Annotated in this window: 49 protein-coding genes; 40 read left to right on the top strand and 9 right to left on the bottom strand. The window is 51.1% G+C overall.

Translation table 11 applies throughout. The features are described from left to right. Positions 1 to 169: 169 nt before the first annotated feature. From H9I36_RS05435 to H9I36_RS05395, 9 genes are all read left to right on the top strand, one after another. Positions 170 to 793, top strand: coding sequence for a V-type ATP synthase subunit E (locus tag H9I36_RS05435; protein WP_187384367.1), 624 nt, complete (start codon positions 170 to 172; stop codon positions 791 to 793). Then, a complete protein-coding gene (locus H9I36_RS05430) occupies positions 790 to 1,326 on the top strand; it encodes a hypothetical protein (RefSeq protein WP_187384366.1) in 537 nt (178 codons plus the stop codon). Before H9I36_RS05435 ends, H9I36_RS05430 begins: the two co-directional genes overlap by 4 nt. Beyond that, on the top strand, positions 1,323 to 3,092 hold the full coding sequence (locus tag H9I36_RS05425) for a V-type ATP synthase subunit A (protein WP_187384365.1): 1,770 nt from the start codon (positions 1,323 to 1,325) through the stop codon (positions 3,090 to 3,092). The genes H9I36_RS05430 and H9I36_RS05425 overlap by 4 nt, the downstream gene beginning before the upstream one ends. Before the next feature lies 1 nt (position 3,093). Continuing rightward, the gene (locus H9I36_RS05420; protein WP_187384364.1) at positions 3,094 to 4,392 is read left to right on the top strand and encodes a V-type ATP synthase subunit B; all 1,299 of its coding nucleotides are present in this window, start codon (positions 3,094 to 3,096) and stop codon (positions 4,390 to 4,392) included. Between the two features lie 3 nt (positions 4,393 to 4,395). After that, positions 4,396 to 4,998 carry a V-type ATP synthase subunit D gene (locus H9I36_RS05415; RefSeq protein ID WP_016520298.1) on the top strand — a complete coding sequence of 201 codons (603 nt, stop codon included), beginning with the start codon at positions 4,396 to 4,398 and terminating at the stop codon, positions 4,996 to 4,998. Beyond that, positions 4,995 to 6,887, top strand: a complete 1,893-nt coding sequence (locus tag H9I36_RS05410; protein ID WP_187384363.1) for a V-type ATP synthase subunit I — start codon at positions 4,995 to 4,997, stop codon at positions 6,885 to 6,887. Before H9I36_RS05415 ends, H9I36_RS05410 begins: the two co-directional genes overlap by 4 nt. Positions 6,888 to 6,905: 18 nt before the next feature. Beyond that, positions 6,906 to 7,331, top strand: a complete 426-nt coding sequence (locus H9I36_RS05405; RefSeq protein ID WP_187384362.1) for a V-type ATP synthase subunit K — start codon at positions 6,906 to 6,908, stop codon at positions 7,329 to 7,331. Positions 7,332 to 7,352: 21 nt separating this feature from the next. Continuing rightward, complete coding sequence (ispG, locus tag H9I36_RS05400) at positions 7,353 to 8,438, top strand: flavodoxin-dependent (E)-4-hydroxy-3-methylbut-2-enyl-diphosphate synthase (protein WP_187384361.1); 1,086 nt, start codon at positions 7,353 to 7,355, stop codon at positions 8,436 to 8,438. A gap of 97 nt (positions 8,439 to 8,535) precedes the next feature. Continuing rightward, positions 8,536 to 9,642: a tetratricopeptide repeat protein gene (locus H9I36_RS05395; RefSeq protein ID WP_187384360.1), complete on the top strand. Its 1,107-nt coding sequence runs from the start codon at positions 8,536 to 8,538 to the stop codon at positions 9,640 to 9,642. Positions 9,643 to 9,664: 22 nt separating this feature from the next. Here H9I36_RS05395 and H9I36_RS05390 read toward each other — a convergent pair whose 3' ends face one another. Genes H9I36_RS05390 through wbaP form a run of 4 tightly spaced genes read right to left on the bottom strand, consistent with a single transcriptional unit; the run spans position 9,665 to position 14,312 of the window. Next, entirely contained in the window at positions 9,665 to 10,528 is an 864-nt protein-coding gene (locus H9I36_RS05390) for a methyl-accepting chemotaxis protein (RefSeq protein ID WP_187384359.1), read from the bottom strand. Between the two features lie 16 nt (positions 10,529 to 10,544). Further along, positions 10,545 to 11,315 carry an oxygen-binding di-iron domain-containing protein gene (locus H9I36_RS05385; RefSeq protein WP_222864649.1) on the bottom strand — a complete coding sequence of 257 codons (771 nt, stop codon included), beginning with the start codon at positions 11,313 to 11,315 and terminating at the stop codon, positions 10,545 to 10,547. A 31-nt stretch (positions 11,316 to 11,346) separates the two neighbouring features. Next, a complete protein-coding gene (locus H9I36_RS05380; RefSeq protein ID WP_187384358.1) occupies positions 11,347 to 12,882 on the bottom strand; it encodes a BamA/TamA family outer membrane protein in 1,536 nt (511 codons plus the stop codon). Then, the gene (gene wbaP / locus H9I36_RS05375; RefSeq protein ID WP_187384357.1) at positions 12,882 to 14,312 is read right to left on the bottom strand and encodes an undecaprenyl-phosphate galactose phosphotransferase WbaP; all 1,431 of its coding nucleotides are present in this window, start codon (positions 14,310 to 14,312) and stop codon (positions 12,882 to 12,884) included. Before wbaP ends, H9I36_RS05380 begins: the two co-directional genes overlap by 1 nt. Before the next feature lie 240 nt (positions 14,313 to 14,552). Here wbaP and H9I36_RS05370 point away from each other — a divergent pair, with 240 nt between their 5' ends. The 4 genes from H9I36_RS05370 to H9I36_RS05355 all read left to right on the top strand — a co-directional run bounded on the left by H9I36_RS05370 (position 14,553) and on the right by H9I36_RS05355 (position 22,810). Further along, positions 14,553 to 15,536, top strand: a complete 984-nt coding sequence (locus H9I36_RS05370; RefSeq protein ID WP_187384356.1) for a bifunctional 4-hydroxy-2-oxoglutarate aldolase/2-dehydro-3-deoxy-phosphogluconate aldolase — start codon at positions 14,553 to 14,555, stop codon at positions 15,534 to 15,536. Positions 15,537 to 15,542: 6 nt separating this feature from the next. After that, positions 15,543 to 16,253, top strand: coding sequence for a tRNA 2-thiocytidine biosynthesis TtcA family protein (locus tag H9I36_RS05365; protein ID WP_187384355.1), 711 nt, complete (start codon positions 15,543 to 15,545; stop codon positions 16,251 to 16,253). 115 nt (positions 16,254 to 16,368) lie between these two features. Continuing rightward, entirely contained in the window at positions 16,369 to 19,311 is a 2,943-nt protein-coding gene (gene uvrA, locus H9I36_RS05360; protein ID WP_255422675.1) for an excinuclease ABC subunit UvrA, read from the top strand. Between the two features lie 7 nt (positions 19,312 to 19,318). Continuing rightward, positions 19,319 to 22,810: an LPS-assembly protein LptD gene (locus tag H9I36_RS05355; protein WP_187384354.1), complete on the top strand. Its 3,492-nt coding sequence runs from the start codon at positions 19,319 to 19,321 to the stop codon at positions 22,808 to 22,810. Between the two features lie 54 nt (positions 22,811 to 22,864). Here H9I36_RS05355 and H9I36_RS05350 read toward each other — a convergent pair whose 3' ends face one another. Then, a complete protein-coding gene (locus H9I36_RS05350) occupies positions 22,865 to 23,548 on the bottom strand; it encodes a hypothetical protein (protein ID WP_187384353.1) in 684 nt (227 codons plus the stop codon). A gap of 223 nt (positions 23,549 to 23,771) precedes the next feature. Here H9I36_RS05350 and H9I36_RS05345 point away from each other — a divergent pair, with 223 nt between their 5' ends. From H9I36_RS05345 to H9I36_RS05310, 8 genes are all read left to right on the top strand, one after another. Next, complete coding sequence (locus H9I36_RS05345; RefSeq protein WP_187384352.1) at positions 23,772 to 24,383, top strand: penicillin-binding protein activator LpoB; 612 nt, start codon at positions 23,772 to 23,774, stop codon at positions 24,381 to 24,383. 1 nt (position 24,384) lies between these two features. Beyond that, positions 24,385 to 26,037: a COG3014 family protein gene (locus tag H9I36_RS05340; RefSeq protein WP_187384351.1), complete on the top strand. Its 1,653-nt coding sequence runs from the start codon at positions 24,385 to 24,387 to the stop codon at positions 26,035 to 26,037. A gap of 62 nt (positions 26,038 to 26,099) precedes the next feature. Next, complete coding sequence (locus H9I36_RS05335) at positions 26,100 to 27,452, top strand: MATE family efflux transporter (protein WP_187384350.1); 1,353 nt, start codon at positions 26,100 to 26,102, stop codon at positions 27,450 to 27,452. 270 nt (positions 27,453 to 27,722) lie between these two features. Next, a complete protein-coding gene (locus tag H9I36_RS05330) occupies positions 27,723 to 28,664 on the top strand; it encodes a PhoH family protein (protein ID WP_187384349.1) in 942 nt (313 codons plus the stop codon). Further along, complete coding sequence (locus tag H9I36_RS05325) at positions 28,642 to 30,372, top strand: HD family phosphohydrolase (protein ID WP_255422674.1); 1,731 nt, start codon at positions 28,642 to 28,644, stop codon at positions 30,370 to 30,372. The genes H9I36_RS05330 and H9I36_RS05325 overlap by 23 nt, the downstream gene beginning before the upstream one ends. Beyond that, a complete protein-coding gene (gene ybeY / locus H9I36_RS05320; protein ID WP_187384348.1) occupies positions 30,365 to 30,847 on the top strand; it encodes an rRNA maturation RNase YbeY in 483 nt (160 codons plus the stop codon). The genes H9I36_RS05325 and ybeY overlap by 8 nt, the downstream gene beginning before the upstream one ends. An 8-nt stretch (positions 30,848 to 30,855) precedes the next feature. Then, on the top strand, positions 30,856 to 31,659 hold the full coding sequence (locus H9I36_RS05315) for a hemolysin family protein (RefSeq protein WP_187384347.1): 804 nt from the start codon (positions 30,856 to 30,858) through the stop codon (positions 31,657 to 31,659). Next, positions 31,649 to 33,847 carry a tetratricopeptide repeat protein gene (locus H9I36_RS05310; RefSeq protein WP_187384346.1) on the top strand — a complete coding sequence of 733 codons (2,199 nt, stop codon included), beginning with the start codon at positions 31,649 to 31,651 and terminating at the stop codon, positions 33,845 to 33,847. The genes H9I36_RS05315 and H9I36_RS05310 overlap by 11 nt, the downstream gene beginning before the upstream one ends. Positions 33,848 to 33,850: 3 nt before the next feature. On the opposite strand, the gene H9I36_RS05305 is transcribed toward H9I36_RS05310, so the two are convergent. Beyond that, positions 33,851 to 34,756, bottom strand: coding sequence for a tetratricopeptide repeat protein (locus H9I36_RS05305; protein ID WP_187384345.1), 906 nt, complete (start codon positions 34,754 to 34,756; stop codon positions 33,851 to 33,853). A gap of 378 nt (positions 34,757 to 35,134) precedes the next feature. On the opposite strand from H9I36_RS05305, the gene H9I36_RS05300 reads away from it, so the two are divergent. The 8 genes from H9I36_RS05300 (at position 35,135) to H9I36_RS05265 (ending at position 43,120) form a co-directional block, all read left to right on the top strand. Further along, the gene (locus H9I36_RS05300) at positions 35,135 to 36,130 is read left to right on the top strand and encodes a LacI family DNA-binding transcriptional regulator (protein ID WP_187384344.1); all 996 of its coding nucleotides are present in this window, start codon (positions 35,135 to 35,137) and stop codon (positions 36,128 to 36,130) included. A 57-nt stretch (positions 36,131 to 36,187) separates the two neighbouring features. After that, on the top strand, positions 36,188 to 37,705 hold the full coding sequence (locus H9I36_RS05295) for a sugar ABC transporter ATP-binding protein (RefSeq protein ID WP_187384343.1): 1,518 nt from the start codon (positions 36,188 to 36,190) through the stop codon (positions 37,703 to 37,705). A gap of 27 nt (positions 37,706 to 37,732) precedes the next feature. Then, positions 37,733 to 38,707 (top strand): D-allose ABC transporter permease, encoded by a 975-nt coding sequence (alsC, locus tag H9I36_RS05290; protein WP_187384342.1) that lies wholly within the window; start codon positions 37,733 to 37,735, stop codon positions 38,705 to 38,707. Between the two features lie 89 nt (positions 38,708 to 38,796). Continuing rightward, the gene (gene alsE / locus H9I36_RS05285) at positions 38,797 to 39,480 is read left to right on the top strand and encodes a D-allulose 6-phosphate 3-epimerase (RefSeq protein ID WP_187384341.1); all 684 of its coding nucleotides are present in this window, start codon (positions 38,797 to 38,799) and stop codon (positions 39,478 to 39,480) included. After that, positions 39,481 to 40,401, top strand: coding sequence for an allose kinase (alsK, locus tag H9I36_RS05280; protein ID WP_187384340.1), 921 nt, complete (start codon positions 39,481 to 39,483; stop codon positions 40,399 to 40,401). 85 nt (positions 40,402 to 40,486) lie between these two features. Further along, complete coding sequence (gene alsB / locus H9I36_RS05275) at positions 40,487 to 41,455, top strand: D-allose transporter substrate-binding protein (protein WP_222864648.1); 969 nt, start codon at positions 40,487 to 40,489, stop codon at positions 41,453 to 41,455. A 218-nt stretch (positions 41,456 to 41,673) separates the two neighbouring features. Beyond that, positions 41,674 to 42,126, top strand: a complete 453-nt coding sequence (gene rpiB, locus H9I36_RS05270; protein ID WP_187384338.1) for a ribose 5-phosphate isomerase B — start codon at positions 41,674 to 41,676, stop codon at positions 42,124 to 42,126. A gap of 22 nt (positions 42,127 to 42,148) precedes the next feature. Beyond that, a complete protein-coding gene (locus H9I36_RS05265) occupies positions 42,149 to 43,120 on the top strand; it encodes an ROK family protein (RefSeq protein WP_187384337.1) in 972 nt (323 codons plus the stop codon). Between the two features lie 114 nt (positions 43,121 to 43,234). Here H9I36_RS05265 and H9I36_RS13035 read toward each other — a convergent pair whose 3' ends face one another. Both H9I36_RS13035 and H9I36_RS05255 read right to left on the bottom strand, forming a co-directional pair. Continuing rightward, the gene (locus H9I36_RS13035) at positions 43,235 to 43,624 is read right to left on the bottom strand and encodes an ISAs1 family transposase (protein ID WP_187384336.1); all 390 of its coding nucleotides are present in this window, start codon (positions 43,622 to 43,624) and stop codon (positions 43,235 to 43,237) included. Then, the gene (locus H9I36_RS05255; RefSeq protein WP_187384335.1) at positions 43,537 to 44,031 is read right to left on the bottom strand and encodes a hypothetical protein; all 495 of its coding nucleotides are present in this window, start codon (positions 44,029 to 44,031) and stop codon (positions 43,537 to 43,539) included. Before H9I36_RS05255 ends, H9I36_RS13035 begins: the two co-directional genes overlap by 88 nt. Positions 44,032 to 44,146: 115 nt before the next feature. Between H9I36_RS05255 and H9I36_RS05250 the strand changes: the two genes are divergently transcribed. The 11 genes from H9I36_RS05250 (at position 44,147) to H9I36_RS05200 (ending at position 56,689) form a co-directional block, all read left to right on the top strand. After that, entirely contained in the window at positions 44,147 to 44,467 is a 321-nt protein-coding gene (locus tag H9I36_RS05250) for a CRISPR-associated endonuclease Cas2 (RefSeq protein ID WP_187384334.1), read from the top strand. 107 nt (positions 44,468 to 44,574) lie between these two features. Further along, positions 44,575 to 45,712, top strand: a protein-coding gene (gene prfB, locus H9I36_RS05245; RefSeq protein WP_187384333.1) for a peptide chain release factor 2 whose coding sequence is annotated in 2 segments (ribosomal slippage) — positions 44,575 to 44,643 and positions 44,645 to 45,712 — 1,137 coding nt in all. Because the reading frame shifts where the segments join, the coding sequence is not laid out codon by codon here. Positions 45,713 to 45,809: 97 nt separating this feature from the next. Then, entirely contained in the window at positions 45,810 to 47,441 is a 1,632-nt protein-coding gene (locus H9I36_RS05240; RefSeq protein WP_187384332.1) for a hypothetical protein, read from the top strand. Positions 47,442 to 47,451: 10 nt separating this feature from the next. After that, the gene (gene ftsY / locus H9I36_RS05235) at positions 47,452 to 48,330 is read left to right on the top strand and encodes a signal recognition particle-docking protein FtsY (RefSeq protein WP_187384331.1); all 879 of its coding nucleotides are present in this window, start codon (positions 47,452 to 47,454) and stop codon (positions 48,328 to 48,330) included. A 1-nt stretch (position 48,331) separates the two neighbouring features. Then, on the top strand, positions 48,332 to 49,147 hold the full coding sequence (locus H9I36_RS05230) for a hypothetical protein (protein WP_187384330.1): 816 nt from the start codon (positions 48,332 to 48,334) through the stop codon (positions 49,145 to 49,147). Positions 49,148 to 49,178: 31 nt separating this feature from the next. Then, entirely contained in the window at positions 49,179 to 50,438 is a 1,260-nt protein-coding gene (locus H9I36_RS05225) for an ABC transporter permease (RefSeq protein ID WP_370586949.1), read from the top strand. Further along, positions 50,431 to 51,111: an ABC transporter ATP-binding protein gene (locus H9I36_RS05220; RefSeq protein WP_187384328.1), complete on the top strand. Its 681-nt coding sequence runs from the start codon at positions 50,431 to 50,433 to the stop codon at positions 51,109 to 51,111. Before H9I36_RS05225 ends, H9I36_RS05220 begins: the two co-directional genes overlap by 8 nt. Before the next feature lie 3 nt (positions 51,112 to 51,114). Beyond that, the gene (locus H9I36_RS05215) at positions 51,115 to 52,443 is read left to right on the top strand and encodes an ABC transporter permease (protein WP_187384327.1); all 1,329 of its coding nucleotides are present in this window, start codon (positions 51,115 to 51,117) and stop codon (positions 52,441 to 52,443) included. A gap of 15 nt (positions 52,444 to 52,458) precedes the next feature. Then, positions 52,459 to 52,995: a UvrB/UvrC motif-containing protein gene (locus H9I36_RS05210; protein WP_187384326.1), complete on the top strand. Its 537-nt coding sequence runs from the start codon at positions 52,459 to 52,461 to the stop codon at positions 52,993 to 52,995. After that, positions 52,988 to 54,073 (top strand): hypothetical protein, encoded by a 1,086-nt coding sequence (locus tag H9I36_RS05205; protein ID WP_187384325.1) that lies wholly within the window; start codon positions 52,988 to 52,990, stop codon positions 54,071 to 54,073. The genes H9I36_RS05210 and H9I36_RS05205 overlap by 8 nt, the downstream gene beginning before the upstream one ends. 21 nt (positions 54,074 to 54,094) lie before the next feature. Further along, positions 54,095 to 56,689 carry an ATP-dependent Clp protease ATP-binding subunit gene (locus H9I36_RS05200; protein ID WP_187384324.1) on the top strand — a complete coding sequence of 865 codons (2,595 nt, stop codon included), beginning with the start codon at positions 54,095 to 54,097 and terminating at the stop codon, positions 56,687 to 56,689. 98 nt (positions 56,690 to 56,787) lie between these two features. On the opposite strand, the gene H9I36_RS05195 is transcribed toward H9I36_RS05200, so the two are convergent. Then, a partial coding sequence (locus tag H9I36_RS05195; RefSeq protein ID WP_187384323.1) for an ABC transporter ATP-binding protein occupies positions 56,788 to 57,671 on the bottom strand: 884 nt, incomplete at its 5' end.

The following is a 57,671-nucleotide window of genomic DNA, read 5'->3' as shown; positions in this document are numbered from 1 at the left end:
GGAAAGCATTCCCCTCGCGCGCACTTCGTTGCGCGCTGCCCCTTCCAGCGGGGACACCCCGCAACGCCCCGTCGGCAGCGCTTTCTCGTCATTGACGGGGCATTGTATTAAATTGCATTTGGATGTATGATAAGCGTATCGTTTATTTTACCGAGACAGCGAGGGTTATATGGATGTCCAGTTGCAGGAATTGATCGACAAAATAAAAAAAGACGGAGTGGCAAGCGCGGAAGCGGCTGCCCAGCAGATACTCGCCGACGCTGAAAAAAAAGCGAGAGCCGTCGTTTCCGATGCGGAGCAAAAAGCCGACGGCATCATCAAAAATGCGAAAGCCGAAACCGAGCGCATGGAAAAAGCGAGCGAAGACGCGATAGCGCAGGCGGGACGCAATATGATTTTATCGTTCCGCGATTCCCTCACGGCCGAGCTCGACAGGATTATTAAGACGGAAACTGCGAAAGCGTATTCGAAAGAGCTGCTCGCAAATCTTATTCCCGAAACGGTAAAAGCGTGGACAAAGCACGCCGACGCGGAAGAGCTTTCCGTTTTGCTTTCCGAAAAGGATTTGAAAGAACTCGAATCGGCTCTCACCTCCGCGCTCAAAGACGAAATCGCAAAGGGGCTCGTGCTCAAAAGCGATAAAACGCTCGCGGGCGGTTTCAGGATCGGAGTTAAAGAGGGCAGGGCATTTTACGATTATTCTTCGGATTCCCTTGCCGAATTGTTTGCAGCCTACGTCAATCCGCGCACTGCAGCCATCTTAAAAGGCGCCGTTCAAGGAACAAACGCGTGAAGCAATATTACCTCGTTTCGCAGCTGCCCGACATTTCAAATGCCGAGCGATCGCTTGCGATAACGGAAAGCTATTACCGAGATCTCTGTTCGCGCTTCCTGTCGAAAGCGGAAACCGAAGTTTTAAACGGACTGTCGCTCGTTCCGCCGAAAGAGCCTTTTCCGACCGGTTCGAAATTTCTCGATGCGTGGTACGAGAAGGAGCGGAGCCTCCGCTTTGCGCTCGCGCAAGTCCGCGCGCAAAAGATGAAGCGCGATGCGCCGCAAGTGCCCCCTTCGTGTACGGCCGACATTATGCAGGCAGCCCGCACCGCAGTCGGTATGGACAGCCCTCTTTCCGCGGAAAAATTTTTATACGAATACCGCACCGGAGTGCTCGACAATCTTCGCCCTTTGGATATCTTTTCCGTCGATGCCGTCTACGAGTACGGCATACGGCTTTTGCTCACTGCGCGCATCAAAAAATTCAATAAAGAAGCGGGTACTCTGGCATACCGCACTATGTACGATTCTATACTGGGAGAAACAATATGACGGGTACTAAAGCGAAAGTAGTCGGCGTCAACGGCAATATGGTTTCGATAGCCTTTGACGGCAACGTTTCGATGAACGAAGTCGGCTACGTAAACGTCGAAGGCAAACGGCTCAAAGGCGAAGTCATCCGTGTTCGCGGCGACGGCGCTCAAATGCAGATTTACGAAATGACGAACGGCATACGTTCGGGCGATACCGTCGAATTCGACGGCGACCTTTTGTGCGCCGAACTCGGTCCCGGTTTGCTCGGTCAAGTGTACGACGGTTTGCAAAATCCGCTGCCGCTCGTCGCGGAACAGGCGGGATTTTTCCTCGAGCGTGGCGTCTACGTCGATCCTCTTTCCAAAGCGACGAAGTGGGATTTTACGCCGTCGGCAAAAGTCGGAGACGCCGTATACCGCGGAGATGCCGTCGGCTCGGTTCCCGAAGGCCCCTTTACGCATAAGATTCTCGTACCCTTCGATATGTACGGCTCCTATACCGTAAAGAAAATCGCACCTGCGGGATCGTACACGATTCAAGATGAAATCGCAGTCCTCGAAGACGAAAAGGGCGAATCACATACGATTACGATGACGTTCAAGTGGCCGGTAAAACGCGCCGTCGACTGCTATGCCGAACGCCTCGCTCCGTCTGACGCGATGGTTACGAAGATACGTCTCATCGATACGTTTTTTCCCGTTGCGCTCGGCGGAACCTATTGCATACCCGGCCCCTTCGGCGCGGGTAAAACGGTTATCCAGCATACGACGAGCCGCAACGCCGAAGTCGATATCGTCATCATCGCAGCCTGCGGCGAGCGTGCAGGCGAAGTCGTCGAAACGATAAAAGATTTTCCGAAGCTCATCGATCCGCGTACCGGAGAATCGCTCATGAAGCGGACGATCATCATCTGCAATACGTCGTCCATGCCCGTCGCCTCTCGCGAAGCGTCCGTCTATACGAGCGTTACGCTTGCCGAATACTATCGCCAGATGGGACTCAACGTGCTTTTGCTTGCCGATTCCACTTCGCGTTGGGCGCAGGCTCTGCGCGAAATGAGCGGCCGCCTCGAAGAGATCCCGGGTGAAGAAGCGTTTCCCGCCTATCTCGAATCCTATATTGCAGCCTTTTACGAACGCGCGGGCATCGTGCGCCTGCGCGACGGCAAAACGGGTTCGGTTACGATCGGCGGTACGGTTTCTCCCGCCGGCGGCAACTTCGACGAACCGGTTACGCAGGCGACTCTCAAAGTCGTCGGCGCTTTTCACGGACTCGCGCGTGAGCGGAGCGACGCCCGAAAATACCCCGCGATCGACCCGCTCAATTCGTGGTCGAAATACAAAAGCGTTATCCGCGAAGACCGGGTCGATTTCGCACGCTCTCTCTTCAGAAGCGGACAGGAAGTCAATCAGATGATGAAAGTCGTCGGCGAAGAGGGAACGACGACCGAAGATTATATCGAATATCTGAAAAGCGATTTTCTCGATTCGGTGTATTTTCAGCAAAACTCGTTCGACGAAGTCGACAATTCGGTCAGCGTCGAACGTCAAACCTATACGCTCGAAAAAGTGCTTCGCATACTCGGATCCGATTTCGATTTGAATTCGAAAGACGATGCGCGCTCGTATTTCAATTCTCTGCGTCAGCTCTTTATCGACTGGAACTATTCGACGTGGAAGGACGACTCGTTTACCGATATCGAAAAAAAGATCGACGAACTCTACGCGCAAAAAAACGGCAAACTGCAAAAAGAAGCGGCGGCGCTGCTCAAGGACGGTGAATGATATGAATAAAATATATTCGCGAATCGAATCGATCACCGGCAACGTCATCACGGTAAAAGCCGACAACGTCCGCTACGGAGAACTCGCGGAAATCGAAACGAGATTCGGAAAATCGCTTGCGGAAGTCAATAAAATCGACGGAGAAGTCGTGTCGCTGCAGGTTTTCGCCGGCGGCCGCGGCATTTCTACGGGCGATCACGTTAAATTTCTCGGTCACCGGATGGAAGTGAGTTTCAGCGAAAATCTGCTCGGCCGTATTTTCAACGGCTCCGCATTTCCCCGCGACTCGGGACCTTCTCTTGCGGACAACCTCGTAACGATAGGCGGGCCTTCGGTCAATCCTTCCAAGCGCATTATGGCAAACCGCATGATCCGCACGGGTATCCCGATGATTGACATGTTCAATACGCTCGTCGTTTCGCAAAAGCTGCCGATATTCAGCATTTCGGGAGAACCGTACAACCAGCTGCTCGCGCGCATTGCGATGCAGGCGGAAGTCGACGTCATCGTGCTCGGCGGTATGGGCTTAAAGTACGACGATTACCTGTACTTTAAAAACACGCTCGAAAACGGCGGAGCGATGAGCCGCACCGTCATGTTTATCCACACGGCCGCCGACCCGACGGTCGAATGCATGAAAGTGCCCGATTTGAGCCTTGCCGTCGCCGAACAGTTTGCGCTGCAGGGCAAAGACGTGCTCGTCCTTTTGACCGATATGACGAACTTCGCCGACGCGATGAAAGAGATCGCTATCACGCAGGAACAGGTTCCGTCGAACCGCGGTTATCCCGGCGACTTGTACAGTCAGCTCGCTTCCCGTTACGAAAAAGCCGTCGACTTCGAAGGCGCGGGGTCGGTAACCGTCCTCGCCGTGACGACGATGCCCGGAGACGACGTAACGCATCCCGTGCCCGACAATACGGGCTATATCACCGAAGGGCAGTATTATCTCAAAGGCGGCCGCATCGAACCGTTCGGAAGTCTTTCGCGCTTAAAGCAAAACGTCAACGGAAAGACCAGGGACGATCATCGCGCTCTCATGGACGGCATGATACGCCTGTATTCCTCGTATAAAGATACGCTTGAAAAAAAATCGATGGGCTTTATGATGAGCGCATGGGACAACAAGCTTATCAAATACGGCAAAGAATTCGAAGACGAAATGATGGATCTGTCGAAAAACATATCGCTCGAAGACGCCCTCGATTCGGGCTGGAAGATTCTCGCCGACTGTTTCGACAAAGAGGAAACGGGTATAAAAACGGGACTGCTCGATAAGTATTGGCCGAAAAGGGATTGACGTATGGCGAAGATTAAGCTGACGAAAAACGAGCAAAAGATTCAAAAAGATGCGCTGAAAATGTATCAGCGCTATCTTCCGACGCTTACGCTCAAAAAGCAGCAGCTCCAAACCGAAATCCGCGCCATCGATGCAAAAGCGCGTGAAGTGCGCGATGCGCGTAAAGCGCTCGAAAAGGAATTCGACGAATGGATCGCCGTGTTCGCCGATGCCGAATCCTTCGGACGCGATACGGTGCGCGTAAGCAATATACGAAAAGGCACGGGCAATATCGCGGGCGTGAAGATTCCGATTTACGAAGGTGCCGATTTTACGAGAGCCGAGTACGATCTCTACGAAACGCCCGTGTGGATCGATATGGCGGCCGATCGTATGGAAAGAGCGCTCGAACTCGATTTGGAAGCCGAAGTGCTCGACGAACAGGTGCGTCTCCTTTCGAAAGAGCTTCGCACGACGACGCAGCGCGTCAACCTTTTCGAAAAAGTGAAGATTCCCGAAGCGAAAGAAAATATCAGAAAGATATCCGTGTTCCTCGGCGATGAAAGAGTCGCCGCAGTCGTGCGCAGTAAGATATCGAAGCGGAAACTGGAGGCTGAAGCGAAATGATCGTAGCGATGAAAAAAGTTTCCGTCGTCATTCTCGAAAAAGAAAAAAAAGACGCGCTCGAAAAATTGCGTAAGCTCGGCGTCATGCACTTGGAAAGCCTTGAAGGCGAAAGCGAAAAGCTTTCCGCTTTGAAAGAAAGTTTTTCATGCGCGCAAAACGCATACGCGATCCTTTCCGAGATAAAAGCGCCGAAAACATCCCGCGCCGAAAACCTCGATGAAACCGGAATCGCCGAAAAAAGCAAAACGGTCACATCTCTTTTCGACGAAAAAAAATCGCTCATCGATGCGCTCGGCGCCGACACCGTCGAACTCGAACGCTTTGCAAAGTGGGGCAGCGTCGATCCGGACGATTTCGCGTATCTTTCCGAAAAAGGCATAGCGCTTTCGATGTACGAAATGCCGGCCGATTTATACACTGCTTTGGACGATTCCATTGATACGGTGCTCGTCAATACCGGAAAGCGCGACGTACGATTTTTGCTTATCGGAAAAGAGCGGCCTGAAAATCTTCCGCCCGAAGCCTTTGAAGTGCCGCTTCCGAGAATCGCTACGGAAAAACTTTCCGAGCAAATCGAAGGCAATATAAAACGCATCCGTGAAATAGAAACCGAACTTTCGGCACAGGCGGTGTATGGACGACAGATCGATTCGTATGCGAAAAAGCTCGCAAAAGAAATCGAATTCGAAAACGTGTATGCGGGTATGGGAAAAGAAAACGAAGGCAAAGAGAGCGATCTCGCATGGCTTTCAGGCTATGTTCCGTCCGACGGCTTTTCCGCTTTGGAAGAGGCGGCAAAACAAAACGGCTGGGCGATTTCTTCGAGCGAAGTCGAAGAGACCGACGATCCGCCGACAAAGCTTAAAAACAATCCGCTCGTAAGCATCATCTATCCGCTCACCGATTTTCTCGGCACCGTTCCGGGTTACCGCGAATTCGATATTTCCGGATGGTTTTTGTTTTTCTTTACGATCTTTTTCGGCATGATTTTCGGAGATGCGGGCTACGGGCTCATTATGCTCGCTCTTGCGCTTGCCGTAACGGTCAAATCGAAGGCTGCAGGCAAAAAAACGAATCCGATGATGAGTCTTCTTGCGCTCCTTTCTTTTTCGACGGTCGTGTGGGGAACGCTCACGTGTACGTGGTTCGGCATTGCAGCCGACAAGCTTCCGTCGTGGCTCACTTCTCTTTCGATTCCGCCGATTTCTTCGGCATACGCTTATCGTTACGACGGCGTGCAAAGCCTCCTTACGACGGATCAAAATCTGCAGGTGTTTTGCTTTACGCTTGCGCTCGTGCAGCTCACGGTCGCTCACATCAAGTGTTTTATAAACGATATACGCTCTCCGAAATGCATCGGCGACTTGGGTTCCATGCTCATGCTGTGGGGTATGTTTTACATCGTGCTCATGCTCGTCATCAGCGGTGAAATCTTTTCGCTCGATAAAGTCGTGTACGGTATTCCCGTCGGTCGCGTTTCGCTCGCCCTCGTCGGAGGCGGCTTTTTGATGAGCTTCGTATTTTCGAATTACGACGGAAGTATCGGGCGATCGGTGCTTGAAAGCTGCAAAAACATCATTTCGGTCGTGCTCGGAGTGGTAAACGTGTTTTCGGATATCGTGTCGTATATCCGTCTGTGGGCGGTCGCATTGGCCGGCAGCGCGATTTCGAGCACGGTCAACACGATGGCGGGCCCGCTTTTGGGTCACGCGATTTTTTTCATCGTCGCGCTCCTCCTGCTCGTAACGGGACACGGGCTCAACGTCGCATTGAACGTGCTTTCGGTTATCGTTCACGGCGTGCGCTTGAATACGCTTGAATTTTCGAGCCACCTCGGTATGTCGTGGTCGGGATATAAATATGAGCCGTTCAGAGAAGCGGCGTTATAGCAATAATTAGGAGTTGTTATGAATTTGGGAATGCTTGGTGCAGGTGTCGTGATGGGGCTCGCCGCTATCGGTTCCGCGTTCGGAATCGGTATCGCCGGTCAGGGCGCAATCGGTGCATGGAAACGCTGCTACGTAAACAATAAACCCGCGCCCTTTATCCTTACCGTCTTTGCTGGCGCGCCGCTGACGCAGACGATTTACGGATTTCTTTTGACGAGGAGTATCCTCGATTCGAGTCAAAATCCGCTCTTTTTGCTGGGGCTCGGCGTTGCCGCAGGACTCGCGATGGGCGCATCTGCCGTCGCTCAGGGACAGGCGGGGGCAGCGGGTTCCGATGCCCTCGGTGAGACGGGCAAAGGTTTTGCGAGCTATATCATGGTCGTCGGTCTTTGCGAAACGGTCGCTCTCTTTGTCATGGCCTTCGGCATCGGTTTTTGCCGATAAGCGTTCTTTCAAAAAGCGCGCATGACGAAAAAAGTCTATCTCGGCGGAAACGGTAAAACGGAGCGCATTGCCGTCGGAGGCGATGCTCCCGTTTCGGTACAGACGATGTGGAAAAAATCCATCGTCGGTTTGGATGCCGATTCCGAAAAGCGCACTTTACTCGTAGAAGAAATACACGCACTCAAAGGGATAGGCTGCGATATCGTGCGTTTTGCCGTTCCCGATATGGAAAGCGCGCGCGCACTCTGTGCGATAGCCGCCGAATGTACGGTACCCCTCGTCGCCGATATCCACTTCGACTACCGTCTCGCCCTCGAATGTCTTCGCGGCAACGTCGCCGCGATCCGCATCAACCCCGGTAATATAGGTTCCCGTGAAAACGTCGAAAAGGTCGTCGCTTCGTGCCGCGAAAAAAACGCTGCGATCAGAATCGGCGTCAATACGGGAAGTTTTCCGAAAGACCTTGCGGCGAAAGTCGAGGCCGCTTCCATGTCGAGGGCGGAAGCGCTTTCCGAAACGGCATCGCGCGAAGCCGCCGTATTCGACGAACTCGGTTTTACGCAGTTTGTCGTCAGCATGAAAGCGTCTTCGGTAAGTGAAACGATCGAAGCAAACGAAGTATTTGCAAAAAAATACGATATACCCCTTCACATCGGAGTGACGGAAGCAGGTCCTCTCATCACCGGCATCGTAAAGAGCACGCTCGCTTTCGGTGCCCTGCTTTCAAAAGGCATAGGAGATACGATCCGCGTAAGCCTTTCCTCATCCCCCGAAAACGAAGTGATAGCCGGCCGCGAAATACTTGTAGAATGCGGAAAAAGAGAGGGAGGCGTAAAGCTCATTTCGTGTCCGAGGTGCGGCAGGATCGGATTCGACGTGCACGCCTTTGTCGAAAAATGGCAAAGAGAACTTTTATCGATCGATAAAAACATAAGCGTCGCTGTTATGGGATGCGTCGTAAACGGACCGGGAGAGGGAAAGCACGCGGACTTGGGGATAGCGGGTTCCGGCAATAAAGTCGTCATATTTAAAAAAGGGAAAATAGTGCGAACCGTCGACGCAAAAGATGCCGATAAAGTATTCAGAGAAGAATTGGACACGCTGTAAAACGTATCGATTGTACCGACTGAGCGGTTGTTAAATGAAACACGCTGTTTCAGTGTTTCGTTTAACCGTTTTTCTCAATTCCGGAACCGGTTGACTTATGAAAAAGATTGTAATTGTTTTTTCCGCATTGTTGCTCGTATATTCGACACTCGGCGCACAAGTGCGTCCCAAAAAGCCGCGCGATCTCGCAGGCGATGTAAAACTCTTCCGTTTTGCGCGCGTTGAATTCGATGACGGAAATTACGGAGAAGCGCTTCGTCTTGCAAACGAAGCGAAAACAGCACGGCGCGAAATCGTCGCATGGGAAGCCGATACGCTTTCGTATGCTTTGAAACCGCGCGAAGTGCAAAAGGCGAACGGCGTACTTTCCGACGTGCTCGCAGTTCTCAAAAAGCGTGAAGACTACGACGCCGTCGAAATCGTCGAGCGCTATGTCGGAAAAAAAACGAGGGCGTTTTTTAATAATTCTGCTGATGCCCTCGTCTCCTACGTTTCGACGCGCTTTTCTTTTCCCGAAGCCGATCGTCTTATCGGTCGTATCTATTTTTTGGAAGGCGAGTATTCCCTTGCAAAGCAATATCTTTTAAACGCATGGCAGAATGCCGCGCTGCTCGATATTCCCGACGAACGCTACGATATTTTATACGAGCTTTCCGATATCGCGCTTATTGAAAAAGATTTTGACAGCTATGAAAAAAATCTGCTTCTCATCGTAAGCGGCGACAGTTTATTAAAAAATGAAAGCTTCGAAAGAGCATTTATGCTCATCGTGCAAAACAATGAAGCGGGCGCGATGGAAAAATTTTTTACGCTTTTCCGCTCGGAAGATTATACTGCCCTCGATGCGTATTTTAAACTTGCACCCTACTACGAAGAGCGCGGTTTTTCCGATAAAGCGTTGAAAGCGTTCGCGCTCGGAACTCTTACCGCTTTTACGAAAATGCACAATACCGTAAAAGCGCGGGATTCCGAATTCGAATATCGAAACCTCAGCCTTCTTTTTACGGAGATCAAGCGTTTTCCCAACATCGTCGATTGGGCGTCCGAACGGCAGATTTGGAAAGGGTTTTCTGATTTTGCCGACTGCGTGCGGAAAGCGGGAAACGAACGCTTTGCATTCGATCTCTATACGGCACTTGCCGCTTCGTCTCCCGACGGCTATTGGCAAAAACGGGCGGCGGCGAAACTTGCAAACGACTTTTGAGCGGCGGAAATTATCAAGCCCTTTACTGCTTTTGTCCCAAAAGCGTATCCAAAAAGGAATAGCTTGTCTGGATGACGTCGAGGATGGTATGCGTGTCGTGCAGCGATCCGTTTACTTTTTCAAGAGAGTCCAAACCGTCTTTCATCGCGCCCGCCTGCTCCTGTACTGCAGCCGCTATTTCGCTGAGCGAATTGCCCGCTCGGTCAAGCGTCGATGCGTTTTGATTGAAATTATTTAAAACTTCGGTAAACGACTGTTGGAAGCGTGAAAAGAGTTCGATAAAGAGCGTCATGTCTTTATTGATTTCGTCGACCGTTTCGCGGAATTCGGTGAGCTTTTCTTCGATTTTTTTTGTGGATTCTCCGGTCTGAGTCGCCAACGCGCGCACTTCGTTTGCGATGATTCTGAAGCCGCTTCCGACTTTTCCGGCTCGTGCGGCTTCGATGGATGCGTTGATCGCGAGAATGCCCGTTTTCACCGAAACGTCTTGAATACCTGCGAGCATGCCGGCGACATCGGCCGTTTTTTCTTTGAGCAGTTCGAAATTTGAAGCGGCGTTTTTCGCATTGACCGACGCTTCTTCGATTTCGCTCACGCGCTCGTTGATTTCCGATTGCAACTTTTTATTGTTGTTTAAGATATCGGACATCATCGTGTTGACTCGTCCGGTATTCGAAGAAGAGGCGGTACCGCTTGCCTGAATTTCTTCAAATGCGGCGACGATCGTGTCGAAACCGTTTTGCAGTTGGACGACAGCCTGATCGATAATTTCAAAAGAATGCGCCGTCACAAAATCCAATACCATGCTTTTATTAAAACGTACGACCGTTTTATCGACGATGTCGGTAAAGTTTTGAATGATTTCGCTTTCTTTATTTTCGCTCATGATATACCGCCCTCAGTTAAAAAAGCGTATCGATAAGATCGATACCGCACTGGAGGTTTTCAAGCCAATTCAAAAAATTGCCCACGTTTTCATCTTTGTAAATGGCTCCGTGCTGAGGAGCGAGCATAGCCGGATTTAAGATGCGCACCTGTTCCACCCAGCGACGGACGATTTTATTTGCCGCCATATAGCGCACGTGAAAATCTTTAATGAGCGGGATGTGCTTGTTGAAATCGCCGACATACGCCGTTTCATTCGTTTCATCAAAAACCGCAGCACCTATGTCGCCTGTAAATAAAATACCCGATCGCTCGTCGAAGAGGCCGAACTGTCCGGGCGAATGCATAAAATGCGACGGAATGCAGCGCAGACGGGAATCGGGAGCAAGCATGATATCCATGCCCTTGTCGGGAATGCCGATGATGCGCTTCGTATCGACGATGCCGAAATGGGGCAAAAAGCGTATCCACAGGTTGGAGATGTATACTTTTGCGTGCGTAATGCCGAGCCACAGCGCAATGCCCGAAGATACATCGGGATCCTGATGCGAAAAAAAGATCGTGTCGATTTTATCGACAGATATAAAACGGCTTACGGCCGTTACGACGCGCGAAAAAAGATGCACTCCGCCCGGATCGAGCAAAACGCCTTTGCCGTGATCGATGATAAGGTACTGCATCGTCTGCACCGCACCCTTTCGGTATTTGCTTTCGGAACCGAGCCAAATAAATTTGTGGTCGTCGTCTTCATACAAAACTATACCGTGCACTTCGCTGTCTTCAATCATATCTTAACCTCCGGCAGTTTGTTTTCCGATTTTAATAATGCAGACCGATACCGATCGACAGTTCGTATTTCGATACCCCTCTTCTCCAATCTGTATTGATAAAGCGTTTTAAGAAGTAACGTCCCGCATCGATTCCGAGACTGGCGCGGAACTGTATGCTTTTCCAGCTTTCGGGGAAAACGATCACTTCCAAACCGCCTGCATAAAATCCGTCTTTGATCGAAAAAATCGTACCCGCCGCTTTATTGTGTATGAGCGCAAAGTCGATAAAAGGGGCAACCTGTACTTCGAAATTGAGCTTGCGCATCACTCTGTTTTTTTCAAAATGCGTGGTGAACACTCTGATCGGAAAATCGAGATTGACCGCGAGCGCACCGGATGTTTTGCACGCATACGAGTCGCCGTACCCCGACGATGAACTGAAATACTGTTTGTCGCGGATACCGCGTAAGCGCGATCCGATGTTTTCCGTACCGTTCATCATCATAAAAAAGTACAGGTCGCTTGCAATACCGATCCGTCCGAATCCTTTGAAGCCTTTGAATTCGGCGGAAAATTTCGGCTGGAGTTTTTCGTTTTGCACAATATAAGTAAAGGACTGGGTTGTCGAAATCGATAAGCCGGTACGCAGATTGTTTTTCCAGTTGATGCGCGACGTCCCGATCGTCTGTCCGATGGCGAGCTGGGGACTTGCAAGATCTTCGTTCGAATTGCTGATGCCGTCGAAATCCCAATAATGGGTAGCGCTCACATAGGGCGTATAGTCGACGCTGCCCCAATTGTCGATGCGCTGCAGCACGATAGGAAGCGATACTTTACCTTTTTCGGTAAAGTACGTATCGTCTTCGTATTTTTGGTAATCGAAGTTTCGGGTAAACCCTTGCGTGAACGAAAAGTCGAGCGAAGTCCGATGTCCGAGAGGCACCGAAAAATCGAGTCCCGTCGCCGCATCCCATTCGGGAGACGAGTGACCGATCGTATAGGATATGCCGTAACTGTTTGTCCACATCGCATTGAGATTTACAAGTCTGAAAGGGATGTCGAATGTAAGGTTCACGCCCATCGTGATGCCCATATCGTCGACGATGTGTTTCATTTCGGTATCGTCTTCATCTGTTTTAAGCATAAAATTGATATCGGACGACATATCTTTCATCGTTCCGAAAAAGTTCGTATCTTTTAATTTCAGCTTCAGCGTGAGACCGCTGTTCGAATCGTATTTCGGATAGGGCATAATGATAAAATGAAACGAGTCGTCGAGACGTACCGTCAAATCCGCGATATATAGATCGGCCTGCTCATCGAAGAGGCGTGTCGAATAGTCGATGGAAACTTCATCGAAGAGACGTGTATTTAAAAGACGCTGGCGATAGTCGTCGATGTATTTTGCAAATGCGACTTCATCGGGGAAAATAATCGTCTTATCGATTTTTACTTCGCGCTCGACGAGCGATTCCTTTGTCATGCCTTCGACGACATAATGTACGGAATTGATCCGATATGACGAGGAAAATGCGGAAACAAGCAGTTCAAACAAAACCGCAAAAGCGATACAATACTTTTTCATTAATACGCACCTTTCCTTTTAAATACGACCCATACGGTTTTTATGATGAGCCATATATCGAGCCATATCGACCAGTTTTGAATATAGTACGTGTCTAGCGTAATGCGTTCTTCGTATTCCGTGTCGCTTCTGCCCGATGTCTGCCACATACCCGAAAGACCGGGCGTTACCGAAAGGATATAATCGGCTTGGGAGCCGTATTTGACAAGTTCGCCTTCGGTAACCGGACGCGGACCGATAAAACTCATTTCTCCTGCAAGGATATTCCAAAATTGCGGCAGCTCGTCGATGCTCGTCTTTCTGATGAATTTTCCGAACGGCGTAACTCGCGGATCGTCGACTAATTTTCGCTCGCGCTCCCATTGTTCGCGCATATCGGGATTTTTCGCGAGGAGCGCGTCGAGTTTTTTGTCGGCGTCCTTGCACATGGAACGGAATTTCCAGCACTTGAGCGGTTTGCCATTTTTGCCCACTCTCAGATGTCCGTAAAAAACAGGACCGTGGGACGTGATTTTGATGATGAGCGCGACGACGATGCACAGCGGCAGTACGAGCGGAAACGAAACGATGAGGAGCGCGATGTCGATGGCGCGCTTTGCAAATCGGTTCGTCTTTTTTGTGAGGTTGTGCGTCGATGCGAAGCCGACGATGCCGCCGATATCTTTTATCTGCGGGGAACCCGATATCGATCTGTTTTGATGTTTTGAAACGGTGATCGTATAGCGGTATACCTGCATGATATCCGATACGTCGGCTTTTTCGTAATCGCACAGGATAGCCGCTTTTATTTTGAGAGAGCGGATCGTATCGAGCAGCTCTTTGCTCGGGGGAAAGACGGGGATGCCGCCGTGCATGGGGCTTGCAATGGAGCCGCTGTTTATGATGACGGCGGGTTTATAGCCCAAATCGGAGCGTTCGAGCATTCGGTTGATGACCGCGTTTCCGCTTGAGCCGGTACAGTAGATGACGGCCGGCAAGCCCCACCAGTGATAGGTACCGAATGCGAAACGAGCGATTTGCCGTGCGATCGGCAAAAAAATCGTCGCAAGGGGAACGGCGAGCATGAGCGCGATAGCGACGGCGATGCGCGTTTGATCGTCATTGACGAGAATGCTGATCGCGATGCCGATAAAACTGAAAAATGTGCAGATACTGAACCGCTTTACTTCTTCGACGGGGGAGATCATGATGCCCGGATAAAGCCCCGCCGCATAAAAAACGACGAGTATGAGCGGCATATAAACGCTGTAGGTGACAAAGGATCGAAAATTGATAAAGGAATTGTTGATAGCGTTGATGATAAAAAAGCTCGTGCCGATGCTGAGCATGAGGGCTGCGGCATCGACAAACATTAAAACAAGCCCTACGAGGAATGAACTCGTGCGGTGAAAATTCTGTTTGTAGTAGCGAAGAAATTCGTCGATTGTCATAACATTTTATTCTTTATTTTATAGTAAAAATGTAACGATGTCAAATCAATTGGCGCAATTGATATAATTGGTACAATTATTGCGCAATTCTATGATGTACCCGATGCGGATCGATTGACTCAATATGTTGCAATGCGCTGTACTATCGTTCGGCGGACGTGATATACTGTCAAAGCAGAATCGCATTTTCAAAGTCACCTCGAAAAACTGCAGCTTTTCGAGGTGCTCAGGAGTATCGATATGTTTGAAAAAGAATACGATGAATTGTACAAAACGGGTATCGTTCCCGTAGTCGCGCTCGATTCGCCGGATAACGCAGTTCCGCTTGCAACGGCTCTTCTCAAAGGCGGCATCACTGCGATGGAGATCGCTTTTCGCAACCCGTCCGATTATGAAGGGACCGCACGCGCGATACGCGACGTACACGAAAAAGTTGCCGAGATGCATGTCGGAGCCGGTACCGTGACGAGCGTCGATCTTGCGAAGGCTGCGATCGATTCGGGTGCAAAGTTTATCGTCTCTCCGGGTTTTAAAGAAGACGTCGTCGATTATTCCATTGCACACGGTATCGTCACGTACCCCGGAGTTTCTACGGCGAGCGAAATTACGGCTGCCTCTGCAAAAGGTCTTTCCGTGCTCAAATTTTTCCCTGCAGAAATTTCAGGCGGCTGCGCTGCGCTCAAAGCTTTTGCCGGTCCCTTTCCGCGTATAAAATTTCTTCCGAGCGGCGGATTGAATCTCGACAATATGGCAAATTATTTTGCGCTGTCGAACGTCGCGGCCGTTTCCGGCAGCTGGATGGTGAAAGGCAGCCTTATCAAAGCGAAACGATGGGATGAAATTACACGCTTGTCGAAAGAAGCGGTCGAAGCTTCTCTCGGATTCGGTTTTGCTCATGTCGGCATAAATTTTCACGGAGAGGGCGAATGCGCGGAAGGTGTAAAAGAATTCGAAGCGTTCGGATTTAAAGGCGTTGAAGGCGAATTGTCGTGGTTTTGCGGAACCGAATTCGAATTGATGAAAAACGGCGTAAAAGGCAAAAACGGGCACATCGGAATTCTGACGTGCAATATCGAACGCGCGCTTACGTACCTTGCCGCCTACGGTTTTAAGCCGGTCGCCGACAGCGCTCAGTGGACGGGGGATGCGAAAAAATCGCCGTTGAAATTCATCTATCTGGACAAAGAGATCAACGGTTTTGCCGTCCATTTGAAAAAGCGCTGAAGCGAGATGGCCTCTCATCCGAAACTGCAAAGCCTTATCGATAAAGCCGTTTTCGATTACGCGATGATCGAAGACGGAGATCGCATCCTCGTGGGCGCGTCGGGCGGAAAGGATTCGACCGCTCTCACAGAGTATTTTGCGCTCCGCTCATTGCGCCCCGATTGCAGTTTTTCATATAAAGCCGTCGCGGTACAAAGCGATTTTGCGCCCGCTTTTCCCGAAGGCATCGCGCGCTTATTTTGCGAGCGGGGCGTGCCCTTTGAAATCATCGGCGTCGACGTGCTCGCGCGGCTCAAAAAGGGACAAAAGATGAACTGCTGGTGGTGTTCGACGCAGCGGCGGACGGAACTTTTGAATTATGCGATCGAACATAAATTCAATAAAATCGCGCTCGGTCATCACCTCGACGATATCCTCGAAACGCTTCTCATGAATATGCTCGAGAGGGGCGAACTTTCGACGATGCCGCCGAAGCTTTCGTATAAAAATTATCCCGTTACGATTTTGCGCCCGCTGTGCTATGTCGGGGAAAAAACACTCGTCGATTACGCCCGGCAAAAAGGTTTTGCATCTTCCGTCTGTACCTGCGATTATCAGGATAATTCGGGAAGGAAAAAAGCGCGTCTTTTGCTCGAAGGGCTTACCGGCGGAAACGATGCGAAAAAGATGCGCCTCTTTTTATCGCTGAAAAACATCCGAAGCGAATACCTGCCGTAGAGCGTACTTTGCGGAACATCCGCTGAGGGGCGGCCGCTGCAGCGGAAAATCCTACATTGAAAAATTGCCCGTCGCCTTGAGCGCGAAGCTCTTATGCGCTATACTTATGTGTACTATGGCATCATCCGCATCTTATCAGTTGAAAAAATATGCGAAAAATATCGCGCCCGTCACGGGCGAAAAAATAAGTATCAGAGGTGCGCGCGAGCACAATCTGCAAAACGTCGACATCGATTTGCCGCGCAATAAACTCGTCGTGCTTTCCGGTCTTTCCGGTTCGGGAAAATCTTCGCTCGCGTTCGACACGCTCTTTGCCGAAGGGCAGCGGCGTTATATGGAAAGCCTCTCGTCGTACGCACGCCAGTTTTTGGGTACGATGGACAAACCCGACGTCGATTTGATCGAAGGGCTTTCGCCTGCGATTTCGATCGAACAAAAATCGACGAATAAAAACCCTCGTTCGACGGTCGGCACGATCACCGAAATCTACGATTACTATCGCCTTCTCTTTGCACGCATCGGGCACGCGCACTGTCCGAACTGCGGACGTGAAATCGCCGAACAGTCGATCGACCAAATCATCGACACGATGATGAGCTGGCCGGAGGGTACGAAGGTGCAGATACTTTCGCCGGTGGTGCGCGGAAAAAAAGGCGAACATCAAAAAGTATTCGAAGATGCGCGGAAAGCGGGTTTTGCGCGCGCGCGGGTGGACGGCGTTATGGCTGATTTGGAAGATACGGTCAAACTCGACAAGCAAAAAAAACACACGATTGAAATCGTCGTCGACAGGATTATCATTTCGTCTTCCGTACGCAAGCGTTTGGCGGATTCGGTCGAAACCGCGCTCAAAAGTTCGAACGGTACTATCATCGTTACGAAAAAAAACGATGCTGCAGGCGGGGAAGCATCTTCGGAAGCCGAAGTGTTTTTTTCGCAAAAGAACGCGTGCCCCTCCTGCGGTATTTCGATTCCCGAATTGCAGCCGCGCCTCTTTTCATTTAACAATCCTTTCGGCGCCTGTCCCGAATGCACCGGTTTGGGCGAAAAGATGGAATTCGATTTGAATCTGATGATTCCCGACGAATCGAAATCTTTCGACGAGTGGGCTATCCTTCCGTACAATCCTTCGTCCGCGTGGAATACTGCGCGCATGCAGGGGCTGGCGGACGCGTATAAATTTACGCTTTCGACGCCGATCGAAAAATTGACGAAAAAGCAGAGAGATGCGCTTTTGTACGGTACGAAGGACGCTATCCACTGGGAATACGAAAAGCAGAGCGGGGAAGGGTATTCGGTGTACGATCAGGCGTGGCCGGGTCTCTTCGACGATATGAAGCGGCGCTACACGGAAGCGTGGGGCGACCAGATGAAGACGAATCTCGAAAAATACATGGCGCACCGCGAATGCGCCGCGTGCCGCGGAAAAAGACTGCGTCCTGAAGCGCTCGGAGTGACGGTCGGCGGAAAAAATATTTGGGAAATCACCGAATTTTCCGTTCTCGATTCGATCGATTTTTTCGACAAGATACGATTGACGAATTCCGAAAGCGAAATCGCGTCCCAAGTTTTAAAAGAGATACGCTCGCGCCTGCGCTTTTTGAAAAACGTCGGACTCGATTATCTGACGCTTGAGCGTGCGGCGGAAACGCTGTCGGGAGGCGAAGCGCAGAGGATCAGGCTTGCCACGCAAATCGGAAGCGCCCTTGTCGGCGTCATGTATATCCTCGACGAACCGTCGATCGGACTGCATCAGCGGGACAATCAAAAACTGATCGACACGCTGACCTACCTCCGCGACGCGGGCAATACGGTCATCGTCGTCGAGCACGACGAACAGACGCTTCGAACCGCGGACTACCTCGTCGATTTGGGACCTGCGGCGGGCGTGCACGGCGGCCGCGTCGTTGCTGCGGGAACACCCGAACAGGTTTCGCGCGTCGCCGAAAGCGTTACAGGTCAATACCTTGCGGGAAAATTGCGCATGGCGATCCCTGAGGAACGGAGGGGCGGCAACGGAAGCTGTATCGAACTTACGGGAGCGACCGAGCACAATCTGAAAAACGTTTCCGTAAAGATTCCCCTCGGTACTTTTACATGTATAACGGGCGTTTCGGGATCCGGCAAATCGACGCTGCTTTCCGACGTGCTCTATCCCGCGCTCAGCAATAAGCTTATGCGTACAAAATACTCTGTCGGCAAATTCGAAAAGATCGAAGGCGTTTCGAATATCGACAAAGTTATCAATATCGATCAAAGCCCCATCGGGCGCACGCCTCGGTCGAACCCTGCGACATACGTCGGACTTTTCAGCGGCATACGCGATCTCTTTGCATCTCTTCCCGAAGCGAAAGCGCGAGGCTACGGCCCGGGCAGATTCAGCTTTAACGTAAAGGGCGGCAGGTGCGAAAATTGTCAAGGCGCGGGGACTATCGTCATTGAAATGAATTTTTTGCCCGACGTGTACATCCAGTGCGACGTTTGCGGCGGAAAGCGATTTAACAAAGAGACGCTCGACGTAACGTATAAGGGCAAAAACATCAACGACGTGCTCAATATGACGATCGAAGAAGCGTGCGATTTTTTTGCGGGCATCCCGCACGTTGCGCGCAAGCTCGAAACGCTGAAGTCGGTCGGACTCGGCTATATCCAGCTCGGTCAGTCGGCGCTCACACTTTCCGGCGGAGAAGCGCAGCGCGTAAAGCTTGCAACCGAACTCGCGCGCACTTCGACGGGCAAAACGATGTACATACTCGACGAACCGACGACAGGTTTGCACTTTGCCGATGTCATGCTGCTCATGGAAGTGATTCAGCGCCTCGTCGACGCGGGCAACACGGTGATTATGATCGAGCACAACCTCGACGTTATCTGCCAAGCCGATTGGATAATCGATTTGGGGCCGGAAGGCGGTTTCCGCGGCGGAAATGTCATCGCAAAAGGGACGCCCGAAGAAGTCGCAGAAGTCAAACAGTCGTATACGGGCTCTTATATCAAAGAGATGCTCGAACGTGAAAAGCGCCGTCCCGCCGCAAAAAAATCGACACGGAAAAAATGATTGAAAGATGATTGTGCCGAAACGCCGTATCGTAAAATTATTAATTTTTTTGCTCGTCTTTTTTTCCGCCGGTGTACATCGCGCAGCTGCGGCGGAGGGAAACGATGTGTCTCGGGCAAATCCTCAAGCGGAAAAAGAAACTTCCGCATCCGCAAAAAAAGAGACGGCCGCCGATGCGTCTTCTTCACGTACGGTGCAGGATGAAAAAACCGTCATCACGATAGAGCATTCGCAATCGACATCGTACGAAAAAAACAAAGAGACGGGAAACGATTCGATCGTACTCTCAGGCGATGTCCGCATTTCCGTTGCGAAGGGAAACACGAAGACGGCGATCCGCGCCGAGAGAATCACTTACGACAGAAAGACGCAGATGATGTACGCATCCGGGGGCGTGTCGATGGAACAGGCGGGAGGCGCGGCCGGCAACAGTACGGCAACCGCGTCGTCACTCATGTTCAACACGTCCACGCTCGAAGGCGTGTTCGACGACGGGCGCATCGTACAGACGCAGACGGATTCGATCAATTTGCCGTCGGGTTCGACGCTCATCGTCGCATCCGATATGTTCGGCAGAAGCGAATCGAATACGGGCGCTTTTAAAAACGGAAGTCTTACGTTTTGCGACGACGAAAATCCTCACTGGCACATCGACGCGACGCGCATTTGGCTGCTTCCCGGCGGCGAGTTTGCGTTTTTCAACGCGCTGCTCTATGTCGGCGTCGTGCCCGTGCTCTACCTTCCGGCATTTTATTATCCGAAAGACGAACTCATTTACAATCCCGTATTCGGTTACGATGCACGGCGCGGATATTTTATTCAAACGACCGCTTATCTCTACGGGCGAAAGCCGCTGTACGTGCCGAAAGATACGGCGAAAAAAAAAGACGAAAGCGACGACAGCGATAACCTGAAAGCGCTGTTCAATTTTATACGGCCGTCGACGCTGAAAAAACAAAAACTCGAAGGGATCGTCCTGCACAATCTCGACGAAGACTATACCGGCACTACGGCGAATTATTTTAAAATCATGGGCGACTGGTATTCAAACCTCGGGTTTTTGACCGGCTTCGAAGGAGTCTTTAAACCGAACGATTATATCACCGAAGTTACGGCATCGGCTCAGCTCGCGTTCAGCAATACGGTGTTTCGGGATTCCGCCGGAAACCATACGCCCTATGCGTTGTCGGGAAAACGGTATTACGATACGTCCAATTTTATGGGCGTTGAAATGCCCTTTCGCTACGGTGCGAATTTCAAATTCGCTTTGAGTAAACCTTTTTCGCTGTCTCTGTCGATGCCGGTGTATTCGGATCCTTTTATCACCGATGATTTTTCGGAGCGCAACGAAACGATGGATTGGATCGGCTATCTCACATCGATGGGTACCGATTCGGGAGAAACGAAGACGGTAAACGAAATATCGTCGTTTTCATGGACGCTCGCAAGTTCGTATTCGCTGCCGTCTTCCGTGCCCGTCGCTCCGTATATTACGTCCCTATCCTTGTCACTCAACGCGTCGGTCGTATACAGTTCCGTCTTTAACAATTCGCTTTCGACTACGGACAATTTGAAAACCTATTCGCCCGAGCGCAAATTTTATTATCCGTCGCAGATCACGCCCGCAACGGCGTCTTTTTCGCTTTCGGGAACGATTTTTTCGTATCCGGAGAAGGGAACGAATGCGGCAAAAAAGAACGCCCCCGAAGTCCCGCTCATCGCTCCCGACGAATTGAAAACGGCAAAGGAGATTGCCGACGAAAAGGCGAAAGCCGCACAGGCGGCAAAGGCTGCAGAAAAGACGGACGGCGCGACTGCCGCGCAGGCGGAAGGAAACAGTGCGCCGGATACCGCGCTCACGCGATCGGATACGGCGCAAGCCGGAAGTGCGGACGCGACAAAGGGCGAAAGCGCGGCACAGAATGCTGGAGCTGCGGACAGTGCGAAACTATCAGACGGCGCGGAAGCGAAAGAAGATACGAAATTTTTCGAAAAAGCGCTGCCGTCTCTTACGGCTTCATCATCGGCCGTTACGTTGATTCCCGGTTTCGAGTATAAGCTTTCGTATTCGCTGAAGCCGACGTTTACTTCACAGATCGCGTATTCGTCGACGGGTTTGGATAAGCCCGAAGATTTCCAATGGAGCAGAGTTCGCTCTTCGATGTATACGCTCAAAACGCCGCTCGCCCTCGATTCCGTTGCGAGCTACGGCGGGAGCTTTTTCAATCTTACGAACGGCGTGTCGTACAATCCCGTCGTTCAACGGCACCCGTATATTTCGACCGATACGGCGACGGGCGGTTATACGCAGAGTGCCGTCAATTCTCTCAAAGTGGCCGACTTTAAAGCGTCGACGCAGGAAATCGTCAATACGAATTCGGTGAGCGTAAAACCGCTGTACTATATCGACATGTTTAAAAATACGGGTATCTCGTATAATTCGACGATCAAATTGTTCAGAAGCGAATTTCTCGGAACCGATGCCGACAATCCCGACTGGAAATATTACGGTCCCGATTTTACCGACAAGGATTCGGTAACCGCTCATCAGCTCTCCTTTACCTATGCGATGAACGAGAGTGACGCTTTTTCGCAGTCCCTCGTGCTTTCAATGACGCTGCCGCCGCAAGTCGACGAATACACGGGAACGCTTTCGCTTGCCTTTCCGTTTACGACATTTTCGCTTTCGACGGGATTCAAACAAAAGAGCGCGACCGATACGACATGGGAGCGAAAGCTTGTACAACAGGCGCTTACGATTTTACTTTTTAATAATACATTCAAGTTTACGGAGTCGTACAACTATAATTGGGAAAACTATCACGACGATGCGCTGCGTTTGACGCTTTCGTGGCAGGGACTCGAGGCTTCTTACACGATGTCGTATACGAAGGGCTACGATTTCGATACGACGGCGGGATGGCAAGTGCGCTCCAAAGAAGAGTTTTTACCGTATTCGCTTTCGTTTGCCTATACGCTGCCGAAGGACACGTGGTATTTTTGGAAAAACCGCGTCAAAATCGCACCAGGACTTTCGACGAGCGTCGTCGCCGACCTTCTTCGTCCGACGAACAGTTACTTTCTTTTTACTCCGTCGATCAACTTCGAAATTAATAAATTCGTTACGCTCACCTTTTCTTCGACGTCGCGCAATTCCGTGCTTTACCGCTATTTTCAAAAGATGCTCGGAGAAGCGGGGCGCATTCCCGGCGAGACGAATATGCTCCTCGATTTACTCAATTCGTATCGATTCGACGACGAAAGCAGGCGAAAGGCGTCGGGCTTCAAACTGCAGAGTTTGAACTTTACGCTTACGCACGATCTGCACGATTGGGATTTCAATACGACGTTTAAAGTTGCGCCGCGCTTCGTGACGGACAAAGGAAAAAAATATTACGATTTCAATCCCTATGTGACGATTTCGGTCGTGTGGCGACCGATGGAAAGCATGAAGACGAAGATCGTCGATAAATACGGAGAGTGGGAACTGAACCCGTAAGCGGGTGCCGATCAATGCGCAGGGCATGAGCGGTACCCGCAAAATCGCATCGATTTACTTCGTGCGCGAGAGCGTACCCGTGATGCGAAGCACGTTGTTTTTAAAAGTAAACTTTACGTTTCCGTCGTAGTGATAGGCGGCATCGGGACTGAACGCATCGCTTTCAAGCGGGATTTTGCTCCAATCGATGTCTGCCATATTGCTTACGTCTCCACCTTGCTTTAGGTATTCGGGTTTGATGACAAAGCCGTCGCCTTTTTTATCGGTGACGCTTTTTGCGATCTTCGATCCGGTCAGCAGATTGAAGTTTCCTTTTTTATCGGTCTTCAATTCGAACGCGTTCGTTTTGCGGACAAAGCGCACGGTGATGACGCCTGCGTCTTTCGTCACTTGGAGCGCGTGGCTTTTTACAAAGGACGGATCGGCAAGCGCAAATAAAAATACGCTGCGAAGTCCGGCAGGCATTGAAGCTTTTCTGTCAGCCGTCGGTTCGGCGAAGCGGACTGCGTTGAATGCTTTTGTGGAACCTTTGAGACTCGCGCCCGATGCAGCGTCGAATTTGTCCTGCACTGTTTCATTTCCGACCGTCCACGTAAAATAATCGGCGTCGTGGTTTTTTACCGAAAGATCCATTTTGTAATCGATCTTTACGTCGGTCGCAGGATCCGCTGCGGCAAACGAAAGCGCTGCGGCAAAAAGCAGAGCTGCCAGTACACGCGTCATTGTCGTTTTTTTCATATCATACTCCTTGTGATATAGATTATGTCGTTCCGCCGCTCCGACTATACGGAGGATACGAAACGTACGCTTACGGTATAGCGAATTTTACAGATGTTAGCAATAGATAACTAGCCACAGGTTGTCCGCAGTTCTCTATCATAAATCCCCGCTTTATGCTACTATGACGCGCAACGATATCGATCGATTCGAAACGTATGGGAGTATGAATATGATTAGAGGTATGAATACGAAACGGCGCGGTATATTCGCCGCAGTGATTTTCTGTGCGCTTGTCGCTTCGTCGTGCGGTACGACGAAAGTGAGACGTGTCGATGCCGATAAAATCATCGACATGGACGGCAACTGGAACGACAATGATGTGCGCATCGTCTGTGCGACGCTCATCGCCGACTGTGCGAGTTCACCCGCCGTCGCGCAATATCGCCGTAAAAACGGACGGAACCCCGTCGCCATCGTCGGCAAGATCCGCAACGACAGCGACGAACACATCGATACGAGCATCGTCGAAAAGCGTTTTCAGAGTGCGATCATCAACAGCGGAACCTTGGATTTCGTTTCCGATAAAAACGAACGCACTGAACTCCGCGACGAACGCCTCGATCAACAGACGAATTCGAGTGCGGAAACGATGAAGCGCTTAAAAAACGAAACGGGCGCCGACGTTATGCTCCTCGGTTCGATCAAGACGATGGTGCAAAAAGAAGGGCGGAAATCGGTCCGCGCGTATTTCGTATATGCCGAACTGCACGACATCGAAACAAACAGGATTTTGTGGAGCGGTGAAAACAGCGAAATCAAAAAAGTGATAAAGCGTCCGGCAGCAAAGCTCTAGCATGAAGCGGGCGGAATGCAGCAGCATAAAATATGTGCTGCGAATCGGCATCGCCGCAGCGTGTATCTGCGTCTTCGCATCCTGCGTATCCGCGCCCAAGGGGGATGCGGAAGCGCTCGTTCATACCGACTCGCGTCCGCATGCCGTTAAAAAGAAAAAGTACAATGAAGCCCGTTTTTACAAAGCTCTCGACGACGGGGACTTTGAAAGCGCTACGGCGTTTTTGCTCGGACAAAAGATCACAAACAGAGAGCGTATCCGCCAATATCTCGATCTCGCCTTCGCCGAGCATTTCGGCAAAGTCTACGATTCGTCGATCGAAGTATGCAATAAAGTCGATGCGCTCATGGAAGACGCCGTTACGAAGAGCGTTACCCGAACCGTGCTTTCGGCGACGCTGAACGAAAATGCGTCCGAGTATTCGGGCAGGGTGTATGAGTACCTCTACGTAAACCTCTTCAACGCGCTCAATTATTATCATAGGGGCGATATGGAAGGCGCCCTTGTCGAAATCAGAAAAATCGGCAACAAACAGCGCGAATACATAGCGAAGTACGGAAAAGCCGTGCTCGCAAAGGATGCTCCGCAAAAGCGCGAAATTACCGATGCTGATTACGCCGCAGCTTTGTTCGGTATCAATATGCCCGCGCTCATCGCAAAGTCGCCGCCCCAAGCGACAAAGGACGACGTGTTCCGCGATTCCGCCGCTTCCCGCTATGTGAGCATGCTCTTCCGGCTCATGAACGGAGACGCAGACGACGCGCGGATCGACGCCGATGTCATTGCAATGCTCAGTCCCCGTTTTCCCGCTGCACAAATGCTTGCGATACCGGAGGGCAAAGGCAGGCTCGACGTGCTCGCGTTTTACGGCCTGATCGGAAGGAGATACGAGCAGTCGTTTTATTTTCCGGGCGATGTCGTCAACGGGCTCGCAGGCCTCAACTTCAGCGTCATCGGTATCGGTTCGTCCGCGATGATCGTGATGCCCCCGTTTCCGAACGGTGTCGTCATCCCCGCCTTCCGCCTGAAGTTCGTGTATCCGGCCTTCGATGCGTCGTCGATACGGCAGCATATCGCGGGAGTGCGGATACTCGTCTCCGCTGCAAACGCATCCGGAAAATCTGCCACCGTCCGAACTGCCGCAGGCAAACACGAAGATCCGTCCGTCATCGGCACGGACGGGAAGGGGGAGGCGGCTGCTGTATGCGACCTCAGCCTCCTTGAAGATTTCAACGATGCCGTCGATAAGGATGTGCGCACCCATGCGGCAAAAGCTTTTGCAAGGAGCGTCGTTCGGAGCCTGCTCAAAAAGTCCGCCGCCGTCACTGCGGGGGAAGCGACGCTCGCCGCGCTCGCCGATAAAAACGGCAGCGGCAAATCGTTTACCGATGCGCTGTTGTACGAGCTTGCCTATCTCAGCGTCTCGGCTGCGATCGATGCGGTCGATGCGGCGGAAACCGCGGACGTTCGCCAAAGCGTGTGCCTGCCCGCGCGCGCCTATGCCGGCGGATGTGCCGTCGACCCCGGAAGCTACGACGTTACCGTGCAGTATGTCGACGCGTCATCGAATATCGTCTTCCAAGAACGCTTTGCATCCGTCAACGTGGAATCGGGCGTTCCCGTCCTCATCGAATCGTCGTATATGAAAAAGTGAGTTGCCCTTCCCGATGAGAGGCGATTTGACAGAGCGCGGCATTCCCTATACACTGGGTAGCAATGCAGGAAAATAAAATGGGCACGATGCCCGTCACCAAGCTTATCTTGAACATGTCGCTTCCGATGATGTTTTCGATGTTCGTACAGGCGCTCTACAATATCGTCGACAGCGTATTCGTCGCGCAGATAAACGAAAATGCGCTTACGGCGGTATCGCTCGCGTTCCCCATTCAGGGGCTTATGATTTCCGTAGGTGTCGGAACGGCGGTCGGCGTCAACGCCCTCCTTTCGATGCGCCTCGGACAAAAAAAGCAGGACGATGTGAACGCCGCCGCCGAAAACGGGCTCTTTCTCGCCGTGTGCAGCTTTATCGTCTTTTTCGTTATAGGTCTCTTTTGTATGCGTCCCTATCTTGCAAGTCAGACGGACAACCGTGAAATCATCGAGTTCGGCATGGAGTATTTGAACGTTGTCGTACTCGGCTCTTTCGGTATGTTTTCCGCAATCATGCTCGACCGCCTTTTGCAGGGAACGGGGCGTACGGTCTTTACGATGTATTCGCAGACGGCAGGTGCGCTCACGAATATTATTCTCGATCCGCTGCTTATCTTCGGCATCGGTCCTTTTCCGCGCATGGGCATGACGGGGGCGGCGCTCGCAACCGTCATCGGGCAGTGGCTCAGCATGTGCCTGTCGTTCGTCTTCAATATAAAAATCAATAAAGAGATTCGATTGCGATTTTCGCGATTCCGCCCCGACGCGCTCGTAATAAAGCAGATTTATAAAGTCGGCGTGCCGTCGATACTGCTCAATTCGATCACGTCGGTTACGACCTATTTTTTGAACCTCATTCTCGGATCGTTTTCGTCAACGGCGATCGCGGTGTACGGCGTGTATTTTAAGCTGAACAGCTTTATCTTTATGCCGGTTTTCGGTTTGAATAACGGCATCGTTCCGATCATCGCGTACAATTACGGAGCGGAACACAAGAAGCGCATCGTGCAGGCGATCAAAAGCGGTATCATCCTTGCCGTCTGCATTATGGCTTTCGGTACGCTTATTTTCGAACTCTTTCCGGTGCAGTTGTTAAAGCTCTTTCAAGCGTCGGATACTATGCTTGCGATCGGAGTGCCCGCAATGCGCATCATCGCGTCGAGCTTTGTCGGGGCTGCCGTCGCGATTTCGTTGTCGTCGGTATTTCAAGCGTTCAGTTCGGCGATGTACAGCATGTTCGTTTCTTTTGCGCGGCAGTTCCTTGTACTTTTGCCCGCCGCCTACCTTTTGTCGCTTGCCCGCAATATTGACGACGTATGGCTTGCCTTTCCGATCGCGGAAGTCATGTCGCTTTCTCTTTCGTGCTTTTTTATGGCGAGAGTGTACCGCGCGAAAATCAAACCGCTTGCGGAGCGATAGGGTGGTCTGCTTCGCTCTGTAAGTCGAAAGGCGAAAAACGGTCGAGCCGTTTTTCTTTTATCAATACGCTCGCGATTTCTCCGCACTGCTCGAAATCGCTTGATGAAGTCGAAAGGCGAAAAACGCCTGCGGCGTTTTTCTTTCATAGGAGACGCGCATAATTCCTGCGCACTGCTCGGAATTATGCGCTCTTGCATAAATTATCCTCTGCCTTTATAATTTTATACAATAATTTGACGGTGATGATCGGAGAGCGGGTGTTGGTGGGTTGTGGATAGCGCTTATACGATAGTCGTGCCGGATGCCGATGTTTTATCCTGCGTCTGCGGCACGAACGACAGCAATTTGAAACTCATCGAAGAGCATTTGGGTGTGCCGGTGTTTACACGGGGGAATGAGCTCTCCGTAGATGAAGAGGATCCCGTCATACGTGAAAAATTCCGGTTTATCATCGATAGGATTATCGACGAAATAGAAAGCGGCGACGAAGACGGCAAAAACATCATCGCATCAATCTTGAATACGAAAACGAGCTTGGATATTTCGCACAGCGCGATTTCGATCCCCGGAGGTTTCAGGAAAATCTATCCTCGTTCGGACAATCAGGCGCGGTATATCGATATGCTCCGCTCGTTCGACATGGTCATCTGCACGGGAGCTGCGGGCAGCGGTAAAACCTTTCTCGCGGTCGCCGAAGCGCTGAAAATGCTTCTTTCCCACAATACATCGAAACTCGTCGTAACGCGCCCCGTCGTCGAAGCGGGCGAAAGTCTCGGCTATCTGCCCGGCGATTTGGAACAAAAACTCCATCCCTACTTGCGTCCGTTTTACGACGCTATGGAATCTCTTGTGCCGAGGGAAACGGTACGACGCCTTGTCGAATCGGGTGCGGTCGAAACGGCGCCGCTTGCGTATATGCGCGGACGGACACTCGAAGCGAGCGTCGTCATTCTCGATGAAGCGCAAAACACGACGCGCGAACAGATGAAGATGTTTTTGACGCGGATGGGCGAAAACGTGAAAGTGTTTGTCACCGGCGATATCACGCAGATCGATCTGCCGCGCCGGACGGAAAGCGGACTCGTCCACGCGCTCGGCTTATTAAAATCGATTCCGGATATCGGAACGATGAAATTGACGGCGGACGATGTGATACGCGCTCCGCTCGTAAGAAAAATAGTAAAGGCGTATGAAGATGAAGAAAGACAATGACGATCGCGGTTTTGCAGCGGTATGTACCGAATATATTAAAAAGCACTGGCGCGTTATCCTTTTGATCGTTGCAGGCTATATCGCCGCTTCCGCTCTCAATTTCGTAAATGTTGCGACGAGCCAGACGATAGCCTCTTTTTCGCTTGACGATTTTGAAATAGGGCAGATCGCCGACCGCGACATAATCGCACCTCGGAACATTGCCGCTACTTTCGATAACCCGATCGTGATTCAAAAAGGCGAGCGAATCATTCACAAGGGATTTGCGATCGAGCAGGAAAATTACGACAAACTCCGAAAACTCGCCGAATCGCCCGCATATTTCGATTACCGGAAATTCCTCAACAATGAATTATTTTTGCTTGTTCTCGGCGTCGTGTGGTTTTTACTGTTCGCATTCCTGCCGTTCGGGAGAAAAATTCTTTTAAGTGAATCGGTGTTGCAAGTCGTTTTTTTTCTTTTCATCTATGCCGCCGCCGCGTTTGCGCTTAAAACGGTTTCTTTTTCCTCACCGTATATGCTGCCGGTGATCATCCCGTCGGCGTTCTGTACGCTGCTCGTTGCGATTTTATACGGGCAGCTTCCTTCGGTGTTGTTTTGTGCTCTAGCCGCGTTCGGCGTATACAATGCAACCGGCTGGGCGTTCATTCCGTTTTTGTATACGATACTTTCGTGTCTTGCGGCGACGAATATCGTGCGAAAGATCGAGCGGAGAATCGATATGGTCATCGCGTCTCTTTTGCTTGCCCTTGTCGATATCGTATGCATGATCGTACTCATCGTCATCGACAACGAAAGCTTTCAGAGAATGCCGATCGCGATTGCAGGTGCCGCGTTCAACGGATTTATTTCCGGCATCCTCGCGCTCGGTTTTTTGACGCCGCTTGAACTCGTGCTGAATACAGCATCGGTATTCCGCCTCATGGATTTAAGCGATCTCAACAATCCGACGATGCGCCGCCTCATGCTTAGAGCGAGCGGCACCTATACGCATTCGCTCATGGTCGCGCAGCTTGCCGAAAGCGCGTGCCGCGAAATCGGCGCAAACTCGCTCGTCGCCCGCGTCGGCGCGTATTACCACGATATCGGCAAAATGGATCAAAGCGAATACTTTGTCGAAAACCAAACGGGCACGAATAAGCACGACGACATCAATCCCTCTCTTTCGGTTGCCGTCATTAAAAGCCACGTAAAGCGCGGCGTCGAAAAAGCCCACCAAATGCATTTGCCCGAGCAGATCATCAACATCATCGCAGAGCACCACGGAAACAGCGTCATCTCGTATTTTTACAATGCAGCGAAAGAAAAGGACCCGAACGTGAGTCCCGAAGAATTTCGATACACCGGTACTCCTCCGACGACTCGTGAAAGCGCCGTCGTCATGCTTGCCGATACCGTCGAAGCCGCGTGCCGCACGCTTGAGAATCCGTCCGCATCGCGCCTCGATAAATTCATTCAAATGCTGTTCAACGCAAAGGTCGAACACGGTCAGCTCGACAACTGCGATTTGACGTTCCGCGATATGTCGAAGATAAAGGGCGCTTTCGTTCAGTTGCTTGCAGGCTACTATCACAACAGGATCGAATATCCGAATCAAAAAAATCCCGACGATGATAAAAAAGACGGCAGAGAAAACAAAGTTCCCGATAAAAAAGGGGACGACAAGATAAGCGATAAAAAATCGGATGCGGGAAAATCGAATGGCTGACAGGATCGCCGTGTCCCTTTCCGAAAATGTCGTGCCTCCGTCATGGATTGAAAGCGTCGCGCCGTTTACGGAAAAGGCGCTAGATGCGCTCGGTTTTTCCGGAGAGGAGATTTCAATTTTGCTGTGCGACGATGCGTATATGTCGTTTCTCAACAAAACGTACCGCGGCATTGAAGGGACGACCGATGTACTCTCCTTTGAAAACGGAGCTTCATATATAGACGAAGAGGGCGTGCAGTGGAAGTGTGCGGGCGACATTGCAATCAGCCTGGACACGCTTTCGAAAAATGCGGCCGCGTTCGAGACGGACGAAAACTCGGAGCTCAAGCGTCTCATCGTGCACGCTCTTTTGCATTTAAACGGATACGATCACGGAGAAGAGCATATCGAAGAGGGTAAAGCTCCCCAATGCGATATGCTCGTCATTCAGGAACAGGCGCTTGCGAAATTGTGCGGCGAAAAAATAATTGGGTAAGGTGGTATATGGGATTATTCGGTTTAGGACGCAAAAAGGAAGAAGCCGCTTCCGATGCGGAAGCGGTCAGTCCCGAACAGCAGGAAATTATCAACGAAGAAAAACGGAGCATGATACGCGGCATCGAAGATCTGTCGCACACGACGGTAAAGGAAGTGATGATCCCGCGTATCGACGTCGATTTTATTTCCGTCGATACCGAACTCGACGAACTCATGGAAAAGATCGCCAAAAGCGGTCACTCGCGCATTCCGGTCTACAGCGAATCCATCGACAATGTGGTCGGCATACTTTACGTCAAAGATTTGATTCATATTTTCGCTTCTCATGAAACGGTCGATCTCGAAAAGATCCTCCGCAAAGCGTATTTTATTCCTGAATCGAAGCGCATCGATTCGCTTTTGCGCGAGTTTAAACGGCGGCACCTGCACATCGCGATCGCTATCGACGAATACGGCGGTATTTCCGGCATCGTTACGATGGAAGATATCATCGAAGAGATAGTCGGCGACATTCAGGATGAGTTCGACAACGAGCGGGAAGATATCATCACGCTCGGAAATAATATTTGGCTGTGCGATGCGCGCATAGATTTGGATGATTTGAACGAAACGATCGGCGCGGAGTTTCCGACGGAAGACTTCGATACGCTCGGCGGCTTTGTATTCGATTTGCTCGGAAAGATTCCGGTAAAATACGAAAAGGCATCGTGGGGCGGATTCGATTTTATCATACAGGATATGGAAGGACACCGTATCAATATGATAAAAGTGATACGGAAAAGCGGAGATGAAAACGAGGATGACAAATAATATGACGCGCAAGCGGCGGACGGATAAAATCCGCTTTCACATATCGACGGAGTCCGTCATCGATCCGGCTGCGCAAAAAAAACGAAAAATCGTTTTCTGTGCGCTGTGCGTTCTCCTTTTGGCGATTCCGCTTTTTGCTTCTCCTCCGACGGCTGCCGAATTGTATTCGCGCGGCGTCGAACGGCAGAACGGGGAAGAGTGGTACGAAGCGACCGAACTTTTTTTGGAAGCCGTGCGCGTAAATCCCGCTTATGCAGATGCGTGGTTCCGCCTCGCCGAGTGCGCGTATCAGCTCGGTCAATACGACACGGCGCTCGGCTATCTTTCGTCCGCCGAAAAATATGCGCGGAACAGTACGGCCGTACAAAATCTTCGAGGTATGTGCCGCATTGCGCTCGGAAACCTTTCCGAAGCTCGGGTCATATTCGAAAAAATATTGGCGCAGTATCCGAACGACGTCAACGCGAGGTTCGGTATGGCGGAACTCGAACTTTTCAGCGGGAGGATTTCCGCAGCCGAAGGAAAATACGCCGAAGCGCTTGAGAGAGATCCGTCGAACCGCAAAGCGCTTTTAAGCCTCGCCTTTGTTTCAGCCGAGCGGGGTAATAGCTCCGCTGCTTCCCGTTATATGTCGCAGGCGCTGCGCTATCATTCGGGCGAAGCGGAAGTGCACTATATGAGCGCAAAGCTCGCCGCTATGCAGGGTAATCTTTCTGCTGCCGAAAAAGCGGCTCGCACGGCAGTTGAGATAAACGGCCGCTACGACAAAGCATACGAACTGCTCGCTTCGATATTGTATTCGGAAAATAAATACGCCGATGCGATCGACGTTTCGGATTTCAGAATAGCGAGGTCGAGGAATGCGAACGGCGCGTGGTATTTAAAAGGGCTTTCTCAATATCGATTAGGAAATACTGCCGATGCGATAGCGACGTGGACGACGGGGCTTTCAGTCGATCCTTTCGATGAAGTGATGCGTGCGGCTCTCGAACTCGAGGTCAATAAAACTGTTCCGATCGAAGATGCGCGGAGAAAGGAATGGGCGAAGTGGCACATAAAAAATGCGGGCGAATATATGAAGCGCTTTGACGGCACGGGTGCAAGCTACGAGTACCAGCGGGCGCTGAAAGTAAACCCGACGGACACCGCGGCGCGCAGAGCCTTTGCCGAAATGCTCGACATAAACGGTTTGCACGAACTCTGTCTCGAACAGCTTAAATTCGTACAGGATAACAGGGATCCCCTTTCAAGCGTTTCTTCGGAAGCGCGCCGCACGAGCGAAAAGCGCTTGGACGATGCCGTCGAAGCTTACGATTCGCTTTTACAGGATTCGCTTGCAAAGCGGTGGAACGTCGAACCCTTTTACCTCGATAAAATTCGCTGGCGTATCGGTCTATACTATACGCAAAATACCGCGCGCTTCGTTCACGCCGATTCTCCGATGATCACCGCCGAGTTTGCAGCCGATATGTTTTCGGGCGTTTCCGTCACATTCGTGCACGCACGAACGGCTCCCGTTTCGGGTTTCGGGGAAGCGTACCGAAAAGCGCAGAGCGCGGGCGAAGATTATTTTATCATGCTTTCGCTCGACGAAGGCGAACGCGACATCGTCCTCGATGCGGCGATGTATTCCGGTCGTACGGGTTCGGCAGTCAGACCTATGTCGTTTTACGGCACCGGAAGCGGACGCTATACGAACGTGCTGCGCAGGTTGCGCTCTTCAGTCCTTTCGAGTTTGCCCGTCCGCGGGAACATCCTCGACAGGAGCGGGACGAATTTATTGATCGATGTCGGTCGATCCGAACTGCTGCAAAAAGGCGCGGTGTTCGCCGTTGTACCCAAGGGTGCGCTCAAAACGGCGGATTCGGAAATTGGATTGACATACGCCGACAAGGATGCGCTCGGCACGCTTACGATTACCGAAGCGGGAGAAGAAGTGTCGGAAGGCGAGTTCGTAAAGAGCGGATTTTACGATCGGGTAAACACGGGCGATGAAGTCGTTCTTGTTTCGATGCCCGATAAAGCTGCGGAAAGCAAAGCGGGAAACGCTTCGCGCGTCGTCGACAATGCGCCGTCTGCCGGTACGGGAAAGACTGCCGACTCGGGACAGTCGAAAGCGGTATTGGCCGGCGATTTGGGCGAACGGCGGAAACCCGTACTTATCGATATTATCCGCAGTATTTATTAATTATTAATTTTTCTGCAGCTGCATGAAGTCGAGCGACGAATCGATCCATTTTTTTGCGAGGGAGGGGTAGGCGTCGGTTACGTGCAAAAAGGCGTTTACCGCATCGGCGTAGTTTCCGCCGAAATAGTAGGATTCGCCCAAATAAAAAAATGCGCGGGACGTAACCGCATCGCTTCTGTTCGTTGCAAGCAGGCGCAAAAGTTCGGTTTGAGCTTCCTTGTATTTCCGTTTGATAAAGGTCGTTTTCAAAACGTCGAACAAAAGGTAATCGTCACCTCCGTCCGGCGAAATCAAATCCTCTTCGAACACATGGGGTGAAAGCGGCTCGCGCGTTTTTTCCGCCGAACCTGAAAGAAGCCGCGCCTGCTCTCTCGTGCTTTTGCTCATAGCCGTCCGTTTGTTTTCGTTTACACTTTCGATCAAATCGATGTAAGGAAGCGGCGTTTCGCGGACGGCGCCTTCAGGGTAGAGCTTTTCCCGTGCGGATGCGCTCGTATCTTTTGCGGCGTTTTTTTTCGGGAGCCGGGCGTGCACGCCGTTTACCGTCGCATTTACCGAGGGGATAACGATGTCGTAGCGTCCTTTTTCCGTGACGGCGACGACGGCATAATAATAATCTTTATAATCGGGAACGCTGTCGGCAAACGATGCGCTGTCTTTTGCAAGTTGTGCGACAGGGTCGAGGGACGCTATCTGCGAAAAAGACGCGACAGGTTCTTCCGTTCGAAATACGGCGAGAGAAGTGACGGCCGGTTCGGGATTTTTAGGCGGCGTCCACGTAACGGAAATGCGCTTTGCCGACCCGGCTTCGGCTTTTATGCCGGTAACGATGGGACGCTCCGATGCAAAAGCGGCGAAGGACGCGGATATAAAGACGGCTGTGATGACGAGCGGTCGAAAATGCTTCATAGAAGTATGATAGCGCGAAACGGCGCGAAAATCAATTCGCGTACACAGGTTGGATTTTTACGTAGGGTACATACAGGCTGCGTGTTGCCGTATATTTGAAAACGCTTTCGAAAATCGAAGTTTGAATGATATGCCCGCACGATACGACGCTTTCCTTTCAGCCGCACGTTTACACGGTAAAGAGTTCCCTTTCAAAAAAATAAAAATTTTTATTGACAAATAGCTGGAATGGTGTATACTTAATCTAATGCGTGAGTTGAAGCGTGAAAAATTTTGGTGTAAAATATTACGTAAACGTTTACGTAATGTCGCAGTTGAACGGATCAATGCGGTTATTCTCTTGTCCCCGCTTTAAAAAGCGGGCGGACGGAGCAAAAAATGGCTGAAAAGAAAAACTCCATCGTTGAAATCGCAAAGCGGACAAATGTTTCGATCGCTACCGTATCCCGCGTCATCAATCGCGCCGAAGGATACAGCGAAAAGACAAAACAAAAAGTTTTAAAAGCCATACGAGAATCCGGTTATTCCCCTAACCTCAACGCCGTTTCGCTTCGCACGCGCAAAAGTATGTGTATCGGCGTCATCGTGCCGGACATAACGAACGAATATTTTGCACGTCTCATCCGCGAATTGGATGATTTTTTCGTTACGCAAAAATATACGCTGCTTATCTGCGATACGAACGAAGACGAAAAAAAAGAACAAACGCAATTGCGAAATTTGATTTCGAGGAACGTCGATGCGATCATCTATATTTCGGGGCAAGACCGTATTCCGAAAATAAATGCATCTTCGTGTCCGTTCATCGTATACATAGACCGCTGTCCGAAAAATGCGTCCGTCTTAGTGCAATCGGATAACGTAAGCGGCGGCTACCTTGCAACGAAAGAGCTTTTGGATAAAGGCTGTAAAAAAATTCTTTTTGCACGCGACAGGAGGGACGTTTCGATCGTTGTCGAACGGAGGGAGGGCTATTTAAAAGCGCTCGGCGAATACGGCGTTCCGTATGTACCAACGATGGAACTGCATACATCTCCCGAATACGAAGCGGCGCGCAGGTCGCTGAAAAAACGACTTTCGGCAAAAGCACTCGACTTCGACGGCATCTTTTGCTCGACCGATATGATAGCACTCGGCTGCGTCAACGCATTGCAGGAAACCGGCTATCGTGTTCCCGACGACGTAAAGATCGTCGGCTTCGACAACGTTTCCCTCAGCAAATTCTGCAACCCGCCGATAACGACGATAACGCAGGATTCGCACGCGATCGCATACACGGCAGGCGCGCTTATCATAGATAAGCTGCACCGTAAATTTATTAAAAATACGCATATATTGATTCCCGTCACGCTGGAAAGACGGAAGACGACATAGCGCATTTTGCCGCCGCACACTAGGAGGACGTATGAGAAATTATACAGGACGGACAACATGGAAACGCTAGTTCAAATCGAGCACGTTACAAAAATTTTTCCGGGTGTCAAAGCGCTGAGCGATATAACTTTTGACATCCGTGCCGGTGAAGTACACGTTCTGCTCGGAGAAAACGGCGCGGGTAAATCGACGCTCATGAAAATATTGAGCGGAGTATTTCAGCCGACGAGCGGCAAAATCGATATCGACGGAAAATCCTATGAAAAGCTGACGCCGAAAGAGTCGCAGGATTTGGGAATCAGCATCATCTATCAGGAACTGAGTCTTATAGGCGAGCTTTCCATTATGGAAAATATGTTCGTCGGAAAGCTTCCTACGATAAAAAAATTCGGCGTACCGGTCGTCGATTACGAACTCATGCTCAAAAAAGCTTCCGAAGCGCTTGCGACGGTCGGGTTAAACCGAAGCCCGAAAGAATATGTTGAAAATTTAAGCATATCGGAAAAACAGCAGTGCGAAATCGCAAAAGCGATCGTCGCCGATTCCCGCGTCATCATCATGGACGAGCCGACGACATCGCTGACATTATCCGAAACGGCAAAACTTTTCGACATCGTCCGCAATTTGAAAAAACAAGGCAAAGGCATCGTCTACATCTCTCACAAGATGGAAGAAATCAAACAGATCGGCGACCGCGTTACGGTTTTAAAAGACGGAAAATCGGTCGGTACGCGCAGCGTCGAAGACGTTACCGTCGACGATCTTATTAAAATGATGGTCGGCAAGGAAATATACGGCACATACTTGGATAAAAGCAGTGCGGATTTATCGAAAGAGCCGGTAGTCTTTGAAGCGCGTCACATTTCGCGGAAAGACAAAAAAGCGGACGATGTGTCGTTTCAAGTTCACAAAAAAGAAATACTCGGTTTTTTCGGTCTCATCGGTTCGGGCAGAAGCGAATTGATGAATGCGATTTTCGGAGCGGATAAGCGCGAATCGGGGGAAATTTTTATCAACGGAAAAGAGGTTTCGATCCGAACTCCTTACGACTCGATAAAAAACGGGCTTGCAATGGTTACGGAAAACAGACGGGAAACGGGTTTTATGCACAACTTCGACATAAAACAAAATATTTCCATCGTGCCGTTTATAAAGACGTCGGAACTGCGCGGGCTCTGGGGCTTAATCGATTTGAAACGCGAACTTGACGATGCGGCCGTGCAAAAAGAAAAGCTTTCGATAAAATGCAGCAGCATACACGAAAACATCACCGAGCTTTCAGGCGGCAATCAGCAAAAAGTTATTCTGGGAAAATGGATGGCCGCCGATTCGAAAGCGCTCATATTCGACGAGCCGACAAAGGGTATCGACGTCGGGAGCAAAAGCGAAATCTATATCCTCATGCGCCGGCTTGCCGAAGAAGGCAAAGGCGTCATCATGGTTTCTTCGGATTTGACGGAGCTGCTTTCCGTGTGCGACCGGATCTGCGTGTTCCGCGGCGGGAAAATACGAAAAGAGTTTACAAACAAAGACGCGACGCAGGAAAATATCATGAAGGTCGCGACGGGCGAATAATACAAGGTGCATAAGGGAGCATACAATATGAAAGACAATACGAAAAACGAAAAGTCTTTGCAGCATTTTAAAATGCTGTGGCAGCGGTACGGCACGATCGGAATATTTTTGCTTTTGATTATAATCCTGACGATTATAAAACCGAGCGCAGTATTTACTCCGTCGAGCATCGTACAGATTTTGCGGCAAAGCGCGGTAAACATATTATTAAGTCTCGGAGAATTTTTTGCGATTTTGATTGCGGGCATCGATCTGTCGGTCGGCGCAGTTGCCGGATTGACAGGCATGATCGCGGCAAAACTCATGGTCGCAGGGATACCCGTAGGAGCGGCGATCTTCGTGTGCATACTTGCAGGGACTGCGATCGGATGGATCAACGGTACACTCGTCAATAAAACGGGGCTGCATCCGTTTATCATCACGCTCGGCACTCAATCGATCTTTTTCGGCATCATGCTCGTCGTATCGAATTCGAGAAACGTGTTCGGCTTTCCGGCTTCTTTCAGTACGCTGATGAATGCGAGTCTTCTCTTTGTACCGGTACCGGTCGTCATCGCGCTCGTCGTCGCGCTCTTTTGCTGGTTTTTTACCACAAAGACGAAAGCCGGCAGAAATATTTACGCGCTCGGCGGCGACATACAGAGCGCATGGTTTTCAGGCGTCAACGTCGATCTGCACCGTCTCATCGTATTTATGATTTCCGGTACCTGCTCCGGCATTGCGGGTATCGTACTGCTCGGAAGGCTCGGCGCTGCAGCTCCGACGGCCGGAACGGGATACGAAACCTACGCGATCGCCGCTGCAATTATCGGCGGAACGAGTTTTTTCGGCGGCAAGGGAAAAGTGCTCGGCGTCGTAATCGGCGGTTTGATCATCGGCGTGATCAATTACGGAATGACCGCGCTGACGATTCCGAGCAGCTATCAAAAAATCGTCATGGGTATGCTGATCATCATCGCGGTGACGATAGATCATTTTGTCGGCTCGAAAAACAACCGATAGACCGTAAAGCGGACGGAAAGCACGGCTGTAAAAATATAAAGAAAACCGGCAGCGTACAATTTTTATTCGATGTTTTTATTGGAGGAAATATGAAAGTCTTATTCAATCCGTCGCTCATGTGTATGAATCTCATGGAATTGAAAGCGCAGCTTGAAATCATCAACGAAAAAGCTGATTTGGTTCATGTCGATATCATGGACGGACACTATGTAAAAAATATTACGCTCTCGCCGTTTTTCGTGGAATCGATCCGTGCTGCGTGCAAACTGCCGATCGACTGTCATCTCATGGTGACGAACCCCGAAGACTTCGTCGCCGCTCTTGCAAAAGCCGGAGCCGACTACATCGTGCCGCATGCGGAAACCATTAACGCCCAAGCGTTTCGGATCATCGACATGATTCATTCGCATAAGTGCAAGGCGGGCGTTGCGATCAATCCCGCGACTCCCGTTTCCGTACTGCTGCCCTACATTCATCGGCTCGATAAAATCACGGTGATGAGCGTCGATCCGGGATTTGCCGGACAGCCGTTTATTCCTGAAGTGCTTCCCAAAATAACGGAGCTTAAAAATTTAAAAGCCGAAAAAGGATATTCGTATCTCATAGAAGTGGACGGTTCGTGCAATTCGAAAACTTTTAAACGGCTGTACGACGCGGGTGCGGAAGTATACATCGTCGGCTCATCGGGGCTTTTCAACAACGATCCCGATTTGGCAAAAGCGTGGGATATCATGACGGATGCTTTTTATAAAGAGACGGGGTGCAAAGCGTAAATGGATACGGTCATCGGCATCGATATAGGCGGAACGAATTTACGGATCGGGTACGTCGATGAAGCGGGAACGATTTTCGGATTCGAAAAAAAATTCATCGGTGCGGTCGTAAAAGAAGATATCGTTTCCGACTTGGAACAAAAAATCGCCGCATATATACGGCAGCACGATTTGCAAAAAAGCTGCCGCGCCGTCGCGATCGGCGTGCCGTCTTCGGTCAGCAAAAACAAAAGCTTTATCTATTCGACGCCGAATTTACCGGGCTTAAACAATATCGATTTGGGCGGGATTCTGCACGAGCGTTTACGGCTTCCCGTGTTTATCGACAGGGATGTAAATTACCTCTTGAACAACGACATCCGGGAATACAAGCTCGATGAAGCAAAAGAAAAAAATATTATCGGTATCTATGTCGGAACCGGTATCGGAAACGCGCTGTATATCAACGGCGGATTTTACACGGGGAAAAACGGCGTCGCGGGAGAATTGGGACATATTCCGATGCTCGGATCACAGGCCGTCTGCGGCTGCGGAAATATCGGCTGTTCGGAAACGGTCGCATCGGGACGATACCTTGAAAAAATGTGCAAAGAGAATTTCCCCGAAATCGATATAAAAGAAATTTTTGTTAAGAAGTGCGATCACCCTCTCGTGCAGGATTTTTTAAAAACACTTGCATATGTCATCGCAACGGAAATCAATATCATCGATCCCGATTACGTGATCCTTTCAGGCGGTGTGCTTGCGATGCGGGGGTTTCCGACGGAAACGCTTATGACCTTTATGCGCCGGCATATACGTTCTCCGTATCCGCATGACAATATCGAATTTATTTACCCTGAGCATACGCAGGAAAGTGGCGTAAGAGGAGGCGCGCTGCTTGCGTTTGAAAAATTAAAGAGTAATTTAAAGTTCGTGTGAACTTTAAAAATATAAAATGTGATATACGGCAACGTCGGGGAATATCGCCGCTGCCGTGTATCTCGAAATGCAGTTAGGAGGTTATATGAAAAAATTAACGGCTTTTTTTGCGGCGGCTCTGATCGCCGTGTCGTTTGCGGCCGCAAACGGCTCGAACGAAAATCAGGAACGCGCCGATTACGCGGTTATCCTTAAAACGCAAGCGAGCGACTTTTGGGTAAAGATGTGGAAGGGCGTGGAAGCCGAATCCGCAAAGCTCGGCATAAAAGTCGATCTGTATTCGGCGCAGTCGGAAGACGATCTGGAAGGTCAGCTTTCGATCCTCGAACAGTGCATCAACCGCGGATACAAAGGTATCGGCATAGCTCCGCTTTCCGGCGTAAACGTATTGTCAGGCATCGGCAAAGCGACGGCAAAGGGGATCACGATCGTAAACATCGACGAAATGTTCAATGAAAAAGAACTCGCCAACAACAAAGGCGCCTGTGTCGCATACGTCGCAACGGACAACGTCGCGGTCGGAAAAAAAGGCGCGGAATATATCGTCAAAAACGTTCCTGCCGGAGCGAAAGTGCTGATCATCGAAGGCAAATCGGGAAACCAATCGAGCGAAGACAGAAAGAACGGCGCACGCGCGGCGTTTACCGCAGGCAAATTGAATATCGTGGGAAGCCAGGCGGCCGATTGGGATCGCCAGACGGCGCTCGATGTCGCAACGACGTACATTCAGCAAAACCCCGACCTCGCCGGTATCTACGCGTGCAACGACGGTATGGCGCTCGGCGTCGTGCAGGCAGTCATAAACGCAAATAAGCTCGGCAAAATCATGGTCGTCGGAACGGACGGCGACAGCGAAGCCGTGCGTTCGGTTGCAAACGGACAGCTGAGTGCGACCGTCGCTCAAGACTCGGCTCAGATCGGCGCGACGAGTTTTAATCTGCTCGTAAAAGCGGTACAAAACGGTACGAAAGGCGTCGTCGGCAAAATCCCTGCGAAAACGCCCGTCGAATCGGTTTTGATTACGAAAGATAATGTCAAATCGTTTTTAAAATAAATCGTCCGGCATTTTGCTGAATAATCAAGGCGTCACGGTATTTTAAACCGTACCGAGAGCCTGTCCGACAAAGTGCGGGCAGGCTCTTGTTGTAAGCCGGAAACACAGCCTGATTTCCGATACCGTTTCCGAAGTCATTGCGGTGAACGGTATGATTTGTCGATTGTATGAGAGATATAGATTCGCTATAATAAAACAATTACCGGGAGGATGCGTATATGAAAGTCGGTTTCGGATGCGATCACACGGCGATCGAATTGAAACGTATTTTAATGGAACACCTGCAAAAGCGAGGATTCGAATGTGTCGATTACGGCGCGTCCGATCCGAATGTGAGAGTGAATTATCCCGACTTCGGTTTGAAAGTTGCCGAAGCGATAAAATCGAATGAAGTCGAAAAAGGCGTGCTCATCTGCGGAACAGGCGTCGGTATTTCGCTTGCAGCAAACAAAGTGCCGGGCATCAGAGCGGCGGTGTGCAGCGAACCGTACACGGCAAAGCTCACCGTCGAGCACAACGACGCGAATATCATCGCGATGGGCGCGCGTGTCGTCGGGTCGGAATTGGCAAAGATGATCGTCGACTCTTTTTTCGATGCGAAGTTCGAAGGCGGCCGGCACGCCGAGCGCGTGCGGATGATTTCGGACATAGAAAAAAAATACTGCAAATAACGCGAATACACGATTTATAAGAATGGAATACCGTCTTGCCGTCGAAATCGGCGGAACGAAGCAGCAGATCGCCGTCGGAAGCGAAGAAGGCGATATCATCGACAAGCGTTCCGTAAAACTCGAAATGAAGCGCGGTTCAGCCGACATTCTCGATTGGCTTACGTCGAACGTATCGACTATGCTCGAAAGCGCCGAATGCAGCATTAATAAAATTTGTGTAGGCTTCGGCGGTCCCTTCGATACCGTAAACGGTCGTGCGATTTGTTCCATACAGGTTCCCGGCTGGGATGATTTTTCGATAACGCAATGGTTTTGCGATACCTTTCACAAAGAAACGCTCGTCCTGAACGACACTGCTGCCGGAGGCATGGCCGAATTGTACAAAGGCGCAGGTGCGGGTTCCCCTTGCTTTTTTTATACGAATATAGGCACCGGTATCGGCGGCAGTTTATTTATTCATAAAAAATTTTTTAACGGTACGGGCAGGGGCGCTTTTTATCTCGGCAACACGTGGGTTCCCGATTGGACGGCCGACCGCACAGGCGGCAATACGGGAACCCACAGTTCTGCCGGCAAAAGTATCCGGCTCGAAAAAATCTGTTCGGGGAAAAGCATCGAAGAGAGGCTGAACCGTTTTGATTATGCGGCGTCATCACCTTATCTTAAAAGCTTGGGGCGTCCGCTCACCTGTTTCGATCTTGAAAACGGCGTCAACGCGGGCGATTCTTTTTGTATCCGCGAGCTCGACGCGATTGCGGATTCGTTTGCGCTCGGACTCGCGAACGTACTTGCGTGCAGCGGTGCGGATACGATCGCTATAGGCGGCGGTGTTGCAAAGATGGGCGATATACTGTTCGATAGGATCCGAGCCGCTATGCGGAAATACGAATTTATCGCAAACGCGGGCACGTATAAAATCGTTCCGAGTATATTTATGGATGATGCCGTACTCGTAGGCGCGCTTTTAAGCGTAAAATATCTGCAATATATTTGAATCACGGTACATTCAGGCGAAAAAAGCGGAAATCGATGTGTCTGTGATAGTGTTTAGAGCCATTTCGTATGTAAATAAATCCATATAAGATAAAGAAATACGAGTACACGGAAATCAATTTTTGCCTAAAAGGGGTAATAACGTTTGAGGATTCATAAGAGCGCGGAACATAATGCCGTTCAACGGCAGCTTCGATTGTGTCTCACGCTTATGTATGCGAATTATGTTAAGCGCACATTTGTGCAGCATATTGAGATTCTGCTGTATGTTCTTACTCTGCACCCTGCATCTGTCCTCATCAAAATGTACACCCAACAACCAATGCATCGTTTCTACCGACCATTCCTCTCTTGCATGATGGAGCAGCTCTTCCGCTCGTAACGCTTTACTTGAAATATAATAATGCCATTCTTCCGTTACACCTTTGCTCGTCTCAAATCGCGTATGTATCGCTCCAATACATTTAAGCGCCGGCCATGTTCTGCCGCCCGGTTGCCAGCCCACATTCCCGTTGAGCGGATAGCTTTTCTGTCTATGGCTATCGTCAACGGCTGCTTCTTTTTCTTCTTGTTTTGTTCTTCCTCTTCCGTCTCAAGTTTTGCTGCAAGATCCGGTACAACCGAAGCAACCCATTGTTTCATACACTCATTCAGTGATTCCGGCCGTATGATTGCAAGCAGGCTTAACAGCCACCAATAGCACGGTATCCGTTTGATTCCGAACGTTTCTGCTAAGAATGTTCTGACATGTTCGGTCGTTGCCTCCTCGTGGATTTTCTTTACGTTTTGCAAATCGCACAGGCTTCCCAGAATCACGATGATAACCGCATCTTGTACGCTGCAAAAATACCCGTCGTATTCCCGTTCTGTCTCCAGCACTGCAAGTGCATCTTCTAATGTTTCCCACCTCATGCGCTCATTTTACCACAGGAGCAACTTTTTAAACAGTCTTCGGGTAAAATTGATTTCCGTGATTCGCATGCACTCCCTTTGACATAATTCGTTCTTTCTTTTATGCTTATACGATATGTTCGTGTCGGTTGTTCTCGATCCGGGCGGAGTCGATACGGCTCAGTCGCTCGCTTCGGTGCTCGCTCATTACGGCTTTCGCAAAGTACAGCGCGCGTGCTGGGAAAGCGCGGATATCGGCGTCATGCAGCTTTCGCAGCTCAAGCGGGAAATCGACCGCGTGACGAATTACTATGACACGGTGCGTATGTATCAGTATCCGATGCAAGGGATGTTTTCCATAACGGAGCTCCGGCGCAAGAAGTGGCGGAGATGTCTATTAAAGGCGGACGATGCGGAAAACGAAGCCGGTGCAAATATGTCGAAAGAAAATTCCTGAAGATTGTAATTTCGGAAAACGATATTATTAATCCGGATGTCGATTGTTAATTTTTACTGTTGACGATTATCGGTTTGAAATGCGATTATTAATTTTGGAGTGTCGATATGATTGAAGATTTAAAAATGCCCGTTTCAGCTCTTCGCGAAGATATCATGAATGTTTGGGGGCGTCTTTGACGCTGCGAGTATAGATAAAAAGATCGCCGAAAAGGAAGCGCTCACCGCCGCTCTCGGCTTTTGGGACGACAGCGAAAAAGCCGGCATCGTTATGAATGAAATCAAACGCTTGAAAAACCGTGTCGAGCCGTGGCGCGCCTTATTGAAAAAACAGGACGATTTGGAAGCGATGTTGGAACTCGCCGAAGAAAGCGGCGGTGCGGATGAAGAAGCGGAAGCGCAGCAGATGTACGGCGACACCAAAGCGGAGTTCGAAAAGCTCAACATCTTGAATCTGCTTTCGGGCGAAGTCGATCCGAACGATGCCTTCCTTTCGATCCACGCGGGAGCCGGAGGAACGGAAGCGGAAGACTGGACTTTTATGCTGAGCCGTATGTATACGAGGTGGGCCGAGCGGCACGGATTTAAAATCGAAATCGTCGATCAGGAAGAAGCGGAGGGCGGACTCAAATCGATTACGATGCAGATTTCCGGCGATTACGCGTACGGCTATTTGAAGTGCGAAGCGGGAATTCACCGCCTTGTGCGCATCAGTCCTTTTGACGCGAACGCGAGAAGGCATACGTCTTTTTCGTCGGTGTACGTGTATCCCGTTCTCGACGATACGATCGAAGTGAATATCCGTCCGGAAGACCTCCGCGTGGACACATACCGCGCGGGCGGCAAGGGCGGACAGCACGTCAATAAAACCGAATCGGCCGTGCGCTTTACGCATATTCCGACGGGCATTGTCGTCGCGTGTCAGAGCGAACGCAGTCAGCTGATGAACCGCGAAATTGCGATGAATATTCTTCGTTCGCGTTTGTACGAATATTACCGCGAACAAAGAGAAAAAGAGAATTCCAAATACAGCGGCGAAAAAAAAGACATATCATGGGGCAATCAAATCCGCTCCTATGTGTTCCAGCCGTACACGATGGTCAAAGATCACCGCACGAAGTGCGAGTCGGGCAATATTCAAGCGGTTATGGACGGCGACATCGATCAATTTATGGACGCGTTCCTCATTGCCCGGTGGAAAGGTCTTCCGATGGAAGGCGGCGGAGACGATGACGAAGAAGTGTAACCGGCTGATTTCAAGTTTTCCAAAAATCGAATTCTTTCGATCGTTTCGCCGTTCAAATGCTAAAATTTTTTTGTACGGCTTTATTCATATTTTCTGTTTGATTTCGATTGCGCCCGCCGCCGATACATCCGCAGGTTTCGATTGGATCATCGGCGCTGAAAAATTTTCGCTTGCAAATAAAAAAGACCCCTCTCCGTCCGATGATGCCACCTTGCGCGCCGTTCCTTCCCTCATCCTCGAGCAGCTCGCGGAAAATCTCGAGCGGGTACCGACGGCGGAAGAGAAGCTCGACCGAAGCGAATATGCGCTTTCGAAAAGCAGAACGGATCTCTTTTTGCAGCTTTCGCGGGAAGTGCAAGTTCGGGATTCTCTCGTGCTCGGCAATCACACCGAAAAGCAGCTTGCAGGAAAACTGCGAGAGGCGGATAAAAAGATCGCAGAGTTGAAAATAAAAATCGAAGAAAATCTTATCGAAGAGGAAAAAGAACGCGAAAAAGCCGCACCCGATATGGAACGCGAGAGGCGGCGCAGAGAAAACATCGAAGCGGGCGCGGTCGTGACCGACAGAAAGTCCGATGCGGAACGCAGCGACAGAGAACGTTTCATTAGTTTATTTCGGCGCGATGCGGACGATGTGGGCGAAATCGAACGCGTGAGTTTGTATAAAGGCGATTTTTCCGCGCTCTTCGATGCGGGGGAAGATGCGAAAAAAGCGGGCTATGAAAGCCGCTCGTTCGAAAACGCCGTTGTCGCCGCAAAGATCAACGCGCTTTTAACCGGTACGATGACCTATTACGGGGATTACGTTTTCGTCAGCGTGTCGCTCATCGTGTATCCGGGCGCGAAAGTTATCGGTACCGTAAGCGATGTCGGAAGTCTTGCGGATATCCGCCGGCTTGCCGTGCGCATTGCGCGCCGCCTTACGCCTGAAATAACGAATGCTATGCCCGTGGAATTGCTTTTTACGGTCTCGCCGCCGGAAGCCGCAGGGCACATCACGATCAGCGTCGACGATATCGTGTACCGGGAAGTCCCCGACCGTCTTGTCGTACAGGCGGGCGTTCATTCGGTTTTGTTTTCGGCTCCCGGTTTTAAACAGGCGGGCACGTCCTATGCGTTCCGGGGCGCGAGAAGTTTTTCGATTTCGGCGGAACTCGTTCCGGATAATCCGTCGTCGCTTTTTATTCGCTTAAAAAAACCGATCGTCGGAACGCTCTTTGCAAACGGAACGGAAGCGGGCAAAATCGACGAAGAAAATCTTCCGATAAAATTAATAATCAACGATGAGCCGGTGCTCGGTCAGTTTATCACGGAAGACGGATCGGCCGCCCCGTTTTACATCGCGTATCGCATGCTCAAAGACAACGCTTCCCTCGCCGTACGTGCCGAACCCTTTGACAGAAGCAAATATATCGATACGAGGAGGCGCCGGTTGTACACGTCGTACAGCGTGCTCATCACATCCCTTTTGGCGACGTTTTATACCTACGGCACTTTTTATACCGAGGGCATCGCGTATTCAAAAGGCTATACGGATATCGAAAGCGCAAAAAAGTGGCAGAGTGCATCTCAAGTGTGTACGGGCATATCTATCGGATGCGGGGCATGGTGTATATATGAACTCGTGCGTTATTTTATCGCTGCGGATAAAGTGCTTCCCGCCCGCGCCCGTACCGTAAAAGACGCGCGCGATGTCGGGGAAGCCGAGTCGATTTCGATCGGAAGATAACGGAGATATTATGGCAAAGATTTCTTTTGCGCAGAGGATGCGCGATTTATTCGGAGGACGCGATAAAGACGATGAAGCGATCTTCGACGATTTAACCGATGCGCTCATCGAGGGGGATGTCGGCGCAAAGGCGGCAGTTGAAATCGCGGACGAGCTTAGAGTCGCCTGTCAAAAAAATCATGCACACGGAAAAGACGAAGTCATACACGAACTCGAAGCGATTCTTTTGCGCTGCGTCAAAGAGGTCTCTCTCGCTCCCGTTTCCGGTAAAACGAATGTGTGGATGCTGCTCGGCGTAAACGGTGTCGGAAAGACGACGACGAGCGCAAAACTTGCGAACGCGTTTAAAGATGCGGGTTCCGGCGAAGTGGTGCTTGCTTCAGCCGACACCTTCCGCGCAGCCGCGATCGAACAGCTTGCCCTGCACGGGGAAAATCTCGGCGTGCGCGTCGTAAGCCATCAGCACGGATCGGATCCCGCCGCCGTTGTCTTCGATGCGGCAGACGCCGTCCGAGCAAAGGGCGGGGGGCTCGTGCTTGCCGATACGGCGGGCAGGCTGCACAATAAAGAAAACCTCGTACGCGAGCTCGGAAAGATCGACCGTACGTGCCTTCAAAAAGCCGACGAAGATTGCTGTAAACGTATCCTCGTCGTGGATGCGACGACGGGACAAAACGCGTTCAGACAGGCGGAAGTTTTCGGAGAAGCCGTTTCCGTCGACGCGCTTGTGTTGACAAAATACGATTCGACGGCAAAAGGCGGTGTCGCAGTTTCCGTCGGCAAAGAGCTCGGCATTCCCGTCGCCTTTGTGTGTACCGGAGAAAAATACGGAGATATCGCGCCGTTCAGTGCCGAACGCTACGTAAAAGAATTTTTAGGATCGGAATAAGGTGAACCGGAGAGCTGCATTCATACTATGCTGTCTCGCGTTCGTTGTCGTACAGACGGGAACCTGCGAATCGCCTGACGCGAGCGGCACGGAAATCGATGCCCTCAACCGGTTTTCCCTCGATGCCGAAGGAAAGCTCAAAGCTTTTGCATTCGATGCGGAGCGCTTTACGCTTTCGGACACAAGCGATGAGAGCGTTACGGTAAACGCATCCGGCAAAACGGCGGTGCGGAAAACCTACGACGCTCTCATGCGCCTTGTCAAACGCGACGTATGGAAGATCGCTTCGACGGCGAAGGAAAGCGTGCGCGAAAGCACCGAAACCTTTTATTATAAAACGGAGGGCGCGTATCCCGCATCTTCGGTGACCGAAAGGGAAGGGCGCCGAGAGGAAAGGTTCTATGACGATGAGGGGAGGGTGATTTCCCGTACCGATTTTTTTGTCGATAAAGACGGCACGCAGATCCCCGATACGAAGATGACGCGGCTTTATGCGGACGGAAATAAAATTCTCGAAGAAGAAAACTCGCGCTATGAATACGCCGATGAAAAAAAATCGCAGCTTGCCGCCGTGCGCGTGCAAAAAAAAATATACGATTATGCCGCAGGCGAAAAAAATCCGAATTATTATTTTTATGAAGACGGAACGCTGCGCATAAAGACGATATACGCGCAAGACGATGCATACGTAACGACGCTCTATTTCGATGACGGCTATACCGTGATTTCGGAGTATGCCGCAGGTGAAAAGATTCGCGAAACGATAAAAAACGGAGACCGCGTACTGCGGACGAAAAAATATGATACAAAAAATTAATAATATATTTCGTTTTCGCTGGATCGCTTTCGTGTCGAGACGATTTTCGCGAGTCGACAGAGACGGACGCTCGGCGGTAACGTCCTTTTTCGCTTCTCTCGGGATCTGTTTCGGCATTATGACGCTCATCGTCGTTATGAGCGTTATGAACGGCTTTCAAATGGAATTCAAAGATGCGATCATGGAAGTTTCGTCATATCACATTCAAGTGCGCGGCGTGACGGACGATACGGAGGAGCGCTTTGCGTCGTGGTGCAAAAGCGAAAAAGATATCGTTTCGGCAACGCCCTTTTACGAAGCGCAGAGCTTTATGGCCGCTTCTTCGGGCGGACAGGCACCTGCCCTCATCCGTGCATTGCCTCGGGATATCGCGGAAAGGGACGCGGGCTTTGCACGGGAAGCGTTCATCGTTTCCGGCAGCTTTTCGATCGAAGGCGAAGACGAGATAGTGCTCGGCTCGTCCCTTGCCGATTCGCTCGGCGTGCGGACGGGAAGTGAAGTTACGCTGCTCGCGCTTTCGGGAGGAAGCGATGTTGCGCTCCTGTCGCGGGCGAGACGTTTTCGCGTTGCCGGTATTTTCTATTCGGGCTATGCCGATATAAACGCATCCTACGCATTTATCAACCTCGAATCGGGAAAAAAGAATTTCGGGCAAAGCGCCGAAAAACTATACGGCGTAAAATTGCGGCGCGAATCGTTCGACTCCCATATCATCGGAAAAATCAAGGCATCCTTTCCGGCACTTACGGCCGTATCCTGGCGGGAGTATAACCGCTCGTTTTTCGGCGCGCTTCGCGTGGAAAAAAATATGCTCATGATCCTCGTGCTGTTGATCTTTGTCGTCGTTGCGATCAATATCTACAGCGGGATGCGTCGTCTGGTTTACGAGCGGCGTCGCGAAATTTCGATTTTGGCGGCGCTCGGAGGAAAAGGCGGCGAAATCAAATCGATCTTTATCCTGCGCGGATTTTTTACCGGCTGTGCGGGAGCTGCGGGCGGCGTACTTTTCGGACTTTTGATCTGCGTCAATATCGGGGGCGTATTTTTGTTCGCGTCGGAAGCGCTGTACCGTACGCAGTATTTTTTTACGCTTTTGTTTTCACCCGAAAGCGCGGCCTTTATCCGCGAAAATCCGATGTTTATGCTTTATGCGTCCGTTCCCGCGCGTATCTTTCCGTTTGAAGTTTTTACGATCGCGCTGTTCGGTATCGCATCTCCTCTTGCTGCCTCGTACGCTGCGAGCAGGGATATTTTGAAAATGACGGTTGCGGAGGTGCTCCACGATGAGTGAAATCGTTCATATCGAAAATCTTGAAAAAACTTATGTCTCGACGGGAGAGACGCTGACCGTTTTAAAAGCGCTCGACCTTTCGGTCGAAGAAGGCAGTAAAGTCGTCATCACCGGAGAAAGCGGCTGCGGCAAAAGCACGCTGCTCAACATCATCGGCGGCATCGATTCGGCGACGTCGGGTATCGTGCGCTCGGGCGGCAGGGATATCACCGCCCTCGATGAAAACGCGCAAGCCGATTACCGCTCGCATTTTCTCGGATTCGTGTTTCAATTTCATTATCTCTTAAAGGATTTTACGGCTCTTGAAAACGTCTATCTTCCGGCATATATGGCAGGCGTTTCAAAAAAAGATGCGATAAGCCGTGCCGAGCGTTTGCTCGAAGATGTCGGGCTTCAAGACCGTCTGCACCATCTGCCTTCCGAGCTTTCGGGCGGCGAACGCCAACGGGCTGCGGTCGCGCGCGCTCTTATCAACGATCCGCATCTCATCCTCGCGGACGAACCGACGGGAAACCTCGATCCCGTGAACGCTGAGATCGTCGGAAAGCTGCTTTTTTCGATTGCGGATAAATACCGCAAAACGCTCATCATGGTAACGCACGATCAAAACTTGGCGGCGAAGGGATCGGTGCGCTATTCGATTGCCGGCGGAAAACTCGAAGCGGCGGATTGAAGTATGACGATAAAGAGTTCGCTTTTATTGGCATACCGCATCCTCTTTCCGAAAGGTGAAAGTTCGGCCGCGCGGCAGAGTCTTTCGGCCTCTCTTCTGTGCATCGGCATAAGTCTCGTACCGCTCATCGTCGTGCTCTCCGTTTCGAACGGTATGATTCAAGGGATGACGGAACGCATCATCGGTCTTTCAAGCTCTCACATCGAAGCGGCCGTCGAATCGTCTTCTCCCTTCGTTTCGGACGCAGCTTCTTTTACGCGTTTTGCGTCCCGTCTTAAAACGGTAGAAGGCGTTACGAATACCTATCCCGAAATCGACGCTTCCGCGCTCGCCTCGGGCGCTTCGTATCGGTGCGGCGTGCAAGTGCGCGCCGTCCTGCCTGAAGTCTTTACGGAAAACAAATCCTTCGCTTCTCTTTTTCGCGTCACGGACGGCGATATCGGCGATTTTAAAAGCGGAGCGAAAGCTGCCGTTGTCGGAGAAGAGACGGCAAAGCGGCTCGGCATCCGCTCGGGCGACAGATTCCGATTGATAACCGCTCAAGCGAATGCGGACGGAACGGTGCTGCCGAAAGCGGCTTTGCTTTCCGTCGCCGCCGTCGTTTCGTCGGGTTATCAAGAGCTCGATGCGGCGTGGCTCTTTGTGCCGCTCGATACGGGCTTCGATATCATCAGGGCGGGAACGGGAGCGTATTCGGTGCTTGTCGAAACCGAAAACGCGTTTTCTCCCGAACTCGTGCGCGTTCAAAGCTCGCTGCGTGATGCGTTTCCGTTCGATGCCGACTTTTACCGCTGGGATGAACTCAATCTGGACAAGTATGAAAATTTCGCTTCGACGAAAATCATGCTCGTCTTTATCATGCTGCTCATCGTGCTCGTCGCGTCGATCAATATTTCATCATCGCTCGTCATGCTCGTTGCCGAAAAGCGGCGCGAAATCGCAGTCATAAAAAGTCTCGGCGGTACCCGGCACGGCATCGCGTTCGCGTTTCTCGCTGCGGGAACGGCTGCGGGTTTCGGCGGCGTGCTCATCGGTCTTCCGATAGGGCTTGCGTGCGCGGTAAACGTAAAGAGTATCATCGTTTTTTTTGAAAAAAGCGTAAACGCTGCGGCAAAATTTTTGTATATTATAAGAGGGTACGATATTAATTCTCTTGCGCATATCGATTTGATGGATCCCGCCTATTACCTTTCGGAGATATCCGTCGTCATCCCGTTTCGCGAGACGGCAGTGATTGTCGTATCGACGGTGCTTTTGGCGCTTGCGGCTTCCGTCATTCCGGCGTACAGAGCCGGTAATGAAAAGCCGCTCGAAACATTGCGCAAAGTGTGATATAGTGAGTAGACTATGCTCTGTGATTTTTGCCGCAAACGCGAAGCGGTGTTCTTTATCGAACAGACAACGAAAACGTCTCAAAAGAAAATCCATATCTGCATGGAATGCGCCGTCAAAAACGGTCTCTCCCCGGATCCCGAACGCATTCAAAAATCGATCCGCTCGCTCTTCGACGCCGTCGCAAAAACGGAAGCAGTCGGTACGATGGAAGCGGGAAAGCTCTGCAGGGTTTGCGGTACGAGTTTTGCCGCGATAAAAAAATCCGGTAAAGCAGGCTGTCCCGAATGCTACGAAACTTTCAAATCCGAACTGCCGGCGGTGATGGCGAAGCACGGCATTACGGGCACCTATACCGGTTCGATGCCCAGACGGATCGCGACTTTCCGTTCGCGTTTGACCGACCGCATCGATTTGGAAGCGAAGCTCGAACAGTCGATACAAAACGAAGATTATGAAAAAGCGGCGATTTACCGAGATTATCTGCGCGCCCTTGAACGGGGTGCGGTCGCCGACGGATCGGACGCCGGTACAGGGGCGGAAAATGCCTAGTGCCGCAGTCCCTGCCGGCGGACCGTGGTATTCGTATACGGGAAGAGACGGGGATGTCGTTGTGTCCACCCGTGTGCGCCTTGCGCGGAATCTCGCCGATTTTTTATTTCCGTCGGCTGAAAAAAAAGACGAAGCCGAACGAGTGCAGACGCTTGTGTTCGATGCATTTTCGCATTTTGAAAATCCCGACGATTATCACCTCGTCACTACGGAGACGCTCGACGATCTCGGAAAAAAGATTTTGGAAGAGCGCGGCGTGCTCGACGGCAGCGGGGCTTCCGGTATCGTCATGAAAGGAGACGGACGCCTTTCGTGCCGCGTCAACAGTACAGACCACGTGCGCATTGCGTCTTTTGAGCCGGGTTTGAATTGTGCCCGTGCATTCGATGAGTGCCGCCTTTGCGACGACGGTATGCAAAAGACGCTGCAATTCGCCGCTTCCTATGAATTCGGCTATCTCACGTCGAGCCTTTCGGATGCGGGAAGCGGTATGAAGGTTTCGATCCGAGTCCACTTGCCGTCCCTGACGTTTTCCGGAGAAGCGGATGCCGTTCTCAACGACGTGCGTGCAAAGGGACTCGACGTGTTTGCGGTATACGGTACGGGCGACGGCTACGGCGTATCGCTCGGCTCGTATTACGATATCGCAACCGCTTCATCGCTTTCGGGCAGCGAATTCGATCAGACGGCGAGCGTTGAAAGCGCCGGTAAATATCTTGCGGAAGCCGAACGCAAGTTTCGGAAGCGATGTGCCGAAAATAAATCGACACAAGTGCGCAATATCATACTGCGCGCTTTTGCCGAAGCGAAGTTCAGCGTACTCCTTTCGCTCAAACAGAGCGTGTCGATCGTTTCCGCGGTCAAATGGGGGCTCGATTCGGGCATTTTGCAGGGGATCGACGACGGCGTTCTGTGCAGCCTGCTTTACCGCGTGCAGGACGGACACCTCGAGTTTTTGCTGAAAAACGGCAACTTTGCGTTTGAAGCGGATATCCAAAACGATACGCGTTTAAAAATCGAACGGCTGCGTGCGCTGATCGTGCAGGAAGCCTTCGAAGCCGTACAGTTTAATTTATGATTGTAATTTTTGGGGGATATGATGAACGGAATCGGATTTTCACCGCGCGCACAGCGCCTTGTCGCCGCCCTTGCTCAGGATGAAGGGCGGAAGAGCGGCGCCGATCAGCTTTTGCCGGAACACGTACTGCTTGCGCTTTTGAAAAGTGCGGAGGGGCTGGGCTATACGCTGCTCCGCTCGCTTTGCATCAATACGCTTTCGTTTCAGCGCGCTCTCGAACAGCAATTCAAATCGCATCCTGCATCCGCCGCCCTCTCGGATCTGCCTCCGAGCCGCCGATTAAAAGCGATGCTCGACATTGCAGGCATGGAGTCCCGCGCACTCGGAAACGATTATGTGGGGACGGAACACATCGTGCTTTCGGCTATCAGAGAAGAGGGCAGTGCGACGGCGCGATTTTTTGAAAACACCGACATAACGATCGAAGACGCGCGGCGCATCGTCCCCGAAATCCAAGCGCATTCTCCCTCATCGGTAAACGAAAAAGCTTCCCGCTCATTCGCGAAAACCGCGCTCGAGAATTTCTTCGGCACACCTGCGAACGCATCTCTTTCTCCGTCGGATATCGGCAGACAGCAGACGCAAAATCAGGGGCGGCAAAGCAGAGGCGAAAAGACATTCCTCTCCGAGTTCAGCCGCGACATCACAAAGATTGCGCGGGAAGAAAAAGACGATCCCGTCGTCGGGCGGAGTAAAGAGATACAGCGCATCGTGCAAGTGCTTTCGCGCCGCACGAAAAACAATCCCGTACTCATAGGAGAGCCGGGTGTCGGCAAAACGGCGATCGTCGAAGGGCTTGCGCAGCGCATCGCAAAGGGGAACGTGCCTCGCAACTTGCTGAAAAAACGCATCCTCTCCCTCGATTTGGCCGCTCTCATTGCGGGTACGAAATACCGCGGGGAATTCGAAGAGCGCATGAAAAAAATGATGAAAGAAGTTCGGGACGATAAAACCGTCATTTTATTTATCGACGAATTGCATACGATCATCGGTGCGGGCGGACCCGAAGGGACGATGGACGCATCGAATATGCTCAAGCCCGCCTTGAGCCGCGGTGAGATACAAATCATCGGCGCGACGACGACAAAAGAATACAGCCGCTATATCGAAAAGGACTCCGCGCTCGAACGCCGTTTCCAAACGGTGAAAGTCGAAGAACCGACGGACGACGACACGGTAAGCATACTCGAGGGGATAAAAAAGCGCTACGAAGATTTTCACGGCATCGTATTCGACGACGACGTGATTCCGGCGATCGTCAAATTTTCCAGACGCTATATCCCCGAGCGCTTTCTTCCCGATAAAGCGATCGACATACTCGATGAAGCGGGTGCGGCAAAAAAAATACAGGAAGAAGCGAAACCCGCAGAGCTTGCCGAAGTGGAGCGGAGCATCGAAAAGCTCGCTGCGGAAAAAAGGCGCCTCGTCGAAGAACAGGATTACGAACGTGCCGCCATCGTGCGCGACAAAGTGCTCGAACTGCGCAGAAGGCTTGACCTCTACAGCGAATATTGGCGGAACAGCAATCTGCAAAACAGAAAACACGTGAGCGAACAGGATATCTGCCGCATCATCGGAGCGATGACCGGCATCCCCGTCGAACAGCTCGATTCGTCGGAAACGAAGCGCCTCGTACACATGGAAGAAGAGATGCACAAAAGCGTTATCGGGCAGGACGAAGCGGTACACCTCATCGCAGGCGCGGTTCGAAGAAGCAGGGCGGGCGTTTCCTCTCCGAAGCATCCGCTCGGTTCGTTTATCTTTCTCGGCCCGACGGGAGTGGGAAAAACGCAGCTTGCAAAAGCGCTTGCAAAATTTTTGTTCGGCAGCGAAGAGATGCTCGTGCGGATCGATATGTCCGACTATATGGAAAAGCACAACGCGAGCCGGCTCGTCGGCGCGCCTCCGGGCTACGTCGGCTACGAAGAGGGAGGTGTGCTCACCGAAGCGGTGCGCCGACGGCCGTATTCGGTCGTCCTCCTCGACGAAATCGAAAAAGCGCATCCCGACGTATTCAATTTACTTTTGCAGCTGCTCGAAGAAGGCGAGCTCAGCGACAACCTCGGTCACACCGTAAACTTCCGGAACACCGTCATCATCATGACGAGCAACGCGGGCGCGCGGCAGATTACGAGCGGAAGCCGTGTCGGATTTTTGCCGTCGGGCGAAGGGCTTTTGTCGTACGACGATATAAAAGCGAGTGCGCTCGGGGAATTGAAAAAGATGCTGAGTCCCGAGCTTTTAAACCGCATCGACGACGTCGTCGTTTTCGGCGCGCTTACGAAAGAAGAAGTCGGACGGATACTTGACATACAGATCAAAGAACTTGCCGACAGAATGCGCGAACAAAATATTACTATTTCCGTAAAGCCTAAAGCGCGGGAGTACCTCATCGAACACGGCTACGAACCGGAATTGGGCGCGCGTCCGATGCGCCGTCTGATCCGCCGTGAAATCGAAGATCCGCTTTCCGTCGAAATCCTCTCGGGTGAAGGGGAAAAGTCGAACAGCATTTCGGTCGAATACGCAAACGGTAAACTCCGCGTCAAATTTGTTAAACCGAAACAAGTCGAAACGGTGCTTGCGAATTCCTTGACGCAAGACGGGCGGCAATAAAGCGCAGCGTTTTCGCTTGCTGTTCTATCCCTCCCGAATGCTCGGCCGGTAAATGCGAAGTGCATGCGGCCGAGTCGGGGTTTTGTACGGGACTTGCGCTAGAGAATGTGCAGGTTGCCGCTTTCAAAGTTGAGGTATGCTTTGTCGCCTGCTTGGTAGAGCTTACGGTTTTTCGGGTTGTATTCGGTGATCTTGATCATCATGCCGTTTACGTCGGCCTGATAATACTGATACGAACCCATAAACGTGGAAAGCGTTACCGTACACGGGAGCACTCCTTGGTCTGCGAGTGTCACCGATTCGGGGCGCAGTACGATTTTGCACGGGTCGCCCTTTTGAACCTTTTCGAAAGATTCCGCCGTAATATCAACGCCGCCGACATCGACGTGTATGGTTTTGAAGTCGATCGACGTTACTTTGCCGGTCAGGAAGTTTACTTCGCCGATAAAGTCCGCGACGAATTCGTCTTTCGGTTGGTAGTAGATTTCGCGCGGCGTTCCCATCTGAGCGATTTTACCTTTGTTCATGATGATGATTTGATCGGAGATGCTCATCGCTTCCGACTGGTCGTGCGTAACGTAGATCGCCGTAATGCCGACCGTCTGCTGGATGCTTCTGATTTCGGTGCGCATCGCTACACGGAGCTTTGCGTCGAGATTCGACAGCGGTTCGTCGAAAAGCAAAACGCTCGGCTGCACGACGAGTGCGCGCGCGAGGGCGACTCGCTGCTGCTGTCCGCCCGAAAGCTGATTCGTCATGCGGCCTTCGAGCCCTTCGAGTTCGACGAGCTTAAGCATGGCCATAACGCGTTCTGCTATTTCGTTCTTTGCAACCTTTCTGATTTTTAAACCGTATGCGATATTGTCGAAGACGTTGTAGTGCGGCAAAAGCGCGTAGCTTTGGAACACCATAGCCGTATCGCGCTTATTCGGCGTGAGTTCGTTGATCGCCTGATCGCCGATGTAGATTTCGCCTTTGTCGG

Source organism: Treponema sp. Marseille-Q4130 (assembly GCF_014334325.1).
GTDB lineage: Bacteria > Spirochaetota > Spirochaetia > Treponematales > Treponemataceae > Treponema_D.
Note: the sequence above shows the minus strand (reverse complement) of the source record. Positions and strands in the feature narration are given on the sequence as shown.

Bases quoted from the DNA above. Each gene is read 5' to 3' on its own strand.
- H9I36_RS05435 (WP_187384367.1), top strand. From the start codon at position 170: ATGGATGTCCAGTTGCAGGAATTGATCGACAAAATAAAAAAAGACGGA.
- H9I36_RS05425 (WP_187384365.1), top strand. From the start codon at position 1,323: ATGACGGGTACTAAAGCGAAAGTAGTCGGCGTCAACGGCAATATGGTT.
- H9I36_RS05420 (WP_187384364.1), top strand. From the start codon at position 3,094: ATGAATAAAATATATTCGCGAATCGAATCGATCACCGGCAACGTCATC.
- H9I36_RS05415 (WP_016520298.1), top strand. From the start codon at position 4,396: ATGGCGAAGATTAAGCTGACGAAAAACGAGCAAAAGATTCAAAAAGAT.
- H9I36_RS05410 (WP_187384363.1), top strand. From the start codon at position 4,995: ATGATCGTAGCGATGAAAAAAGTTTCCGTCGTCATTCTCGAAAAAGAA.
- H9I36_RS05405 (WP_187384362.1), top strand. From the start codon at position 6,906: ATGAATTTGGGAATGCTTGGTGCAGGTGTCGTGATGGGGCTCGCCGCT.
- ispG (WP_187384361.1), top strand. From the start codon at position 7,353: ATGACGAAAAAAGTCTATCTCGGCGGAAACGGTAAAACGGAGCGCATT.
- H9I36_RS05395 (WP_187384360.1), top strand. From the start codon at position 8,536: ATGAAAAAGATTGTAATTGTTTTTTCCGCATTGTTGCTCGTATATTCG.
- H9I36_RS05390 (WP_187384359.1), bottom strand. From the start codon at position 10,528: ATGAGCGAAAATAAAGAAAGCGAAATCATTCAAAACTTTACCGACATC.
- H9I36_RS05385 (WP_222864649.1), bottom strand. From the start codon at position 11,315: ATGATTGAAGACAGCGAAGTGCACGGTATAGTTTTGTATGAAGACGAC.
- H9I36_RS05380 (WP_187384358.1), bottom strand. From the start codon at position 12,882: ATGAAAAAGTATTGTATCGCTTTTGCGGTTTTGTTTGAACTGCTTGTT.
- wbaP (WP_187384357.1), bottom strand. From the start codon at position 14,312: ATGACAATCGACGAATTTCTTCGCTACTACAAACAGAATTTTCACCGC.
- H9I36_RS05370 (WP_187384356.1), top strand. From the start codon at position 14,553: ATGTTTGAAAAAGAATACGATGAATTGTACAAAACGGGTATCGTTCCC.
- H9I36_RS05365 (WP_187384355.1), top strand. From the start codon at position 15,543: ATGGCCTCTCATCCGAAACTGCAAAGCCTTATCGATAAAGCCGTTTTC.
- uvrA (WP_255422675.1), top strand. From the start codon at position 16,369: ATGGCATCATCCGCATCTTATCAGTTGAAAAAATATGCGAAAAATATC.
- H9I36_RS05355 (WP_187384354.1), top strand. From the start codon at position 19,319: ATGATTGTGCCGAAACGCCGTATCGTAAAATTATTAATTTTTTTGCTC.
- H9I36_RS05350 (WP_187384353.1), bottom strand. From the start codon at position 23,548: ATGAAAAAAACGACAATGACGCGTGTACTGGCAGCTCTGCTTTTTGCC.
- H9I36_RS05345 (WP_187384352.1), top strand. From the start codon at position 23,772: ATGAATACGAAACGGCGCGGTATATTCGCCGCAGTGATTTTCTGTGCG.
- H9I36_RS05340 (WP_187384351.1), top strand. From the start codon at position 24,385: ATGAAGCGGGCGGAATGCAGCAGCATAAAATATGTGCTGCGAATCGGC.
- H9I36_RS05335 (WP_187384350.1), top strand. From the start codon at position 26,100: ATGCAGGAAAATAAAATGGGCACGATGCCCGTCACCAAGCTTATCTTG.
- H9I36_RS05325 (WP_255422674.1), top strand. From the start codon at position 28,642: ATGAAGATGAAGAAAGACAATGACGATCGCGGTTTTGCAGCGGTATGT.
- ybeY (WP_187384348.1), top strand. From the start codon at position 30,365: ATGGCTGACAGGATCGCCGTGTCCCTTTCCGAAAATGTCGTGCCTCCG.
- H9I36_RS05315 (WP_187384347.1), top strand. From the start codon at position 30,856: ATGGGATTATTCGGTTTAGGACGCAAAAAGGAAGAAGCCGCTTCCGAT.
- H9I36_RS05310 (WP_187384346.1), top strand. From the start codon at position 31,649: ATGACAAATAATATGACGCGCAAGCGGCGGACGGATAAAATCCGCTTT.
- H9I36_RS05305 (WP_187384345.1), bottom strand. From the start codon at position 34,756: ATGAAGCATTTTCGACCGCTCGTCATCACAGCCGTCTTTATATCCGCG.
- H9I36_RS05300 (WP_187384344.1), top strand. From the start codon at position 35,135: ATGGCTGAAAAGAAAAACTCCATCGTTGAAATCGCAAAGCGGACAAAT.
- H9I36_RS05295 (WP_187384343.1), top strand. From the start codon at position 36,188: ATGGAAACGCTAGTTCAAATCGAGCACGTTACAAAAATTTTTCCGGGT.
- alsC (WP_187384342.1), top strand. From the start codon at position 37,733: ATGAAAGACAATACGAAAAACGAAAAGTCTTTGCAGCATTTTAAAATG.
- alsE (WP_187384341.1), top strand. From the start codon at position 38,797: ATGAAAGTCTTATTCAATCCGTCGCTCATGTGTATGAATCTCATGGAA.
- alsK (WP_187384340.1), top strand. From the start codon at position 39,481: ATGGATACGGTCATCGGCATCGATATAGGCGGAACGAATTTACGGATC.
- alsB (WP_222864648.1), top strand. From the start codon at position 40,487: ATGAAAAAATTAACGGCTTTTTTTGCGGCGGCTCTGATCGCCGTGTCG.
- rpiB (WP_187384338.1), top strand. From the start codon at position 41,674: ATGAAAGTCGGTTTCGGATGCGATCACACGGCGATCGAATTGAAACGT.
- H9I36_RS05265 (WP_187384337.1), top strand. From the start codon at position 42,149: ATGGAATACCGTCTTGCCGTCGAAATCGGCGGAACGAAGCAGCAGATC.
- H9I36_RS05255 (WP_187384335.1), bottom strand. From the start codon at position 44,031: ATGAGGTGGGAAACATTAGAAGATGCACTTGCAGTGCTGGAGACAGAA.
- H9I36_RS05250 (WP_187384334.1), top strand. From the start codon at position 44,147: ATGTTCGTGTCGGTTGTTCTCGATCCGGGCGGAGTCGATACGGCTCAG.
- ftsY (WP_187384331.1), top strand. From the start codon at position 47,452: ATGGCAAAGATTTCTTTTGCGCAGAGGATGCGCGATTTATTCGGAGGA.
- H9I36_RS05220 (WP_187384328.1), top strand. From the start codon at position 50,431: ATGAGTGAAATCGTTCATATCGAAAATCTTGAAAAAACTTATGTCTCG.
- H9I36_RS05215 (WP_187384327.1), top strand. From the start codon at position 51,115: ATGACGATAAAGAGTTCGCTTTTATTGGCATACCGCATCCTCTTTCCG.
- H9I36_RS05210 (WP_187384326.1), top strand. From the start codon at position 52,459: ATGCTCTGTGATTTTTGCCGCAAACGCGAAGCGGTGTTCTTTATCGAA.
- H9I36_RS05205 (WP_187384325.1), top strand. From the start codon at position 52,988: ATGCCTAGTGCCGCAGTCCCTGCCGGCGGACCGTGGTATTCGTATACG.
- H9I36_RS05200 (WP_187384324.1), top strand. From the start codon at position 54,095: ATGAACGGAATCGGATTTTCACCGCGCGCACAGCGCCTTGTCGCCGCC.